41 protein-coding genes (2 of these 41 cut by a window edge) are annotated in these 57,671 nt (G+C 61.0%); 20 read left to right on the forward strand and 21 right to left on the reverse strand.

All coding sequences use genetic code 11. The features are described from left to right. Nucleotides 1-570, forward strand: the end of a protein-coding gene (locus MHH62_RS10395) for an NEL-type E3 ubiquitin ligase domain-containing protein (protein WP_339232909.1). Its footprint begins 5,925 nt before the window's first position; 570 of the gene's 6,495 nt are visible here — the last part of the coding sequence; its start codon lies beyond the left edge, outside the window; it ends in the stop codon at nucleotides 568-570. 41 nt (nucleotides 571-611) lie between these two features. Here the strand turns inward: MHH62_RS10395 and MHH62_RS10400 are convergent, their stop codons facing one another. Continuing rightward, the gene (locus MHH62_RS10400; RefSeq protein WP_020301190.1) at nucleotides 612-2,030 is read right to left on the reverse strand and encodes an amino acid permease; all 1,419 of its coding nucleotides are present in this window, start codon (nucleotides 2,028-2,030) and stop codon (nucleotides 612-614) included. Nucleotides 2,031-2,375: 345 nt separating this feature from the next. Next, the gene (locus tag MHH62_RS10405) at nucleotides 2,376-6,968 is read right to left on the reverse strand and encodes a hypothetical protein (RefSeq protein ID WP_339232910.1); all 4,593 of its coding nucleotides are present in this window, start codon (nucleotides 6,966-6,968) and stop codon (nucleotides 2,376-2,378) included. A 181-nt stretch (nucleotides 6,969-7,149) separates the two neighbouring features. Between MHH62_RS10405 and MHH62_RS10410 the strand changes: the two genes are divergently transcribed. The 3 genes from MHH62_RS10410 to MHH62_RS10420 all read left to right on the forward strand — a co-directional run bounded on the left by MHH62_RS10410 (nucleotide 7,150) and on the right by MHH62_RS10420 (nucleotide 15,615). After that, entirely contained in the window at nucleotides 7,150-10,239 is a 3,090-nt protein-coding gene (locus MHH62_RS10410) for a transglycosylase domain-containing protein (protein WP_339232911.1), read from the forward strand. Nucleotides 10,240-10,484: 245 nt separating this feature from the next. After that, nucleotides 10,485-13,295 carry a DUF6543 domain-containing protein gene (locus MHH62_RS10415; RefSeq protein WP_339232912.1) on the forward strand — a complete coding sequence of 937 codons (2,811 nt, stop codon included), beginning with the start codon at nucleotides 10,485-10,487 and terminating at the stop codon, nucleotides 13,293-13,295. Continuing rightward, nucleotides 13,195-15,615 carry an NEL-type E3 ubiquitin ligase domain-containing protein gene (locus MHH62_RS10420; RefSeq protein WP_339232914.1) on the forward strand — a complete coding sequence of 807 codons (2,421 nt, stop codon included), beginning with the start codon at nucleotides 13,195-13,197 and terminating at the stop codon, nucleotides 15,613-15,615. The genes MHH62_RS10415 and MHH62_RS10420 overlap by 101 nt, the downstream gene beginning before the upstream one ends. A gap of 14 nt (nucleotides 15,616-15,629) precedes the next feature. Here the strand turns inward: MHH62_RS10420 and MHH62_RS10425 are convergent, their stop codons facing one another. The 5 genes from MHH62_RS10425 to MHH62_RS10445 form a co-directional block, all read right to left on the reverse strand. Further along, nucleotides 15,630-16,115 carry a CS1 type fimbrial major subunit gene (locus MHH62_RS10425; protein WP_014717097.1) on the reverse strand — a complete coding sequence of 162 codons (486 nt, stop codon included), beginning with the start codon at nucleotides 16,113-16,115 and terminating at the stop codon, nucleotides 15,630-15,632. Beyond that, the gene (locus MHH62_RS10430) at nucleotides 16,112-16,864 is read right to left on the reverse strand and encodes a hypothetical protein (RefSeq protein WP_014717096.1); all 753 of its coding nucleotides are present in this window, start codon (nucleotides 16,862-16,864) and stop codon (nucleotides 16,112-16,114) included. Before MHH62_RS10430 ends, MHH62_RS10425 begins: the two co-directional genes overlap by 4 nt. 69 nt (nucleotides 16,865-16,933) lie before the next feature. Then, a complete protein-coding gene (locus MHH62_RS10435; RefSeq protein WP_198833009.1) occupies nucleotides 16,934-18,043 on the reverse strand; it encodes a hypothetical protein in 1,110 nt (369 codons plus the stop codon). Nucleotides 18,044-18,199: 156 nt separating this feature from the next. Beyond that, the gene (locus MHH62_RS10440; RefSeq protein ID WP_103451491.1) at nucleotides 18,200-20,722 is read right to left on the reverse strand and encodes a CS1-pili formation C-terminal domain-containing protein; all 2,523 of its coding nucleotides are present in this window, start codon (nucleotides 20,720-20,722) and stop codon (nucleotides 18,200-18,202) included. Between the two features lie 122 nt (nucleotides 20,723-20,844). Continuing rightward, nucleotides 20,845-21,342 carry a CS1 type fimbrial major subunit gene (locus tag MHH62_RS10445; RefSeq protein WP_172832672.1) on the reverse strand — a complete coding sequence of 166 codons (498 nt, stop codon included), beginning with the start codon at nucleotides 21,340-21,342 and terminating at the stop codon, nucleotides 20,845-20,847. 491 nt (nucleotides 21,343-21,833) lie between these two features. On the opposite strand from MHH62_RS10445, the gene MHH62_RS10450 reads away from it, so the two are divergent. After that, on the forward strand, nucleotides 21,834-22,343 hold the full coding sequence (locus MHH62_RS10450) for a PadR family transcriptional regulator (protein ID WP_014717092.1): 510 nt from the start codon (nucleotides 21,834-21,836) through the stop codon (nucleotides 22,341-22,343). Next, nucleotides 22,340-23,107 carry a siderophore-interacting protein gene (locus MHH62_RS10455; protein ID WP_014717091.1) on the forward strand — a complete coding sequence of 256 codons (768 nt, stop codon included), beginning with the start codon at nucleotides 22,340-22,342 and terminating at the stop codon, nucleotides 23,105-23,107. Before MHH62_RS10450 ends, MHH62_RS10455 begins: the two co-directional genes overlap by 4 nt. 106 nt (nucleotides 23,108-23,213) lie before the next feature. On the opposite strand, the gene MHH62_RS10460 is transcribed toward MHH62_RS10455, so the two are convergent. Continuing rightward, nucleotides 23,214-23,840 (reverse strand): Pr6Pr family membrane protein, encoded by a 627-nt coding sequence (locus MHH62_RS10460; protein WP_014717090.1) that lies wholly within the window; start codon nucleotides 23,838-23,840, stop codon nucleotides 23,214-23,216. Between the two features lie 4 nt (nucleotides 23,841-23,844). Then, complete coding sequence (locus MHH62_RS10465) at nucleotides 23,845-24,078, reverse strand: VF530 family protein (RefSeq protein ID WP_003188882.1); 234 nt, start codon at nucleotides 24,076-24,078, stop codon at nucleotides 23,845-23,847. Between the two features lie 170 nt (nucleotides 24,079-24,248). Here MHH62_RS10465 and MHH62_RS10470 point away from each other — a divergent pair, with 170 nt between their 5' ends. The 4 genes from MHH62_RS10470 to MHH62_RS10485 all read left to right on the forward strand — a co-directional run bounded on the left by MHH62_RS10470 (nucleotide 24,249) and on the right by MHH62_RS10485 (nucleotide 31,623). Continuing rightward, nucleotides 24,249-26,267, forward strand: a complete 2,019-nt coding sequence (locus MHH62_RS10470; protein WP_339232916.1) for a TonB-dependent receptor — start codon at nucleotides 24,249-24,251, stop codon at nucleotides 26,265-26,267. 481 nt (nucleotides 26,268-26,748) lie between these two features. After that, on the forward strand, nucleotides 26,749-29,166 hold the full coding sequence (locus MHH62_RS10475; RefSeq protein ID WP_014717088.1) for a glucose/quinate/shikimate family membrane-bound PQQ-dependent dehydrogenase: 2,418 nt from the start codon (nucleotides 26,749-26,751) through the stop codon (nucleotides 29,164-29,166). A 167-nt stretch (nucleotides 29,167-29,333) separates the two neighbouring features. Beyond that, the gene (locus MHH62_RS10480) at nucleotides 29,334-30,179 is read left to right on the forward strand and encodes a 2OG-Fe(II) oxygenase (RefSeq protein ID WP_038449041.1); all 846 of its coding nucleotides are present in this window, start codon (nucleotides 29,334-29,336) and stop codon (nucleotides 30,177-30,179) included. A 34-nt stretch (nucleotides 30,180-30,213) separates the two neighbouring features. After that, nucleotides 30,214-31,623 (forward strand): pyridoxal-dependent decarboxylase, encoded by a 1,410-nt coding sequence (locus MHH62_RS10485; RefSeq protein ID WP_339232917.1) that lies wholly within the window; start codon nucleotides 30,214-30,216, stop codon nucleotides 31,621-31,623. 125 nt (nucleotides 31,624-31,748) lie between these two features. Here MHH62_RS10485 and MHH62_RS10490 read toward each other — a convergent pair whose 3' ends face one another. After that, a complete protein-coding gene (locus tag MHH62_RS10490) occupies nucleotides 31,749-34,085 on the reverse strand; it encodes a bifunctional diguanylate cyclase/phosphodiesterase (RefSeq protein ID WP_032903311.1) in 2,337 nt (778 codons plus the stop codon). Nucleotides 34,086-34,417: 332 nt separating this feature from the next. Here MHH62_RS10490 and lon point away from each other — a divergent pair, with 332 nt between their 5' ends. From lon to cmoB, 5 genes are all read left to right on the forward strand, one after another. Next, on the forward strand, nucleotides 34,418-36,838 hold the full coding sequence (gene lon, locus MHH62_RS10495; RefSeq protein ID WP_014717083.1) for an endopeptidase La: 2,421 nt from the start codon (nucleotides 34,418-34,420) through the stop codon (nucleotides 36,836-36,838). A gap of 199 nt (nucleotides 36,839-37,037) precedes the next feature. Beyond that, entirely contained in the window at nucleotides 37,038-37,427 is a 390-nt protein-coding gene (locus MHH62_RS10500) for a protease inhibitor I42 family protein (protein ID WP_014717082.1), read from the forward strand. A gap of 1 nt (nucleotide 37,428) precedes the next feature. Further along, complete coding sequence (locus MHH62_RS10505; protein ID WP_058409897.1) at nucleotides 37,429-38,085, forward strand: lysoplasmalogenase; 657 nt, start codon at nucleotides 37,429-37,431, stop codon at nucleotides 38,083-38,085. Between the two features lie 36 nt (nucleotides 38,086-38,121). Further along, on the forward strand, nucleotides 38,122-38,865 hold the full coding sequence (gene cmoA / locus MHH62_RS10510; protein WP_014717080.1) for a carboxy-S-adenosyl-L-methionine synthase CmoA: 744 nt from the start codon (nucleotides 38,122-38,124) through the stop codon (nucleotides 38,863-38,865). Then, a complete protein-coding gene (gene cmoB / locus MHH62_RS10515) occupies nucleotides 38,862-39,818 on the forward strand; it encodes a tRNA 5-methoxyuridine(34)/uridine 5-oxyacetic acid(34) synthase CmoB (RefSeq protein ID WP_020301206.1) in 957 nt (318 codons plus the stop codon). The genes cmoA and cmoB overlap by 4 nt, the downstream gene beginning before the upstream one ends. Before the next feature lie 140 nt (nucleotides 39,819-39,958). Here cmoB and tadA read toward each other — a convergent pair whose 3' ends face one another. From tadA to lptF, 10 genes are all read right to left on the reverse strand, one after another. Next, the gene (tadA, locus tag MHH62_RS10520; RefSeq protein ID WP_339232920.1) at nucleotides 39,959-40,456 is read right to left on the reverse strand and encodes a tRNA adenosine(34) deaminase TadA; all 498 of its coding nucleotides are present in this window, start codon (nucleotides 40,454-40,456) and stop codon (nucleotides 39,959-39,961) included. Beyond that, nucleotides 40,456-41,838 (reverse strand): multicopper oxidase family protein, encoded by a 1,383-nt coding sequence (locus tag MHH62_RS10525; protein WP_103452428.1) that lies wholly within the window; start codon nucleotides 41,836-41,838, stop codon nucleotides 40,456-40,458. Before MHH62_RS10525 ends, tadA begins: the two co-directional genes overlap by 1 nt. A 225-nt stretch (nucleotides 41,839-42,063) precedes the next feature. Beyond that, nucleotides 42,064-42,807, reverse strand: coding sequence for a pyridoxine 5'-phosphate synthase (pdxJ, locus tag MHH62_RS10530; protein ID WP_014717076.1), 744 nt, complete (start codon nucleotides 42,805-42,807; stop codon nucleotides 42,064-42,066). Between the two features lie 51 nt (nucleotides 42,808-42,858). Beyond that, nucleotides 42,859-43,545, reverse strand: coding sequence for a DNA repair protein RecO (gene recO, locus MHH62_RS10535; RefSeq protein WP_019817662.1), 687 nt, complete (start codon nucleotides 43,543-43,545; stop codon nucleotides 42,859-42,861). A gap of 154 nt (nucleotides 43,546-43,699) precedes the next feature. Beyond that, a complete protein-coding gene (gene era / locus MHH62_RS10540) occupies nucleotides 43,700-44,602 on the reverse strand; it encodes a GTPase Era (protein ID WP_005785147.1) in 903 nt (300 codons plus the stop codon). Continuing rightward, the gene (gene rnc / locus MHH62_RS10545; RefSeq protein ID WP_003188856.1) at nucleotides 44,595-45,284 is read right to left on the reverse strand and encodes a ribonuclease III; all 690 of its coding nucleotides are present in this window, start codon (nucleotides 45,282-45,284) and stop codon (nucleotides 44,595-44,597) included. The genes era and rnc overlap by 8 nt, the downstream gene beginning before the upstream one ends. A 144-nt stretch (nucleotides 45,285-45,428) precedes the next feature. Next, nucleotides 45,429-46,283: a signal peptidase I gene (lepB, locus tag MHH62_RS10550; RefSeq protein ID WP_003188855.1), complete on the reverse strand. Its 855-nt coding sequence runs from the start codon at nucleotides 46,281-46,283 to the stop codon at nucleotides 45,429-45,431. 5 nt (nucleotides 46,284-46,288) lie between these two features. Beyond that, entirely contained in the window at nucleotides 46,289-48,088 is a 1,800-nt protein-coding gene (gene lepA / locus MHH62_RS10555) for a translation elongation factor 4 (protein WP_003188853.1), read from the reverse strand. Nucleotides 48,089-48,310: 222 nt separating this feature from the next. Further along, nucleotides 48,311-49,390, reverse strand: coding sequence for an LPS export ABC transporter permease LptG (lptG, locus tag MHH62_RS10560; protein WP_003188851.1), 1,080 nt, complete (start codon nucleotides 49,388-49,390; stop codon nucleotides 48,311-48,313). Then, entirely contained in the window at nucleotides 49,383-50,501 is a 1,119-nt protein-coding gene (lptF, locus tag MHH62_RS10565; RefSeq protein WP_003188848.1) for an LPS export ABC transporter permease LptF, read from the reverse strand. The genes lptG and lptF overlap by 8 nt, the downstream gene beginning before the upstream one ends. A gap of 284 nt (nucleotides 50,502-50,785) precedes the next feature. Between lptF and MHH62_RS10570 the strand changes: the two genes are divergently transcribed. The 5 genes from MHH62_RS10570 to rlmF all read left to right on the forward strand — a co-directional run bounded on the left by MHH62_RS10570 (nucleotide 50,786) and on the right by rlmF (nucleotide 57,473). Further along, nucleotides 50,786-52,276 carry a leucyl aminopeptidase gene (locus MHH62_RS10570; RefSeq protein WP_014717073.1) on the forward strand — a complete coding sequence of 497 codons (1,491 nt, stop codon included), beginning with the start codon at nucleotides 50,786-50,788 and terminating at the stop codon, nucleotides 52,274-52,276. 74 nt (nucleotides 52,277-52,350) lie between these two features. Then, entirely contained in the window at nucleotides 52,351-52,779 is a 429-nt protein-coding gene (locus MHH62_RS10575; protein ID WP_336826988.1) for a DNA polymerase III subunit chi, read from the forward strand. A 7-nt stretch (nucleotides 52,780-52,786) separates the two neighbouring features. Continuing rightward, nucleotides 52,787-53,161, forward strand: a complete 375-nt coding sequence (locus tag MHH62_RS10580; protein WP_003188844.1) for a hypothetical protein — start codon at nucleotides 52,787-52,789, stop codon at nucleotides 53,159-53,161. A 210-nt stretch (nucleotides 53,162-53,371) separates the two neighbouring features. Continuing rightward, entirely contained in the window at nucleotides 53,372-56,218 is a 2,847-nt protein-coding gene (locus MHH62_RS10585; protein WP_005785134.1) for a valine--tRNA ligase, read from the forward strand. Nucleotides 56,219-56,456: 238 nt separating this feature from the next. Then, nucleotides 56,457-57,473, forward strand: coding sequence for a 23S rRNA (adenine(1618)-N(6))-methyltransferase RlmF (gene rlmF, locus MHH62_RS10590; RefSeq protein ID WP_014717070.1), 1,017 nt, complete (start codon nucleotides 56,457-56,459; stop codon nucleotides 57,471-57,473). A 182-nt stretch (nucleotides 57,474-57,655) separates the two neighbouring features. Here the strand turns inward: rlmF and MHH62_RS10595 are convergent, their stop codons facing one another. Further along, nucleotides 57,656-57,671 carry the end of an HU family DNA-binding protein gene (locus MHH62_RS10595; protein WP_003188840.1) on the reverse strand. 266 nt of this gene lie beyond the right edge of the window, so only the last 16 of its 282 coding nucleotides appear in the window; its start codon lies beyond the right edge, outside the window — the gene reads right to left on this strand; its stop codon occupies nucleotides 57,656-57,658.

Genomic DNA, 57,671 nt, shown 5'->3' on the forward strand with positions numbered 1-57,671 from the left:
GAAATCGCGCACCGGCGTCACCAGGCCAAGGTGCAACCCGCCACTCTGCAAGCCAGCCGCGAACTGATGGAACTGAGCATCAGCGTATTCTTCCTGCGTGAACTGGACCAATTCGCCGAGGAACATATTCTGGCGCTGCGTGCCGCTGACAAAAACCCGGACGACGTTGAAATCAAGCTTTACTTGCGCATAGCGCTGGCTCAGGAGTTCAGCCTGCCGGTAGGTCGCGAGGAAATGCTGTACTCGGTCGACAGCTGGGTCAGCGCCGCAGACGTCACCCGCGCTCGCCAGCGGCTGCAAGCGCTCAAGAACACCGACGCCGCGTACGAAGCGCTGATGACCGAACCCTTCTGGATCGAGTTCATGACGCGCCACCTGCCAGAGCCATTCACGGCCATTCGGGACACCACGCGCCACAAAATCGAAAGGCTTAATCGGGAGGAATTGGACAGACGCTCGGACGCCTACCTGGACCGGCGCCAGGCAATCATCGACGATGAAAAGGAGGAGTTGGCCTCGCTGCTGCGACAACTGACGCAAGCCATACGGGCGTCAATCACCCGGCCCTGAAAGAAAACGGCCCGCCTGCTGCGGCAGGCCGTTGCAACAGGTTAAACCGAGCGCGTTGCAGTGCTAGGGGTAGCCGTTGGCTGCAATTTGAACACATGGTAAAGCACAGTCAGCAATACCAGGAACGCAGGCCCCACATACAAGGCCACGCGGGTGTCCGGGAAGTACGCCATCAGGCCCACCACCAGTACCAGGAACGCCAGCGCCAGGTAGGAGCTGACCGGGTACAGCCACATGCGGTACTTCAGGCCTGCCTGCTCGGCAGGGCTCAAACCTTTGCGGAACTTGAGCTGCGCCAGCAGGATCATCAGCCAGGTCCAGATCGCGCCGAAGGTGGCGATGGAGGTCACCCAGACGAACACCTGGTCCGGTACCAGATAGTTGAGCAATACGCCGAGCAGCAAGGCAAAGATTGACAACAGCAGCGCCTTGCGCGGCACGCCATTGCTGGAGGTCTGCCCAAAGGTAGCTGGCGCCTGGCCGTTCTGCGCCAGGCTATAGAGCATGCGCCCGGTGCTGAAGATACCGCCGTTGCAGGAGGACAGCGCGGCGGTGATCACCACGAAGTTGATGATGCCGGCAGCAGTCTTGATGCCAAGGCGCTCGAAGGTCATCACGAACGGACTGCCCTGGGTGCCGATTTCATTCCACGGGTAGATCGACAGGATCACGAACAACGCGCCGACGTAGAACAACAGGATGCGCCAGAACACCGAGCCAATGGCGCTGGGGATGGTCTTCTGCGGGTTGCGCGCCTCACCGGCGGTGAGGCCGATCATCTCGACGCCCAGGTAGGCGAACATCACCATCTGCAATGACATCAGCACGCCCTGCACGCCATTGGGCATGAAGCCGCCATGGGCCCACAGGTTGGAAATGCCCAGTGCAACGCCGTCATTGCCGAAGCCGAAGGCAATGATGCCGACGCCGCCGATTACCATGGCAATGATGGTGACGATCTTGATCAGTGCAAACCAGAATTCGAACTCACCGAAAGCCTTTACCGCGATCAGGTTGATGGTGCCCATGCTGATCAGTGCCGCCAGGGCCCAGATCCAACGCGGCGTGTCGGGGAACCAGACGCCCATGTACACCGCTACGGCGGTGATTTCCGCGACGCAGGTCACCAGCCACAGGAACCAGTAGTTCCAGCCGGTGAGAAAACCCGCCAACGGCCCGAGGTAATCCTGGGCATAGCGGCTGAACGAACCGGCCACGGGGTTGTGTACCGCCATTTCACCGAGGGCGCGCATGATCACCAGAATGGCCAGGCCACCGATGATGTACGAGAGCATGATCGCCGGGCCGGCCATTTCAATCGCCTTGGCCGAACCCAGGAACAGGCCCACACCGATGCAGGCGCCAAGCGCCATCAGGCGAATATGCCGTTCACCGAGTTCGCGTTTGAGCGGTCCGCCTTGAGCGGTCTCGCCAGGGGGCAGTGGTTTGCCGACAGGCATAGGGATACAACCTCATTTTGTTATTGGATTAAGCCACCGAGCCTGTGGTGCAGCAGCGTGTAGGCCGATACACCGGCTTGACCGGGTCTGCCTCGTGGGCAAATCCGCCTGGCGGGCGTAGGCGGCCAGGTCAGCGGGGCGTCAGTATAAAAAGCAAGCGGTAGGATATTTCACTCTATAAACACACAAATTTGGCGATATGCCCCGTAAAAAAGTCCTTGGGCGGGGGAAGTACCAGGCCTCTAGACCGGCCTTCCCAGGGTAAAACGGCGCAGAGTATTGCATAACCTGTTACCGGTTGGGCTCGCTCATCCGCCGCAGGCGCGAGCGAGCCCACCTTGGCAGTCAGTCAACACTGAAGAACAAACGCCGCGCCAACAGCCTGGAAATGCTCGCCCGTTCGATCTCCAGGGTCTGCTGTACACGGCCGGTCTGGCCGGTGCGAATCCGCGCGAACGCCTGGGCTTCGGCCTGGGCCTGGGCCTGGCGCCCGAGGCGTTCCTGTTCAGGGCTCTTGAGGTGGGCAGCGGTGTAGTGGTCGTCCGGCCCCTGGCGGTTTTCATAGTGAAAATGCGCGTAACACAGGGGCAGCCCAGTGTCCGTATCCAGCACGACATACACTTGGATAAAATCCCGGGCTTTGTCCTTGATGGGCACGCGCGCGTCTTGGCGAACGATGCGAACTTCATTGAGCCCGTGCAGAAAGTCTACGTCTTCGGCGCGACTCAACTTCAGCTTGCTCGCGCGCACCCGCGCCTCCACACCCGCTGCGTCCAACCGCAGCGCGGCGGCACGCAACTGGGTGGCACGCACTCTCGCCGTGTTTTGCTGGGTAGGCTTCAGCCGTGACGGGTTCAAGGTCAGCAGTTTCTTGTCGATATCCGCAGCGACCATCCGCCGGCTGTTGGCCTGAGCCGCCAGTAAGGCTTGCAGAGATGAAGGCTCGCATTGGCTGGCCAAGGCCTGCACCTTGAGGATGGCGATATCGACATCTTCCAACAATCGCTGGCCCTTGTTCAGCAGCGCGCCCAATTGTGGGTTGGCCGTGCGCCGGGGCGCAGGCTCAACCGGCTCCCATATGCCGTCTTCAGCCTCGGTGAAGGTGGCAAGCACACTGCCTTTGTCATCCACCAGCTCTGCCGTGCCCGCTGGCGTCTTGATGCGTGCTACATAAACATCCCGGTTACGGGTGCGGATGATCTTTTTGACCCGCGTCCCTGCTGCGCTGGGCGGCCTGGGTTGTCTGGGTTGTCTGCCGCCGGGCAACGGTGCCAGCAGATCAGCCAGTTGCCCATCGGCTTGCTGGTGCAGGTCGGCCAACAGCGCCTGCAGCTTTTCCAGGTTGGGCAAGTCAAAGGTGTCCGGTGCCATGGCTCGCCAGAACTGAATATGGTCGTCGGTCACCGCGTAGACATGACTGAGGCTTTTAAGCAGTTCGATACGCTCCTCAACAGTGGTGGTCAGGTTCTCCAATTCGGCCAGGGAGCGGCTGGCCCAACGGGCCCGATTGATCACCCGGTTCAAGCTGTCGAAAAACTCTACTTCCAGGGGCGGCCCTTCAATGTCGATGGTGATGCCCCACAGCGTGGTGACCTGCAACGCCTGCAAATCCAGAATGGAGGGGCGCGAAGGCAGCTGTGCGTCCAGCGCCCGGGCTTTGTCACGGCCCAGGCGCGGTACGCTGTTCAACTGCTCCATATAGGCGCTTTCCAACTTGCGATTGCTGATAGCTGCGTCCTCGGCCGCCACCTGTTCGCGCATGTTTTTTTTCAGGTTGGCATGGGCCTGACGGTTAAGGTCGGAGCCGGCTTCGTCATCGGTTTCGTCTTGCAGCAGATCCAACAAAGGTTTGATCCGCCGATTGATCTGGATCATGCGCTCACGGGTGTCAGCGTCCATCAATCGCAAGGTGAGAATCAGCGACTCGAGTATTTCACACAGATTTTCCTCGTAACGGGGACGGGGCTTGATTGCCCGCAGACGCATGAGCAGTTGCAGTTCCTTCTCGGAAAACTCGACCTTGTTGCGCAGTTCCTGCTGGTAACGCTGCTCAAGCCTGGCAAGCTGTTGGGCATCGATTTTATCTTTGGACTCAACCACCAGCTTGCGCGCCACCTGCATGGCGGCAGCCGCTTTGGCACGCGAACGTCCAGCCTCACGATACTGTTCTTCAAGGCGTGGCAGTGAAAGCTCCAGCGCCTGCAACTGAGCCTCCATCGCCGCATCGGCATTGCCGCCGACCAAGCGCAAGCGCCCATCGAAATCCCAATGCCCGTCCCCCAACGGCTTGAGCCACGGCCCTTTCTGGGCACCATCGGCGCTGATCACCCGCCACGCGCCCGACTCGTCCACCACCCGATAAAGATGCCCACGCACCAAGGCTCGCCATTGCGGCGGCGAATAAGCGGTGTCACGCAACAAGCCACGGCGCGGGCCGCTTGACTCGGCGTGGTCCCAGCCGCCTGAGAACGCGCCCAGGCTCAAGGTACGGGCCCGTGCATGTTGCGCGGCGGTCAGGGTATCGCGGGCGTTACTCCAACGGGTCGGCGAGCTGAACGTCACGGGCGGTGCGCCACGTGTGGGCACCCTGGTGGTGGCAGTGGCTCGGGCCAGGGGGGCGAACACCGGATGCTCCAGCTGCAATGGCGGTAAAGGATCATGGGGCGTGGCTTGATGGGCAAGGACAACCATCAGATTGCTTAACACGTCCATGACCGCTTTGTTCCTGACCTGTTCATCCTGGCTGGCCAAGTCCTGAATGTCTTGCTGCAGGCTGTCGATCAGTTGCACCAGCCACCCCCCCAGTTGCAAGGGCCCGCTGGCAAACGGCAGCACGCTGCCAAACAGCAGCCACCCCACCTCTTTAAGCCTGGCCCAGCGCTGCTCGGCATTCGATACCGATTGCCGATCAGCCAGAGCCACCAGGGCCTGGGCCGTGCCCTCAAAGACCAGGCTGCAAGCGTCCTCGTCGTTCAATTGTTTGCTGAGCTGGACCGGGGCAGGTTTCTCGTACAGCGTAAATTCATCACCGGGTAAAAAGCGGCGGATATGCGGTTCAAGGAAGCCGCCGTTGGCATACACCGCCTGGCGTGCCGGGGCGAGCCACGTCAGCACGTCATCCTGCAGCGGGCCGTTAGCCTTGATGGCGTCAAACAAAGCCTTGATCGACTCGAACCCTTGCAACATCGGCTTGAGCAAGGGCCGGTACAGCAGATGAACGCCAGCGTTCCCGGTAGCCGGCCCAATGATGAAGTGATTAGTGACCACATCCTGCGCAGCCTCAGGCGAAGCCTTGAATGCCAGCGGCCACAACGTCATCGCCTGGCCTTGCACCTTGCGCTCGGCAAGGCTGGCTTGCAACGCGGCCTGTACGCGGTCGACACCTTCCTGAGTCAGGCCGTGCTCACCTTTGAGTTTCAGCTCCAGCGCCAGCATCGGCAGTTGCACCCGTAACTGGCGGGTGAACAACCCTGAGCGACGACTGCGTTCCAACGGGTCATCCAGCAGTTTTTTCTTCAATAGATCCGGGTAGGCCTGGCCCACATCGGCTTTTTCCACACAACCTTGAAGCAGGCCATAGGTCAACCACTCGGGGGCTTGGGCACCCTTGAGGGTGATCTCGGTGACGGTGTGCGGGAAGCCGGCCAGGTTTTCCAGGGCCAGCTCGGTCAGGCTCACCGTGACCGGGTCGACTTCACCGGCGACAAAGCCCCCTGGGACTGGAATCGCCGCAGCGATCACGCGGTTGAAGGTCAACTGAACGTCGGCGGGCCGTACTGTTTTGGTGGCGGGTTCGGCTTGCAGGCAAGTGCGCAAGGCCCGGTCGGCAAACACCTGAATTGAATCAATCCCGTCGAGAAAATGTTGCCCGCCACTGTGCTCACGGGCCAGCACCAGCGCCTGGACCAGACGTGCGTAGGTGATGCTGTCGTCACGGTTGGCATGGACCAGCCACAACGGAAGCGCCTCACGCAGCTTGCGCTGGCCTGCACTCAGATGCGCAACAAACCAGCGGTGGGGGTTGGTGATGTACGCAAGCAGCGCTTGGTGCTGGCCCGGCGCGAGGGGCAGGCTGCGGTCGATGCGATCGATTTCCCGCAGCTGCAACGCCAGGTAACTGGCGGCCAACGCATCGAAGGGATCGCTTTCCACGTCCTGGGCAAACCACTGCTCAGTGTCGGCGTCTTCGGGCACATAGGCCGGTAACAGCGCCGCCACATCGTCAATGCTGCCCAATGGATGAAAACCGCTGGCCGGGCTGAACAGCAACGTCTGTTGCCCGTGGCTGAGGATCAGCAACGGCAACATCAGCGGCGTCGCGCCGGCCAGGAACACCGCCTGTACACGCAACGCCTCACCGTGAGCGCTCCACTCGCGGTCGGGCCGCGTCGGGTGCAGCAGGGTCTTGGGGAACAGCCGGGCAAACCCCTCGTCATTGAAACCAGGTGGTTTGCCGGCATCGTACAGCAACGTCAGCAGATCATCCGACAGATAGCCCCAACGCGTCATCTCCACCGGCAACGCCTCACGCCACCAGGCTTGCAAGCGCTGTGCATACGCCCCCAACAACCCCGCGCCGCAGCGATTGAGCAGCGGCTCCAGCTCGCTGAGGGTCGGGCCACCGACCACAAACACTTCCCGCACGCGCTGCACCACGACGTGATAGTCCGCCACCAACAGCAAGGGCTTGCTGCTGGCCAAGCGTTGCAGCCCCCACTCGGGCAAAGACCGGTAGGCCAGCGCGTCGTCGTCATCGGTCGGGGTGGCGATGTAAATCAAGCCAACCTGCCATTTTCCCGCGCCCAAATGCTCGTCCAGATAAGCCTGGACACTGTCGTTCGCGACTGTGAGCAGGCTCGGCGGCTCGCCGAACAAGGTTTGGATTTGCTCAATGGTGGCTTGGCGCGGCGAGCCTGAAGCGGTGTCGGAAAGGGTCATGGCAGAGCTCTATGATGGTTTAAATCACGAACGCTACCCGCTGCCATCCTGGCGACGCGGTAGTTATCTACTCTCCCGTCTGACGACTCGATCTTTAGCGCCCTACAAACTTCGTAGTGCAGTCAATCAGCGTCTACGCTTCAGACAAGTCCGATCAATCTATAAGAATGGTCAATCGACTATGGGCGCACTGTGGCAAACCGACTCACACCAGGCGCAAGCTGACAGCCCGTCAGCCACGCCGCTGGCAAAAAAACTCAAACCCGCCCAGTCGTGGCGCCGGCTGTACTGGATGATTCTGTTAATGGCCCTGATCGCCCTGGGGTTTGCCGCCACCCGTGAAATGCACACGGCCCACTGGCAAGCCCGCACATTCAGCCAGTGGGCGGCCCAACTGACCTACACGGTGGCCCCCGGCGCCAGCGATGCCATGGTGTACCCCGGCGACGGTCCGTTCGATCGGCGCCTGGGCTACAGCGCCCTGGGTGAGTTCCTGCCGCGCCTGCTCAAGCGCAACTATCTGATCGAATCCCAGGCGCGCTTTTCCGACGCGCTGATGGACTACAGCCGCCATGGCCTGTTCATTCCCTATGCCGAAAAGCTGCAAGCCGGATTGACCATCACCGACTGCCGCGCCGCACCGCTTTATCAATTCAACTATCCGCCTCAGCTGTATAAGCACTTCAACGAGGTGCCAGCGCTGATGGTCCACAGCCTGCTGTTCATTGAAAACCGCCAATTGCTCGACCCTGACCCGCCCCAGGCGAACCCCGCCGTGGACTGGCCGCGCTTTGCCAAGGCTGCCTGGTCGCAAGTCGCCCGTCAGTTGCACCTGCCAGGGCAATCGGCGGGCGGCAGCACCCTGGCGACGCAATTGGAGAAGTACCGTCACTCCCCGGACGGCTTGACCCTGTCGGGCAGCGAAAAGATCCGCCAGATGCTGTGCGCCAGCGTACGCGCCTACCAGCACGGGCCCGACACCCTCACCGCACGGCAAAACGTAGTGCGCGACTACCTCAACAGCGTGCCCCTGTCGGCGGTCCCTGGGCACGGCGAAGTGCATGGCATCGCCGAGGGGTTGCGGGTGTGGTACGGCGCCGACTTTGCCCAGGTCAACCGGGCCTTGAACGACACCGCACAAACCCCGGCCAGCCTCGCAGCGCGCGGCCTGGCGTTGCGCCAAGTGCTCTCGCTGATCATCGCCCAGCGCCGCCCCTCCTATTACTTGACCAAGGGCCGTGACGACCTGGTGCAACTGACCGACAGCCACTTACGGTTGCTGGCGCAAAATGGTGTGGTGCCGGCCGAGTGGGTGACGGCGGCGCTGGCAAGCAAGGTCAGCTACCGTGATTGGCAGCAGCAGCCAACCCTGCAGAAAGTCGAGACCAACAAAGGTATCAGCGTCGCGCGCAGCCGCCTGGCCGCCCTGCTCGACCGCCCACTGTACGACCTGGACCGCCTGGACCTGTCGGCCACCAGTACTTTGCAGGGCCAGTTGCAAGAGCGAGTCACCGCCTACCTCAAACGCCTTGCCGCCCCTGACTATGCCGCCGAAGTCGGGTTACTCGGCGAGCGCTTGCTCACCCCGGCGAGTACCCCGCAGGTACGCTACAGCTTCACCTTGTTCGAGCGCACCGATGATGGCGCACGGGTACGGGTGCAGACCGACAACACGGACCAACCCTTCGACATCAACAACGGCAGCAAACTGGAACTGGGCTCCACCGCCAAGCTGCGGGTGCTCACCACTTACCTGCAAATCGTCGCCGAACTGCATGAGCGCTACGGCGCCGCAACACCTGCGGCACTGAAAAAAATCGAGGTTGCGGAGCAGGACCGCATCAGCCGTTGGGCCGTCGATTACCTGCTACAAAACCCCCGCAAATCCCTGGCCGACATGCTCGACGCTGCGCTTGACCGCACCTATTCGGCAAGCCCGGGCGAGAGCTTTTTCACCGGTGGTGGCCTGCACCGCTTCCATAACTTTCGCAACGAAGACAATGGCCGCAACCCGACCCTGCGCGACGCCCTGCGTGAATCGATCAACCTGCCCTTTATCCGCCTGATGCGCGATCTGGTGCGCTACACCACCTACACCAGTGCCAACAACAGCGCGCAATTGCTCAAGGACGACAACGAGCCGCGCCGTCAGGAATACCTGGCGCAATTCGCCGACCGCGAAGGCACCACGTTCCTGCTCAAGTTCTGGAAGAAATACCAGAAGAAAGACACCCAGGCGCGCCTGGAAACCTTCCTCGACAGCCTGCATCCCACGGCGATCCGCCTGGCCGCGGTCCACCGTTATCTGCTGCCGGAGGCCAGCCGCGACAGCTTCAACAGCTTCGTGCGCGCGCGCCTGGCCGGCACCAAGGGCGAGCAGACGCTGACCGACAAGCGCCTCGATGCACTCTATGACAGCTACGGCCCCGGCGCCTACGACCTGCCCGACCAGGGCTATATTGCCAAGGTGCATCCCCTGGACCTGTGGTTGCTGGGCTACCTGATCAACCACCCGGAGGCGACGTTCAGCGAAGTCGTCAAGGCCAGCCAGTTCGAGCGCCAGGAGGTGTACAGCTGGCTGTTCAAGAGCCGCCACCAGAGCGCACGTGACAGCCGTATCCGCACCATGCTGGAGATCGAAGCGTTCCTGGAGATTCATCAACGCTGGAAGGACGTAGGCTACCCCTTCGACCATCTGGTGCCGTCCCTGGCGACCGCCATCGGCAGCTCCGGCGACCGCCCTGCCGCACTGGCCGAGTTGATGGGCATCATCCTCAACGATGGCGTGCGCATCCCGGTACTGCGCATCGACAGCCTGCACTTTGCCGCCGGTACACCGTACGACACCCGCGTGATCAACGACCCCGACCGGGCGCATCGTGTCATGCCCTCCGAAGTTGCCACGGCCTTGCGCGGCGCGTTATCCCAAGTGGTGGACGCCGGCACTGCAAAACGCGTCGCCGGCAGTTTCAAACAGGCCGACGGCACACCACTGGCCATGGGCGGCAAGACCGGAACCGGCGACAACCGCATCGAAGCGATCGGTCCGGGCGGACGCATCATCAGTTCCAAGGCGATCAACCGCACCGCCACTTTCGTGTTCTACATCGGCGAGCGCCACTTCGGCACACTCACTGCGTTCGTACCGGGCAGCTCGGCGCAGGGCTTCAAGTTCACCTCGGCGTTGCCGGTACAAGTGCTTAAAGGCATGGCCCCGATATTGATGCCTTATCTGCAAGGTGAGAGTCAGAGCACATGCCTGCCTCGATGAGCGCCGCGCCAGAGTGGTAATCCGTTGTTGCTTGCTCCTGGCTTATTGATCCAAAACGCCCATTTTTCGAGCCCTGCGTTTGATTTTTCCAGGGAGGGGCCAAGTAGTGTTTATGTATGCCTGAACGTTTCATGAGGGTGATTAGTGTAGATCGGGTTGACCCCCCCCACTACTCATCTCAAGGCAACACAACCATGTTCTTCGAACGCCCCTCCCCACACGCTGCGAGCCATGCCCAGAAGGGTATGCACTTTGATGTTATCCAGCGCTCCATTCCAGATTGGCTCAGCGCGACCACGCTGACACGCGCTCGCGCACTGAAAGCCGCAAGCCCTTTTGTCTACACCCGACTCAACTCGCTCGACACGCGCGCAAATACGGTTTCCACAGAGGCCATGGCCGAGCAGTGGACCGCCAGGAATGCCTTGGATGAACACTTCAAATACATCAAGGACGTGTACTCATTCGCAGAGCCTCTGCTCAAAAAGGCCTTGCGTGAATACGGCGACATTGATGTAAAAAACACGTTCATTCGCCTGTATGCCCCCGCCGAAAAAAGCTGGTGGGTCATTGGCGTTCGCAAAGGCGTAACCAGCCGGACCGTGACACTACTGGATGCCGCTCTGCATAACTTTTCCGCCAGCGAGCAGTTTGCCGACTATGGGTTTTTGTCCAAGCCCGACGCCCGTGGCCAGCAGCCCCTCCTGACGTTCACCTCCAATACCAGCGGCCAGCCCCTGACCGCGCAAGTATTCAAAAATCTGTGCCGCACCCTGGATATAGGCCGCCAATACCAGACACGGTTATTGCGCACCCTTGGCTTCGGCAATCAAGTCCAGGCCGATACGCTACGGCGCAAAGTGATTGCCTGCGACAAGGCCACGCTGAAAAACGCCGCCTGCATCGCCTGGTCGCAGCAGCATATCCAGGAGGACGCCCGACGTCTGCTGTTCGATATTGTCGAGGACAAGCCCGACCCAGCGTTGGACGGCATACCGGTGGAGTACTACAACCTCAGCCTGCTGGATGCCCGGCTCAGCGGTATCGTGCTGATTGCCGCGCCACAGGGCAGCGACAAACACATCGAACGCCTGATTGCCTATGTTCCTGAAGACCCGGAGCATCCGTTGAAGGAGTACCCCTCGCCGATTGAATTCATGAATGAGTTGACGCGCCAACTGCGCGACAGCACCGCCACCCTGGATGCCCACGGCCAAGCGCCTGCAAAGACCACCTACCGGCAGTTTTTCAGTCGATTTGTCGACCATAAACAACGCGGGCATTTTTTTGCCGAGCTGCAAAGCCGCCTGTTCAAGGTGCAGTGGCACGAAAAGAAGCGCACCGATAGTGGCCCCAGTTGGCAAACCATCGCGGTGGACACGCCGCGGTTGCACTTCAGCGTGCAAAACATTTTTGACGACCACGAGAACCGAGCGCCTTCCGGGCATTCGGAGCCTGACACGCTGTGGCACTACCTGTACCGGGTCAACGTCAATAAAATTGTCAACGATACCCGGGACGTGGCGATCAGCACCGCTTACGCCGACTTGATGGCGCGCTGGGCCTGGTGGGATAACCTGGGCAAAATTCTCTCGGATATTTTCAATGCGGCGCTCCTGGTGGTCACCCCCTTCGTGCCGTTCCTGGGGGAGTTGATGCTCGCCTACACCGCCTACCAGGTGGCCAGCGATGTGTTCGAAGGTATTGTTGACTGGGCGCAAGGCAACGGACTGGAAGCCATCGGGCATGTCATGGACGTGGTGGAAACGGTGGTGCAACTAGGCATTTGGGCGGGGGCCGGTACTGTCGGCCAGGCTGTCACCCTCAAGCTGTCGCCCTTCGTCGAGGGCCTGCACCCGGTGACGCTGGATGGCGGTGAAAAGCGCTTGTGGAACCCCGATCTTTCGCCTTACCAGCAGACCATCAGCCTGCCCCAAGGCATCGCCGCTGATACACAGGGTTTGTATCAGCATGCCCAGAAACACTGGCTGGCCCATGCCGACCATCACTACCAGGTAGAACCGGACCCGCAGTTGCCTCATCACCGAATCGTGCACCCCCGCCGGCCACACGCCTATCAACCGAAAGTGCGCTTCAATGGTCACGGCGCCTGGGTACATGAAGGCGAACAACCGCGCAGCTGGGACGATCACACGCTGATGCGCCGCATCAGCCCCGCCACCCAGGCGCTCACCAACGAGCAGCTTGAACAGATCCGTATCATCAGCGGCAGCGAGCCAGACCATTTGCGCCACATGTATGTGCGCAACCAGCCGTCCCCGCCGCTGCTGGCCGACAGCATCGAACGCTTTAGCGCAGACCGTTTCGCCCAGGCGTCTGTCCAGAAAATACGTACGGGCCAGACACTCGCCCCCTATTCCTACTGGTTCGAACAAGCCGTTACCGACCTCCCCGGCTGGCCGCCGAGCAAAGCCCTGGAGGTGTTTCACAACAGCGATCTGAGCGGCGAGTCGCGCAAATACGGCGATACCCACGCCGCGCCCGCCGATACCCTGCGCATCAGCCTGGCTGACGTGATGGCTGCCAGGCTGCCCGAGCGCGTGCTGGGCTTTCTGGACGAGCATCAGGTCAATACGTTGTTGGGTGAAACCTTGCCCCAGGCTCAACAGGCCCAGGCACTGCGCAATAAACTGGCGAACTACGTAGAGGGCTATGGCGGGCATGTCGCCAAAAGTCATTACCAATTGGGCCAAGCCAGCAGCGACCCACACGTGGCCCTGTTGCGCCAGGACTTTCCCGAGCTGGCGCTGAGCAGTGCGAACGCGTTGCTCAAGCAGGCCTGGCCTGAAGAAACAACGGTGATGAACGACACACAGCGCCTGCCCCTGCGCCTCAAAAGCCTGGCACGGGAGTTGGATTTCGACCATCAGGCCAGCCGCGCTGTCGAAGGGCTTTACCCTCCCCCGGCAACCCTCGGCGCACAGCGAACGGTTGGTGCTCAATACCCTGCGCCTGCACAGCGACGTGTTCAGCCATCTGAACATCGACATCCGGGACAACAGCCCCACCGGCCCGTTGCGCTGCAGTGTCGGTGAACCCGACGCGCCGCAGGCCCGCACACTGGTACGCAGCGCAGACGGGACCTACACCGTGTTCGACGCCGATGCCAACCCACTCAACCCAGCCACCACGCTGTACGAGTCCCTGCTCTGGACCCTGGCGCAGGATCCGCAGCGCGCCCCGCCCTACACCGTCGGCGAAGGTGAACAGCTCAGGCAGTGGGTGATCGAACATAACCAGGCACCGGCCGAGCGACGCCTGGCATTGGCTGAGCCGCCCTTGCGCATGCGGCCCGCTCCCGAAACCGAGGTGCTGCTGGGCGGAGGCGCATCCTGCAAAATGTCCCGGGTCGACAGCTATGACATGCAACCCAAAACCATTGAAGAACGCATCAAACAGTTACTGCCCGCGATGAGCAACGACAGCGTTCGACGCTTATCAATCACGATGAGCACAGCCGAAGGCGAGCAAACGCTGATGCAGATGGAGTCGCAAAAACAGCAGTTGTTCAATCAGCTCGACGCCTACATAAAGGGTCCGACGCCCAGGGCGGGCACGCTTTTGGAGCCGGAAGTCCGCAAACGCCGGGCGCAAGTCGCGACCCGCCTCTATGATGGCTGGAGCAATGGCCTGACGGTGCATCTGGACGAAAGCTTCGAACACCGCGGCGGTATCGCTCTGGACTTGTTCAATACGCCCATGCCCGACGAACTGCCCACCCTTAACGTGCCACTGAACCACATCAGCGACCTGGACCTGCGCGGTTGTGATTTTTCCGATCGCCACGCCGCCTTTCTAGACAATTTCCCGCATCTGCGCGACCTCGATCTGAGTCACAACCAGCTCACCCAGTTACCTGCGACCCTGGGCAAGCTCAAACGTCTTCGACGCTTGCATCTGGAAGCAAATGCCCTGGTTCTGGACGATGCCGCCATTGCAACACTTGGACGGCTCAAGCGTCTCAAACAGCTTGAGATGGCCGGCAACCCACTGGGGCAAACACCGGATATCAGCCAAATGCCGGCCTTGACCTTGCTGAACCTGCGCAATACGCAAATAAAGGACTGGCCCGTCGGGCTCGTCGGTCGCTCACGCGCGCGCGGGTTCCAACTGGACCTGAGCGAGAACCCGATCACCCAGTTACCCCATGTCGCCCCAGGTTCGGATGATGCCGACATCATTGCCCGTACCCGCCTGGACCAGAGCAGGCTCACCTCGGACTTTCAGGACTTGCTCGCTGAATACCGCGAGTCCGTGGGGCTGGACCCGCTGCGCTTCTACGCGCCTAGAGGTGAAAGCGCACCCTGGCTGAGTGACATCAAGCCTGAGGAGCATGAGCAGCACCGGCAGCTGTGGGACGCGATTGAAAAGGAACCCGGCTCTCAAGGTCTGTTTGAGGTGATCAAATCGCTCGAAGAGCCGGACGAGTTCCAGGCCGAGGAAGACCGCCTGGCCTATCAGAACAACCGGCCTGAGCTGAGCCAGAGGGTATGGCGCCTGCTGAGGGCGGTCGAAGCCGACAGCGACCTGCGCGAGCGCGTGTTCAAGGATACTCGCTACCCCGGCTTGTGCCCCGACGCCGGCGCGCTGATATTCCAGAAACTGGGCGTCGAAGTACTCGCCAGCGAAGCCTATCGAACCAGCACCACACCGGCAGAACTCGAGGCCAGGCTGGTGGTGCTGGCCCGCGGAGCCGCGCGCGATGCCTACATGGGCAAAGCCATTGGTGAAGACATCGCCCACCGCCTCAAACCCAAAGATCAGGGCGGGCTGGGGCAACGGCTATGGTCGCAGGTCATCGACGGCGAGCATGGCGAGGTCGACGAGGCCGGCATTCACTTAGCCTATCGCAGCACCCTGGCAGACCGGCTGGACCTGCCGTGGCTATCGACCCATATGACTTACCGCACTCTCGCCGATGTAACCCCCGCGCAGATCGAAAAGGTGGCCGCCGCAGTAGCCAGGTTGGAAGAGGGTGACGGGCTGGTGAACCAGATGCTGTTGGACAAAGGTTGGGAGCGTTACCTCGAGCAGCACAACCCCACCGCCAAATGGAACAATGACACAGCCTTCGACTTGAAGTACCTCCAACTCGATGAATTACAGGCACTGCAAGCGCAATACGCCCAGTCACAGACGCTGCCGGAGATTGATCGGCAAGCCCAGCGGGTAAAACTGCGCGGCCTGGCGCAAGCCCTGGGATTGGACGAAGACAGCGTGTTATCCGGCAACCCTATGAGTTCAACACAGTACGACACAGCACTCAATGAGCTGGGGTACCGGCACAATCAGTGGCTGCGAGATCTGACGCGTGTTGCGCTGAACCGGGCCGGAGCACGTAAAAACCGGGCTTGATGCGGCCCTGGCGTTCAAGGCGCAAGAAAATCAAACATCAGATGCACCGTGCCGTAGTAGGCCCCGCCCTGGTAACCCCCCTGCGGCTCGATCGCCGAAATATCCAGCTCGACGCGCCGGCCCATGCCCGCTTCGTCAGCGCTGAGTACCTGGGTCGAGTCCAGGGTCAGGGGCACCCGGTTGAACAGCACGCGCAAATCGATACGGTCATTGCCGCTCAACAGATAGGGCACGTCTCCCAGGCGTGCCGCAACGCCGCCATTGAGATTCTTGACGTCGAAATGCTTGCGCAGGCGGCCAAGCCGGGAGGTCGTCAAGTCCCAGGCCAGCAACTGATCCTGCCCCATCCAGTCGGGTTCGGAAGGCAATACATAGGCTTCGTGGATCGGGATGGTCACCGACACATCAAAGCTCTGGCGTTCCTGAAAAGCCATCGCTTGCCCGCCCAGGGTCAACGGCACCATCAGCGCCGCCAGTCGCGTCAATTGTCTAAATATCATCGGGTGACCTTCATCGGTTTTTTGTCCCGGCCTTCAACCAACTGGAAGCTGAATTGGCGTTCGACTTTCTTCTCGAATACCAGCTGGCGGCCAGGCAGGATGTGGTGCTTGGTGGTGGGTTCACAGTCGGTTTTCTTTGCCACTGAACAGTCCCGGAACTCATCGAGCACGACCGTACTGTTGCCGGCATTGCGCAGGGTGTACTGGCTGGCGGTCTCGCTGATCTGCGTATCGAAGCGGGTATCCTTGGGGCGCACGAAGAACACCGTGCCATAGCCCGCCATGACGTTGACCCCGGCTGCCAGGTCTTTTTTGTATTCGCTGCGCTCTGCGTCGGTGACCGCAAAGTCATCTTCCTTTTCCGGCACGACGGGGATAAAGCGCACACGAAAGTAACGCTCCTTGTCACGCTGGCCCATGTACAACAGACGAGTGCCCTGGCGTCCGCCGGCCGGCACGATCAGGCGCGCCGGGCTGGCCATCAGGCCGTCACGATTGGTGGTGCTGCCCTTGGCGTCGGTCATCGAGGCGACCGGCACTTCCCGGGAGGTACCGTCGGCGTTATAGATAATCTCCAGCACATTGACCTTGATGAACGCGGTACTGGTGCCGCCGTTGAATACCCGCTTGAGGTAGGAGCTGCGGTCGCCTTCCAGGTAGTCGTACACGACGCCGACGTTGATTGCCGGCCCCGCCTGCGCCGTCAACGACATCAGGAAAAGCCCGGCCCATAGCACTGCATGTTTCATAGTTGATTACGCCTTGTTGATTGAACGCGGCCCGCCACGACAGCGGGCCGATGTGCGGGCAAAACCCGCCTAGACTTCCGAATCCCAGATCACGGTGACTACGCCTGAATAAGTGCTGCCGGGCGCCTTGAGCATGTCGCCCACGTCTTCTTTGTCGACTTGAAAGTGCAGCGTGCCGGGGCGGTTGTTGACGTAGTGCACGGACTGGATCAACTCGGTGCCTACCCCATCCCTGCGTAACGGCTGCCGGTTTACGGGCTCGTCGCGCTGGTTGTGCAGGCCAAACGGCAAGCTGACCGCGACCTGCAACGGCACCTCATCGCCCGCGCCGTTGCGCAGGCCGCAGGTGTTGCCGATCGCCAGCCCGCATTCAAGGTTCATCTTGAAACGCCCGCTGGAGAAAATGCTGAAGGTCTGGTCACGGGACAATCGCGAGGGCTGCCGCCCGCGGTTGAGCCAGGCTTGCCAGCCGCCTTCGGGGAGCAGTTCGACACGGTTGCCGCCAGGTGGCAACGTGACCTTGAGGATGTGCTCGACTTGCAGGGTGAAGTTGAAGGTGGCGATGTTGTCGCTGGGAATCATCACGTCACCGAAGTCAAAGTCCCCCCCCGGCCCCATGCTGTATGTCGCCGTCCCCTTGTATTCGCCGGCGGCCATCGTCAACGGGTTCGGCGTCCTGAGTTCGTAGCCATACTCCAGATAGTTGTAGGTCAACCACGGAATATCGTATCCCGGCGTGATGCTGCAGGCCCCTGCGTTTTCGGGAACACTCCAGAAAAACAAGCCAAAATTAGTCGAGGCTGCGTGATATCCCAGCCCTATGCAGGGCCGCGCACCACTTATCCAATAGTAGTCCCAGCTCACGCCTCCATAGGCCCAGGCGCTGACGCCAGGGGGATAGGCAATATTCCAGCGGGTCCCCATACCGGCGATGCGCATTTGTACCGTTGCCATTTCGCCGGTTGCGGTATGGGTGACCTGAACATCGCGCCAGGCAGATGGCAGTTTGAAGTAGGCGCCTTGTCGTGGGTCGGTATGCCCCGCGGAAATCGGCGCATTCGATTGAGCCCGAAATTCCATGTTGCGGATGCTGAAAATATTCAATGCCTCGCATCGCGCCGGTATATGCCAAGCACATACGCCACTGTGCACCGTGGTGTTCTTGAACTTGTTACTCATCGGGTTCGTCGGATCAGGCCGAAACACCGCCGTGATGTCCTCAACGAACGCCTGCGCCGTCAAGCTCGTACAACCGAGTGCGAGTGCCAGGGGCATCGGCCTCAACAGTGTTTTTATTGCAGTGATAAAAGTCATCGAATTCCATCCAAGCCGCCGTCAACCGGCGGTGTCGGCCTTGTGGTTAGCTTCAGCCAGCGTGTCCGGCGTGCAACGCAGATCACCGATCATCAACACATCGTTTTCATTGGTCGTATGCCTCGGGTCGAGGCGGAACTGGCAGAGCAACTGGTTCTGGTAGCGCACTTGCAGGGTCGGTGAACTGGAACTCATCTCCATGGAGAAAAACCCGTCCACTTCGCTGACGCCACGGCTGGCGTGGTTGATCACGTGATGCCCCTTGAGCGGCGCGCCTCGCCCGTCCAGCAGGCGACCGAGTACGGTGACGGTTTTCATCACGGTGACCTTGCGGTAGTCCACACCGCCCTTGTTCAAGTGGTAACTGGAACGGGTGGGCTGGATATTGGCCGCCGGCGGGTGATTGCCTTCGAAGTCGAAGCTCACGCTGCTGCTCTTGTAGGCCGAGACCGGCACATAGTTGCGTCCTGGCCGCAACACGGCGCTGCCGCCGCCCAGGTCGTCGGCGCGCAGGGCAATTTCGTCGAGGTCGGTTTCCACATCGATGATCATGCCTGCCCCATTGCCCTGGTACTGGCTGCTCAGCAACATCTTGCCGGCGCCCGCGACGAACGTGCTGTTGAGGTTCAAGCCACCGCTGAAATCACCGTTGAAGGAGCTGCGCTGCACAAAGCCGTCACCACTGAGCGCATCGGTACTGAAGCTGGCCATACTCGACAAGCCGACGCCGTAGGTGTCGGTTATGGCTGTGGCCGAAACGCTTTGCAGCACGTGGTCGGTGAGGTCCTGGCGAATCGTCAGCGAGGCGTTGTTGTCACGCCCACCATCGCGGGCGGTGCGGGTGCCGACGCTGCCGGAAATCTGCCGGCCGTCTGTGCCCAGGTTCATGCTCAGGGTCACGTCGACGCCACGGTTGCGTTGGTCGTTGGTGCCGCTGCTGCCGGGTCGGTCGAATACCGAGAAACGCCAGTTGGCATCACTGCCGAACAGTTTGTCGTGGCGGCTCCAGCCCAAGTCCACGCCTGCCCCTTCCACATTGCCCTGGCTGTGGGAAACCCGCAGGTTCAAGGTGTTCTGTGCGTCGAGGCGGTGGTTGACCGACAGGGCAGAATTGCTCGCCTGGCCGACGAAGGTGTTGCGCCGCAGGCGTGTACCGTCGGGCAGGGTTTCGTAAGTGTCGCGAGTGTCGAGCCAACTGCGGTTATGGCTGAACACCAGGTTGGTCGCACCGAAACTGTAAAGCCCTTGCAGGTCCATGCCAGTGCCATGTTCCTGGGTTTGATACAGGTTGGCGTAGAGGCTGGTATTGCCGGCCACGGTCCAATCCACCGAGCCGCCGTACTGCAGTTGCTCGCGCACCTGGCGAGCGGACAGGCCGAGGATCACGCGCGGATGCACCAGGTAGTTGAGTGACGCACCGGCGGTGATCGCGCCGGAGGCCTGCTCATCCCAGTTGCTGAACAGCTTGGTCTCGCGCCCGGCAAACAGGTTGTAGCGCCACGGGTCGTCGGCGTTGCGCCAGTTGCTGGGCTTGTACACCAGTTCCTGGCTGGTGCTGGTGGTGAGACCATCTTCCACCAGGCGCACTTCGACCTCATAGATGCCGCCCGGCAGTGGCCGGGTGTCCAGGGTTTGCAGGCCGGCCGTCACCGACTGGGTGTTGATCAACAAGCCATTGCGATAAATCTCTACCGCCGCCTGCCGACTGGCGGTGACGTAGATCGGATACACGCTGGGCTTGGCGTCATTGATCGCCAACGTGTCGGAACTGCCATACATCACACCCAGCGCCGTATCGGGGCTGGCGCCGAAGCTGCGCAGTTGACGGGTGAGGCCATCGGAATTCGGCGTGAAGTGGCCCAGGCGGAAAAACTGCCCTTGCAGTTCGCGCTGGGTGTACAGCTCGTGGATCGCATGACGCATTTGCGCCTCATCGCCACTCTGGCGGGCCAACTGCAGGTTGAACACCTGGCTCCAGTTACCCACGCTGGAGCTGGCTTGCAGGCCATAGCGGCCACCCAGGCTGTCTTGCTGGCTGCCATTGAGATTGAGCTGGTTATTGATGATCAACCCCAGGCTGCCGCCTTCCGGTTGGTCATAGAAACGCGGGGTGTCGTCTGCCAATTCGACGTTTTGCGTCAGGATCGACAACTGCGAGCTTTCGAGGTTGTAGTACGCCGAGATCATTTTTTGCGGGCAGGACTGGGTGCAGGCGCCCAGCGCCACGCCTTGTTCCAGCACGGCCTGCCAGGTGTCGCGGGTGGCCGCCGGGACTTTACTGTCACCGGTATCGGTAAATTCCAGAAGGGTCACGCGGTCGTCTTGAGACAACACGATCAAGGCTTCGCCGAGCAGTTGTTGGTCCAGGTCCACACGCACCGCCAGCGGCACATCAAAAAAATGGTCGGCAAACCCTGCGGGCAAGCCTTGGGCCTGAGAAATCAGGCTGCCGGGGGTGGCAGCGCCAGAAGTGGCGGGCGCTGCCAGGGCACTCGTACACACCAACAGCGCAAGCGCTGCCGCGATAGGCGTCATCGGAAACATGAACGGAATACTCGGAATGCCAGGGCCAAAAATGAAAATCAGGTCGGCAGACCGAGGAGGAAAAATCAGCCGACCTGCAAGTCATACAAGGGGTGCCCGTACGTCGCGGGCACTTATGGGTTTCAAGGCGTTGGCAATACCGCGTCGAACACCACCGGCATCACCGCGGTGTAGGAACCACGCTGGGTGGCCGACGGTTTGGCCGCGACGATGCGCATTTCAGCCCCCACGCCAGGGGTGGAGTCGGCTTCATTGACTACTTCCTGGGGGGTGCCGGTCAGCGTGACGCCATTGAGGCTGGTGGTGAGCGGGATGTTCTGCGACACGTCACCATTGAACAACACAGCCGGGCCACCTTCGATGTAAGCGTGTACCGAACCGTTGGTGTTCTTGAGATCGTAGATGGCGCTCAACGGAGCCAACTCGCCGCTGACCAGGTTGTAGCTCATGGTTTCGTCACGGCCCCAGTTCGGGTCACGCGGTTGTGCGTGGAACACGGTGGTCGGGATGTTTGCCTTGAGGTTGACGGTGTGACTGGCTTCACCTGCAGCGATAGCTGTTACCGAGGAAGACAAAGCCAAAACAGCCAGGGGAACAGCAACAGCAAACTTCTTGAACATGATCAGTACCTGCATTTATTAACATTGATTGGTTCGTTGCCAAGTACCACCTCAACAACGAATTACGCCGCTGGTTAGTTGAACCACACAACGCCAAACAATCATTCAATAAAATTAAAAGCAGGTATGCAGGCTTCTTCTCACACGCTCGTAGCCCTTGTAATCAGGGCGCGCGGGAAAAACATGGCACTTTGACCAAACTTTAAAATCCGCTGTAAGAAACAGGCTACACGGCAGTAAAAGCATAACCTGAAAACAACTGTAAGAACTGGACTACACCATACATACACTCGATAAAAAACTCACGACACTTAGCTTGAATTGGAGCGCCAACTCTAATTAAAGTTATAACTCTAAAGACGCTATTCGTCTATTCACATATTCCGATTTCCGGCTGCGTCTCACGCTGCCACGACCGTTGGTCGCCATAGGCTACCAACGACATAAGATATATCTTACGTTATATCTAAACCTGAGCAGAGAAGCCCTACATGAAGCATGATCATCGCGGCGAATTTGAAAAACGGGGTGGCCGTGGCCCCCGGGTGTTCGCCCCAGGCGACCTCAAGCTGCTGCTATTAGCCCTCATCGCTGAACAGCCCTGCCACGGCTACGACCTGATCCGCCGCATCGAAGGCTTGTTCGACGGCGCCTACAGCCCCAGCCCCGGCGTGATCTACCCCACCCTGACCTTTCTTGAAGAGAGCGAGTTGATCAGCGGCGACGCCGATGGCGGAAAAAAGCGCTACACAATCACCGACGCCGGTCGTCTCTTCTTAAGCGAGCAAGCCGTTGCCCTGGACGGCGTGCGCATGCGTATCGATGTCAGCAAGCGCTCGCTGCGCGGGCACGACCGCCCACCCGAGATCCACGAGGCGGTGCACAACCTGCGCCATGCCTTGCACTCACACCACGGGCACTGGAGCCCGGAAGAAATCGTTCGTGTCGCGGCGCTGCTCAACGGCACCGCCCAAGCTATTGCCGACGGGAGAGATCAATGACCACACAAGCCATCCATCGCGTGACCCACGACATCAAACGCCGCCGCCTGCAAGTACTGCGGGTGGTGGATATCACCCCGCGTATGCGGCGTATCACCTTGGGTGGGCCGGAACTGGCAGGTTTCATCAGCCTGGGCAGCGACGATCACATCAAACTGCTGTTCCCGCAGAACGCCGCCGAACAAGCGGCGCTGGAAAGCCCGACGTTCGCCATCAAGGGCGACGGCCCGCAACCCGCCATGCGCGACTACACGCCACGGCGTTACGACCTGGACATCGGCGAGCTGGACATCGACTTCGTGCTGCACGGCGATGGCCCTGCCTCCACCTGGGCCGAGCAGGTACAGGTCGGCCAGCATCTGTATATCGGTGGGCCAAGGGGTTCGATGATCGTGCCGGACATCTTCGACAGCTACCTGCTGATCGGTGATGAAACCGCCCTGCCCGCCATCGGTCGACGCCTGGAAGAATTACCGGCCGGGCGCAAGGTGCTGGCGGTGATTGAAATCGCCGATGCGGCGGAACAACAGGTGCTCGGCAGCGCAGCCGAAGTCGAGGTGATCTGGGTTCTGCGCGGCCACGATGACCTGCTCGATGTAGTGCGCAACCTGACGCTGCCCAGCGGGGCGTTGTACAGCTTCGTCGCCACCGAAACCAAGCTGTCGCGCCAGGTACGGCGGGTGCTGCTGGATACGCACAAGGTCAACGAGGAATACCTCAAGGCCGTGGGTTACTGGCGTGCTGAGGGCAGCGAAGAAGAATGATTAAGGTGGGAGCGGGCTTGCCTGCGATGCAAGCACCTCGGTTTATCAGGTACACCGAGGTGATGCTATCGCAGGCAAGCCAGCTCCCACATTAATGGTGCTCACTTTAAATCGAGGGGGATTTGAGGCGCTTGTCCAGGCCAATGATCGCCAACGCGATGACGATGAACCCTGCCAAAATCCCTGCGGCATTCACAAACACCTGTGGATAACCGAGGCTGTCCACATCCATGAACGGGTACTGATACTGCCCGAGCATATGCCCCCGCAGCAGCACATAACCGAAGTACACCAATGGGTAGATCACCCAGCCGGCAATGTGTTTGAGCCGCAACGTACCCTTGGGCACACACCGCCACCAATACACCACAAACAACAACGGCATGACGTCGTGCAGCAACTCATCGGCGATAAATTGAAAGCCTTGCGGGCTCCACAGATGCCGCAGCAGCAGGTTGTAGGCCAGGCTCACCACCACGATGCTCGCGGCAATCGCACTGCTGATGCGGGGCGCGAGGAAAAACCGCTTGGCGCCAGAGTCGCGCTTGACCAGCGCGTAGCTGAGCACCACGACCACCAGGGTATTGGTCAGCACGGTGAAGAAGCTGAAGAAACTGATCAGGCCGCCCAGCAAGCTCGCGCCACTGGTCCAGCGCGAATAGAGAATCAGGTATTGCTGGATCGCCAACCCCACCCAACCGGCCAAGGCTGCCGTCGCGACAAAGCGCTTCATGCTTTCAATCCAGGGGGCGCTTGGTACGCATCAGCTTGACGTACAAACCTTCGACCTTTTCCCGCGCCCACGGGGTTTTGCGCAGGAAAGTCAGGCTCGACTTGATGCTCGGGTCACTCTTGAAGCAGCGGATATCAATGCGCTCGGCCAAGCCGCTCCACTCGTAATGTTCCACCAGGGTGGTGAGCACGTGTTGCAGGGTCACACCGTGGAGCGGGTCGTTGCTTGTCGCGGTCATGCCAGGCCTTTTGCAAAAAGAGGAAACACAGCCGCGCACCTTAGCCGACGGGGCGTGCAGGTGGAAGCATCGCATTGAATATAGCCCGCGAGGAAAAGTTCCCCTTCTACACAAAAAAGAGATGTTATATTGTAACTTAAATTATCAGTCATTTTGCCCAGGAATCTCCGATGTCGCTGCCTTCTCTCTGGCGCTTGTCGCCCCTCGCCGCCGCCCTGTTGATTGGCTCCCAGGCCCATGCCCTGGAACTGCCACCCCAAGTGGTCACCGGCAACCCGCTGGGCAGCGAACAGCTGGCCTCGCCCACCACTGTGCTGACAGGCGATGACCTGACCCTGCAACAAAAAGGCAGCCTCGGTGAAACCCTTAACAAGCAGCCGGGTGTGTCGTCTTCGTACTTTGGCCCGGGGGCCAGCCGCCCGATCATTCGCGGCCAGGACGGCGACCGCATTCGTATTCTGCGCAACGGTGTGGGGGCGCTGGATGCCTCGTCGCTGTCCTACGACCACGCGGTACCGCTGGACCCGATCAACGTTGACCGCATCGAAATCGTGCGGGGCCCGGCCGCCCTGCTGTACGGCGGCAGCGCCATCGGTGGGGTGGTCAACACCTTCGACAATCGCATCCCCACCGAGGCCATCGAAGGCATCCATGGCGCTGGCGAGTTGCGCTACGGCGGTGCCGACACCACCCGCAGCAGCGCGGGCAAGTTGGAGGCCGGCAACGGTACCTTCGCCCTGCACCTGGATGCCAATGGGCGCGAATTCAACGACCTTAAAATCCCAGGCTATGCCCGCAGCCGGCATGCACCGGAGAGCGAGAACGGCCCCGGCAAAAACGGGCGCCTGGGTAACAGCAATGGGCGCCAGGACGTCGGTGCGGTGGGCGGTTCCTACACTTGGGACGATGGTTATGCCGGGCTGTCCTACAGCAATTACGACAGTAACTACGGCTCACCCGCCGAGCAGGATGTGCGCATCCGCATGAAACAGGACCACTACGCCTTTGCGTCCGAGATCCGCAACCTGCAAGGGCCGTTTACCTCGGTGAAAATAGACGCCGGTTACACCGACTACGAACACCGGGAAATCGAAGGCGGCGAAACCGGCACCACCTTCAAGAACAAAGGCTATGAAGCCCGCGTTGAAGCCCGACACCAGCCGATTGGCCCGTTCGATGGCGTGGTCGGCGCCCAAGTGACGCGCAACGAATTCTCGGCCCTGGGCGAAGAAGCTTTCGTGCCACAGAGCGACACCAACGCCGGCGCGCTGTTTATCCTCGAAGAAATGCAAGCCACTGAACGCCTGAAACTCAGCCTCGGCGCACGCGTGGAACACACCAGCGTCGACCCGAACGCCAAAGGCAACGAGCGTTTTGCCAATGCCGACAAGAGCAATAACTTCACCGCCGGCAGCTTGTCGTCTGGCGCTGTCTACACCCTTACGCCGGTCTGGTCCCTGGCCGCCACCCTGGGCTACACCGAACGCGCACCAACCTTCTACGAGCTGTATGCCAACGGCGCCCACGTCGCCACCGGCACCTATGAGTTGGGCGATGCCAACCTGAAGAAAGAAAAAGCCGTGTCCAGCGACCTGGCGCTGCGCTTTGACAACGGCACCCACAAGGGCAGCTTTGGCGTGTTCTATAGCCGCTTCTCCAATTACATCGGTTTGCTCGGCACTGGCCGTACGCTAAACGACGAAGGTGAAGAGGACGCGGGCGGTATTCCCGAGTACGAATATTCTGGCGTACGAGCACGCTTCGCCGGCTTCGAAGCCCAGGATCACTGGAAGCTCGGCGAAGGCGCCTACGGCAAGTTTGCGCTGGAACTGTCGGGCGACTACACCCGCGCCACCAACCTGGACACCGGCGAAGCCTTGCCGCGCATTGCGCCATTGCGTTTGAACAGCGGCTTGCTGTGGGAACTGGATCGCTGGCAAGCGCGTATCGACGTGGAACATGCCGCGGGCCAAGGGCGTGTGCCGGATAACGAAAGCGGCACCGATGGCTACACCACCCTCGGCGCCAGCGCGGGGTATCGCTTCAATGTGGGTGGCAGCCAGTGGCTGGCCTTCGTCAACGGAGAAAACCTGACCAACCAGACCGTGCGCTATGCCAGCTCGATCCTGCGCGATATCGCGCCGGCGCCAGGTAGAAGCGTGCAGTTCGGCGTTCGCACTACCTTCTAATCATCACCGAAAATCCCCTGTGGGAGCGGGCTTGCTCGCGAAAGCGTTGGGTCAGTCAACATCAATGTTTGCTGGGCCGACGTCTTCGCAGGCAAGCCAGCTCCCACATTTGAACGTCGTTGCGTTGAGCATTGCGTTCGCTTGACTGATCGGGATCGGGGCGACTATCTGTCACTGTTACCAAAACTGAAATGATGCATCTTGCGATTCACCCTTTCTCAAAACGCCCCGCCGCATTATCCTTCGCAACAATCTGAAACGCTTCAGCTCCCGGTCGACTCCTTTTGCCGAATCTCTTTTTGCTCAAAGACAGCGCTGTCTTAATCCGACCTGCGCTCGGGAGTTTATTGCCTGCCTGTGGATAACCCGGTTACCCACAGAAAAAACCAAAAATAACGATGAACCAAGCCCGAGCCGAATCGTCATCTACAGTGAGTGAAGCACGGGGTTACATAATTCCAACGTAACGGAGAAACACACTATGAGCACTGATGGTGCCTCAAGCCCAAGCCGCCTGTTGCCCAGGCTGCTAGGCGTCTTGCTGCTGATCATGGGGCTGGCCTTGCTGGCTGGCGGCGTCAAGCTGAGCATGCTCGGCGGGTCGCTGTACTACCTGCTCGCCGGTATCGGCATCACCCTGACCGGCGTGTTGCTGCTGGCCACCCGCCGCGCCGCGCTGGGCTTGTACGCACTGGTGTTGTTCGCCAGCACCGTGTGGGCCTTGTGGGAAGTCGGCCTGGACTGGTGGCAGTTGGTGCCGCGCCTGGCCCTGCTGTTCGCCTTGGGCATCGTCATGCTGTTGCCGTGGTTTCGTCGTCCGTTGCTGCGTGGCCAAGCGGCCCCGCTGGGTACCGGCGCGCTGAGCGTTGCCGTGGTGCTGGCGGGCGCGACCGCCCTGGCCAGCCAATTCACCAACCCAGGTGAAATGGTCAAGACCGGCCAACTGGACCGCGACGCGGTGCCGGGTATGGCCAGCGCTGCGCCAACCCAGGCCGATGGCGACTGGAACTCCTATGGCCGCTCGGCCTTCGGTGACCGTTACTCGCCACTGGCACAGATCACCCCGGAAAACGCCCATAAGCTGGTGCCGGCGTGGACTTATCGCACGGGCGACATCCCTGGCCCAGGCGATCCCGGTGAAACCACCGCGGAAAATACCCCGCTGAAAGTCAATGGCATGCTCTACGTGTGCACACCGCACAGCCAAGTGATTGCCCTGGACCCGGATACCGGCAAGGAAATCTGGCGTTTCGACCCGAAGATCACCACCCAGGGTGCTGAGAGCTTCAAAGGTTGGGCGCACATGACCTGCCGTGGCGTGTCGTACCACGATGACGCCGCCTACGCTTCCGAGCAGAGCCCGACTGGCACTGCCAGCCCGGCCGCCGCTCCGAATGCCTGCCCGAAACGTATCTTCGTGCCGACCGCCGACACCCGTCTGATCGCCCTGAACGCCGACACCGGCAAGATGTGCGAAGACTTCGGTGACAAAGGTCAGGTCGACCTGCGTGCCAACATCGGTAGCTTCGCCCCAGGCGGTTACTACTCCACGTCGCCACCGGCCGTGACCAAGAACCTGGTCGTGATCGGCGGTCACGTGACCGACAACGTTTCCATCGACGAGCCAAGCGGCGTGATCCGCGCGTTCGACGTGCACACCGGCAAGCTGGTGTGGAACTGGGACAGCGGCAACCCGGACGACACCACCCCGTTGGCCGAGGGCAAGACCTACACCCGCAACTCGCCGAACATGTGGTCCATGTTCGCCGTGGATGAAAAACTCGGCATGCTCTACCTGCCGATGGGCAATCAGATGCCCGACCAGTACGGCGGCGACCGTACCGATGAGTCCGAGAAGTACGCCGCTGGCCTGACAGCCCTGGACATCGACACCGGTCACGTGAAGTGGACCTTCCAGTTCACCCACCACGACCTGTGGGACATGGACGTGGGCGGCCAGCCTTCGCTGATCGACATCAAGACCGCTGCGGGCGTGAAGCAGGCAGTGATGGCGTCGACCAAGCAAGGCAGCATCTACGTGCTGGACCGCGCCACTGGCCAGCCAGTGGTGCCCGTCAATGAAATCCCGGTGCCACAGGGCGCAGTGGCGGGCGACCGCACCTCCCCTACCCAACCCAAGTCCGACCTAAACTTCATGCCGCCGCCGTTGAAAGAACGCGACATGTGGGGCGTGACCCCGTTCGACCAGATGCTGTGCCGGATCGACTTCAAATCCATGCGCTACGACGGCCCGTTCACACCGCCGTCCCTGCAAGGTTCGATCGTGTACCCAGGCAACTTCGGCGTGTTCGACTGGGGCGGCATCTCGGTTGACCCGGTGCGCCAGATCGCCTTCGTGAACCCAAGCTACATGGCGTTCAAATCGAAGCTGATCCCAGCTGCCGACATTGCCAAGCAAGGCCCACGCGTCAGCGAAACCGAAGGCGTGCAGCCGAACAAAGGCGCCCCGTATGGTGTGATCCTTGAAGCGCTGCTGTCGCCGATGGGCCTGCCGTGCCAGGCACCGGCCTGGGGCTACGTGGCGGCGGTCGACCTGACCACCCACCAGACCATCTGGATGCACAAGAACGGCACCGTGCGTGATAGCTCGCCGGTTCCAATCCCACTGACCATGGGCGTGCCTAGCCTGGGCGGTACGTTCACCACCGCCGGTGGCGTCGCGTTCCTCAGCGGCACCCTGGACCAGTACCTGCGTGCCTATGACGTGAAAAACGGCAAGCAACTGTGGGAAGGCCGCCTGCCTGCAGGCGCGCAAACCACCCCGATGACCTACACCGGCAAGGACGGCAAGCAATACGTGCTGGTCATGGCGGGCGGTCACGGCTCCCTGGGGACCAAGCAGGGTGACTATGTAATGGCGTTCAAACTGCCGGATTAAGCAACGCTGGCGGTACAAAAAAGCGGCGGCCCGAATGGGCAGCCGCTTTTTTTTGCCTGCTGATAATGCCCCAGCGTTTCCCCTCAACCCTTTAAAACTAATTTAGTGCGCACGCCCTGCGTAATACAAAAGGCGTACGGATAAAACTTTAAAGGGAGCTTCACTGCATGACGGACCATGTCGCTACAAAACCGATGCTTTCCACCCCCACAAAAATCCTGGAGCTTGAACACCTCAATACTGCCAGTTTGAAAAAACTCATCAGTGGCGAAGTGCTTGCCATTCGGGTACCTGAATTTGCCAACGCAACCACCAGCGCACGGTTGATTCAGGCCATCGACGATACCGCCACCCTGGAACACTACGGCCATGAAACCTACGAAGAGGGGCGCGTCGTTCAGCACTTCTACGGTGTGCATCGCTGGGGCACGCCGTTCAACTCCACGTACGGCAAGGCCGCCGGCGGTGACGCCCAAGAAAAATATTATGCAGACGCGGCCCGTATGCGCGGCCTTATCGACAGCCTCTGTGCGCCGCAAACGCCGCCCATTCAACAGCTGATGGAACAGTTCCAGGCGCTCTGGCCGCAAGGTGCAACAGCCGCTGCGTTCCAGGGCCGCCCAATGTTTTGCGGGATCATCCGCGTCATGTTCCCGGAGACGGCGCACCTCTCGGAAACGGTGCCCCATGTGGATTGCCTGCCCCGCACAGTCGCTGAACTGCAGCATCAATTCAGCGCCAATATCTACCTGCAAACACCGCCTTCGGGGGGCGAGTTGGTCATCTGGGATACCCAAGCCTTTGGCTATGAGGAGGTCAAGCGCTTCGAGGGGGCCCAACTGCCCGAACAGTGTTTACAAAAACCGCTGCGCATCCGCCCACGCCAGAACGAACTGGTGCTCATCAATACCCGCCGCCCCCACGCCATCTGTGGGTTCGATTCGGGAAAACGCGTCAGCATGCAGTCGTTTATTGGCTATAACGCCGGCGAACCGTTTTACTTCTGGTGCTAATACTTTTATTGCTCGTGCACATGGACGTTTATCTATGACCCCCGAAGAATTCCGCCAACATGGCTATGCCATGATCGACCTGATTGCAGACTACCGACAGAACATCGAACAACGCGGCGTGCAGCCCACCACCCAACCTGGCGAGATCAAAGCCGCCCTGCCGGTCAGCCCGCCTGAAACCGCCGAACCGTTCGAACAGATCATGGGCGATGTCGAAAAACTGATCATGCCCGGCTTGCTGCATTGGCAGCATCCCAGTTTCTTCGGGTTCTTCCCTTCCAATGTGGAACTGTCCTCAGTGCTGGGCGATTGCCTGAGCACCGGCCTGGGTGTGATTGGGTTGTCCTGGCAATCCAGCCCGGCCCTCACCGAAATCGAAGAAGTCACCACCGATTGGCTGCGCGACATGCTCGGCCTGGGCAGCACGTGGAGCGGTGTGATCCAGGACTCTGCGTCCACGTCCACGCTGGTGGCGCTTATCAGCGCCCGGGAACGCAGCTCCGATTACGCGCTGATGCACAACGGCCTGCAAAACAGCGGCGCGCCCCTGATCGTCTACACCTCAGCCCATGCCCACAGCTCGGTCAACAAGGCGGCGATCCTGGCCGGATTCGGCCAGAACCATATCCGCACCATCGCCACCGATGCACACAATGCAATGTCGCCCCAGGCACTGGCGCACGCCATCGCACAGGACCTGGCCGCCGGCAACACGCCCTGCGTGGTGATTGCCACCACCGGCACCACGGCCGCCATGGCGATCGACCCGCTGGCGGCCATTGGCGACCTGACCCAACGCCACGGCCTGTGGCTGCATGTAGACTCGGCCATGGCTGGCGCCGCGATGATCCTGCCAGAATGCCGGGCCTTGTGGGATGGCATCGAAAAGGCTGACTCCCTAGTGCTCAACCCGCACAAATGGCTGGGCGCGGCCTTCGATTGCTCGGTGTATTTCGTGCGCGACCCCGAGCATTTGATTCGCATCATGACCACCAACCCGAGTTACCTGCAGTCCAGCGCAGACGGCCAAGTGCGAAACTACCGTGACTGGCGGATCTCTCTGGGCAGCCGTTTCCGCGCTTTGAAGTTGTGGTTCCTGATACGCGAGCAAGGCGTCAGCGGCCTGCAAGCGCGGTTGCGGCGAGACCTGGCCAATGCGCGCTGGCTGGCAGAGCAGATCGAAGCCACTGAGCACTGGACACTGGTGGCCACGCCCGCCTTGCAAACCCTGTGCATTCGCCATGAACCGCCGGGTTTGCAAGGCCAGGCACTGGACCATCACACGCGAGCCTGGGCAGAAAAACTCAACCAGTCAGGCGATGCCTACGTCACCCCCGCCATCCTTGATGAGCGCTGGATGGTGAGGGTGTCCATCGGCGCGCTGGGCACCGAGCATCAGCATGTCCAGAGGTTGTGGGTGCGATTGCAAACCCTGGTCGCTTGAACGCTGCCAAAGTAGCCCCCCTGTGGCGAGGGAGCTTGCTCCCGCTGGGCTGCGCAGCGGCCCCAAAATCCTGGGAGCGCTTCGCACTCCAGCGGGAGCAAGCTCCCTCGCCACAGTCAAACTGTCTAGGTTGGCACCTGCTCACGCCGCATCCACCGCTCGAACGCCAAGGCATTGAGCGGCCGGCTGATCAGGTAGCCCTGGGCCGTGTCGCAGTTCCAGCGTTTGAGCAAGGTGAGGCTGTGCTCGAACTCCACGCCCTCGGCCACCACCTTGAGCCCCAGGCTATGACTCATCTCGATGGTGGAACGCACGATCACGCCGTCGCCGCTGGTGCTGTCGAGGTTGCGCACAAAGGACTGGTCGATCTTCAGCTCTTGCACCGGTAGGCGCTGCAATTGGGCGAGGGACGAGTAGCCGGTGCCGAAATCATCCACCGACAGGCTGATTCCGCAACTGCGCAGCTGCTCCAGCACGCTGAGGGCCTGCTGCGGGTTGTGCATGATGGCGCTCTCGGTGATTTCAAAAATCAAATGCTCGGCGTCCACGTGGTATTGGGCCAATAGCGCAGTGACGCGAATGGCCAAGTCATCATCCGCCAAGTCGTTCACGGAGATATTCACCGACAGTTGGATAACCAGCCCACGCTGCGCCCATTCGGCAATCTGGCGGATGGCTTCCTCGATCACCCACAGCGTTAGCGCGCTCATGCTACCGGTGCGTTCGGCCAGGGGAATGAACTCCCCGGGGGACACTTGCCCCAGCGTCGGGTGTTGCCAACGCAGCAAGGCTTCAGCCTGGCTCACATGGCCGTGCCGCAGATCGAGCTTGGGCTGGTAGCACAGGTACAACTCGCCTTCGATCACGGCGCGGCGCAAGTCGCGAATCAGGGTGATCTGGCGTTGGTGGGCGAGGTCGCGGTCCGGTTGGTAGATCTGCAAATGCCCCGGCAGGTTGGCCGCGTCGTGCCGGGCGATGGCCGCGCGGTTGATCAACTCTTCCACCTGCTGCCCATCAGCAGGGTACGCGGCGATGCCGATGCTCACTTCATGGCGCACTTCGTCATTGCCGATGCGCAGGGGTTCGGTCAACGCCCCATGCAACTGGTCGGCGCGGGCCACGGCTGAGTCGATCTCGGTGTTTTCCAGCAACAACAGAAACTCACTGCCGGCGATGCGTGCTGCGGTGTCGCTGGCCAACAGGCTGCTGGACAAGCAGCGGCTGGCCTCGCACAACATGTGCTCGACACCTTCGGGGCCAAACCCTTCGTTGATGACCCGGTAGTTTTCAATCCCCACGTACAGCAACACCACCGGCCGCCGTGCGCTGATCGCGCTGCCCAGGCGCTCCATGGCCAGGGCGCGGTTGGGCAGGCCGGTGAGCGGGTCATGCAAGGCATTGTGGGCCAGTTGCCGCTCGCGCAGGGCGATGCCGCTTTGCATGGCATTGAACGCACGCGCCAGCAGGCCGAACTCGTCGTGGCTGCGCACCCGCACCGGGGTGCGGTAGTCACCGGCCCCGATCCGTTCAGCGGCTTGCACCAGCGCATTGAGCGGGCGTGACACTCGCCGCGCCAGGAATAATGCCACCGCCAGCGAGACCAGCAGCACCGCCAGGGCAATCCCCATGAACTGCCGGTCCAGCGGCGCGAAGGATTCCAGCGCATGGTCCAGCGGGCTTTGCAGCAACACGCGCACTTCATCGCCTTCGCCGCTGTTGGCCAAGGGCAACACTTGGCTGAGCACACGCTGGCCATGGAACAGCTGGATCTTCGCCTCAGGATCGACCTGCGTGCCATGCAAGAGGCTGATGATGCTTGGGCGCCAATTGCCAGGGTGGGTGGTGAACAACTGACCGAGATGGCCGTCCTGCACACTGAGGAACGACACCTCCAGGTTGCTCATGGAGCGCAGTTCATGGGCGAATTGCGTGTCCATGGGAAAGCCCATGACCACGCGTGCGATCGGCACAGGCCCGAGCACATCTTTTTGCACCAGCAAATAGGGGCGCCCGGCCATGGCGACGATCAACATTTGCTGGCCGCTGCGCCGCGCCTTGCGCAAGGCATCGGCATACGGGAACAGCTGGCCGCGCGTCTGCATCAGCAGGGTACTGACCATGACCCTGTCATCCAGGCCCAGCACCATCACTTCGCTGGAACTGACCCCGGTGCCATGGGTGCCCAGGGCCTCCAGGATCGGCAGCGTCCGGCCGCCGGCCACCGCCTGCTTGAACGGCCCATCGGCGGTGAGCCAGTCCAACCCGTACTGCAAGCGCCGCCCGCGCAGGTCCAGCAGGCGCTCGAACACCTGCCGCCCCGTGTTCAGCTGTACGTCGGCCTGGTTCTCCACCGCCCGAGTGGTGGCAGCGTTCACGGCAAAATAGGTGGCGGCCACGACCACCAGTAACAACAGCGCCAGCACCCCGGCTATGCGGGTCTGAAACGTGTGGCGCCAATGCATGGCCGCGCCCTCGGGCCGTGCTCGTCGCTCTTGGCCGTGCTTTCCTTGTGTCATACGCGTCCCTGCCGACTGCTAACCGGCGTCAAAAAAACATCCTTTTTAATGGATTATTTTATTTAGGCAGGTTAGCTGGGACTGAGGATAAGTAAACCCAATAAAAGTTGGGCCTGACTGTCATATTATTGACGATCAATTCGAGAAGCGGAGGGGTAAAGTACGTTGACCCCACCTCTCCCGTTATTTCATGCAAATTGTTGCTAACGACGCCGCCCCATTGAAACCACCGCAACCCCGCCCCATCTAACCTGCATACTTACTGATGCAGGTGCCCCATGAGCGACCAGCAAGAATTTCCAGATTACGACCTCAACGATTACGCCGACCCCGAAAACGCTGAAGCCTCCTCGTCCAATACTGGCCTGGCCCTGCCTGGGCAAAACCTGCCGGACAAGGTTTACATCATCCCGATCCACAACCGGCCGTTTTTCCCGGCCCAAGTGTTGCCGGTGATCGTCAATGAAGAGCCCTGGGCCGAAACCCTGGAGTTGGTGAGCAAATCCGACCACCACTCCCTTGCGCTGTTTTTCATGGACACGCCGCCCGAAGACCCACGGCACTTCGACACCTCCGCCCTGCCGCTGTACGGCACCCTGGTGAAGGTGCACCACGCCAGCCGCGAGAACGGCAAGCTGCAGTTCGTCGCCCAGGGCCTGACCCGCGTGCGCATCAAGACCTGGCTCAAGCACCACCGCCCACCGTACCTGGTGGAAGTCGAATACCCGCACCAGCCCAGCGAGCCGACCGATGAGGTCAAGGCCTACGGCATGGCGCTGATCAATGCGATCAAGGAACTGCTGCCCCTCAACCCGCTGTACAGCGAAGAGTTGAAGAACTACCTCAACCGCTTCAGCCCCAACGACCCGTCGCCGCTCACCGACTTTGCCGCCGCCCTCACCTCGGCGACAGGTAATGAACTGCAGGAAGTGCTGGACTGCGTGCCCATGCTCAAACGCATGGAAAAAGTGCTGCCGATGCTGCGCAAAGAGGTAGAAGTCGCGCGTCTGCAAAAAGAGCTCTCCGCCGAGGTAAACCGCAAGATCGGCGAGCACCAGCGTGAGTTCTTCCTCAAGGAACAACTCAAGGTCATCCAGCAGGAACTGGGCCTGACCAAGGACGATCGCAGCGCCGATGTCGAACAGTTCGAACAGCGCCTGCAAGGCAAAGTGCTCCCGGCGCAAGCGAAAAAACGCATTGATGAAGAACTGAACAAACTGTCGATCCTGGAAACCGGTTCGCCGGAATACGCCGTCACGCGCAACTACCTGGACTGGGCCACCTCGGTGCCGTGGGGCGTGTACGGTGAAGACAAACTCGACCTCAAGCACGCGCGCAAAGTGCTCGACAAGCACCATGCGGGCCTGGATGACATCAAGAGCCGCATCCTCGAATTCCTCGCCGTGGGCGCCTACAAAGGCGAAGTCGCCGGTTCCATTGTGTTGCTGGTGGGCCCGCCCGGCGTGGGCAAGACGAGTGTGGGCAAGTCCATCGCCGAATCCCTGGGGCGGCCGTTCTATCGCTTCAGTGTTGGCGGCATGCGCGACGAGGCCGAGATCAAGGGCCACCGGCGCACCTACATCGGCGCCCTGCCCGGCAAGCTGGTGCAGGCGTTGAAAGACGTGGAAGTGATGAACCCGGTGATCATGCTCGACGAAATCGACAAGATGGGCCAGAGCTTCCAGGGCGACCCGGCGTCGGCGTTGCTGGAAACCCTGGACCCGGAACAGAACGTCGAATTCCTCGACCATTACCTGGACCTGCGCCTGGACCTGTCCAAAGTGCTGTTTGTGTGCACCGCCAACACCCTGGACTCGATCCCGGGCCCGTTGCTGGACCGCATGGAAGTAATTCGCCTGTCGGGCTATATCACCGAAGAAAAAGTCGCCATCGCCAAGCGCCACCTGTGGCCCAAGCAGTTGGAAAAAGCCGGCGTGGCCAAAAACAGCCTGACCATCACCGACGGCGCCCTGCGCGCATTGATCGATGGTTATGCTCGGGAAGCCGGCGTGCGCCAACTGGAGAAGCAACTGGGCAAGCTGGTGCGCAAGGCGGTGGTCAAGCTGCTGGATGAACCGGAGTCGGTGATCAAGATCGGCAACAAGGACCTGGAAAGCTCCCTGGGCATGCCCGTGTTCCGTAATGAGCAAGTGCTGTCCGGCACCGGCGTGATTACCGGCCTGGCCTGGACCAGCATGGGCGGCGCCACCTTGCCGATCGAAGCGACGCGCATCCACACGCTCAATCGCGGCTTCAAGCTCACCGGGCAGTTGGGTGAAGTGATGAAAGAGTCCGCCGAAATCGCCTACAGCTACATCAGTTCCAACCTGAAGTCGTTTGGCGGCGATGCGAAATTCTTCGACGAGGCCTTCGTGCACTTGCACGTGCCGGAAGGCGCCACGCCGAAAGACGGCCCGAGTGCCGGCGTGACCATGGCCAGTGCGTTGCTGTCCCTGGCCCGCAACCAACCGCCGAAAAAAGGTGTGGCGATGACCGGCGAACTGACCTTGACCGGGCATGTACTGCCGATTGGCGGGGTGCGCGAGAAGGTGATTGCGGCGCGGCGCCAGAAGATTCACGAGTTGATCTTGCCGGAGCCCAACCGTGGCAGCTTTGAAGAGTTGCCGGACTATTTGAAGGAAGGGATGACGGTGCACTTTGCCAAGCGGTTTGCGGATGTGGCGAAGGTGCTCTTCTGATAGATCTCTAGCGCCTGGACTGGCCCTATCGCGGGCAAGCCCGGCTCCCACAGGGATCGGTGTTGTTAATGACAACGCGGTCAAGTGTGGGAGCGGGCTTGCCCGCGATGGCGCCAGCCGCCACACCGCATGCCCTCTTGTCACACCTTGTCTCATCTTCGGTTATGCTCCCCCTTCGTCGTGTATTAACGGAGCCTTCATGACCGCTGCCCGCCTGTTTCTCCCCTTGAGCCTTGCCCTGCTGGCCGCATGCGCCAGTGCCCCCAAGCAAAACGTCAGCGTGGACAACCAGAGCGCCTGCCCGCTCCAGCTTAAAAACGGGCAAAACCTGATCCTCACCCTGCCCAGCAACCCCACCACCGGTTACCGCTGGGCCATCCAGGACTCCGCGGGCGGCGTGTTGCGCGCCTTGAGCCCTGAGGTCTACAGCAGCACCGAGTCCGGCGTGATCGGCGGGGGCGGCCAGTCCACCTGGCGCTTCCAGGCGTTTGCCGCAGGGCAAGGGCGTTTGCGCCTGACATCCCAGCAACCCTGGGAGCCAGAGGCCGAACCTGTCGAAACCTTTGACTGCGCCATTACGGTGAACTGATATGCCCTGGCTGATCCTTGCCTTGATGGGCGCCGGCACCTTTGTCTACGGCCTGGCGACCCATGCAACGCTGCTGTGCCTGCTGGTCAAGCCGCTGCCGGTGCTGGCGCTGCTGGGTTGGCTGCATGACGCGCCGCCCACCGAGTATCGACGCTGGATCAGCCTGGGGTTGATTTTTTCCGTGGTGGGCGACGTGTTACTTGCCTGGCCAGGCGACCTGTTTATCTTTGGCCTGGGCGCGTTTCTGTTCGCGCATTTGGCTTATCTCAAAGCTTATTTCAGTGACTGTCGGCGCTTGGCGCTGCTGCCGCTGGTGCTGGCCCTCGGCGTAGGCGCAATCTTGCTGAGCATCCTGATCTCCCACGGCCTCGGTGAACTGCTGATACCGGTGGTGGTTTACGCGCTGGTGATCAGCGCCATGCTCTGGCGTGCGTTGGCGCGACTGGGCAGCGAGGTGCCCAAACGTTCGGCGTGGCTGGCGGCGGTGGGTGCGGTGTCGTTTGTGGTTTCCGACGCGCTGATCGGCATCAACCGGTTTGTGCTGGCGTTCGAGGCAGCGCCGTATTTGCTGATCGCCACCTACTGGCTCGGGCAGTGGGGCATCACCGCCTCGGCTTTCCATCAGACAACCCGCGCATCCGAGGAGCAACTTGGCTAAAATGCCGGCCTTTCCCCCATCGTTGCCGGAACAGCCGTGAGCAAAGAACCCGATCGCCTATTCGCCCAGCCCCTGCCCCAGGTGCCGGACTTCGCCTTTAACGAGGATGTGGTGCGGGTGTTCCCGGACATGATCAAGCGCTCGGTGCCGGGCTACCCCACCATCGTCGAAAACCTCGGCGTGCTGGCCGCGCAATTTGCCCAACCGGGTAGCGTGCTGTATGACCTGGGCTCTTCCCTGGGCGCCGTGACCCAAGCCCTGCGTCGCCATGTACGCACCGAGGGTTGCCGGGTGATCGCCGTGGATAACTCCGCCGCGATGGTCGAGCGCTGCCGCGAATACCTCAATGGCCAGGACTCGATGTTCCAGGAGTTGCTGCCGGTGGAGGTGATCGAGGGCGACATCCTCGCCCTGCAATTCAAGCCCGCCTCGGTGGTGGCCCTGAACTTCACCCTGCAATTTATCGCCCCCCAGGAGCGCCTGGCGTTGCTGGGGCGCATTCGCCAGGCGCTGCTGCCGGGCGGGGCGTTGATCCTCTCGGAAAAGCTGCGCTTTAACGATGTTGAAGAGCACGCGCTGCTGACCGACCTGCATATCGCCTTCAAACGCGCCAACGGCTACAGCGAACTGGAAATCGCCCAGAAGCGCAGCGCCATCGAAAACGTCATGAAGCCCGACAGCCTCGAAGAACACCGCGAACGCCTGCTGGCGGCCGGGTTCTCGAAAGTCGTGCCGTGGTTCCAGTGTCTTAACTTTGCCTCGTTGATTGCCTTGCCATGATTGATTTGTCCCCCCTCGCCCGCCATCTGGTCGGCACTCCCCTGGCCGTGTGGGCCCAGGGCCTGCAAGCGCAGCTCGATAGCAAGATGGAAAAAGGCCATGGCGACCTGGAGCGCTGGCAGAGCGCCTTGGATGCACTGCCGAAGATCCAGCCCAACAGCGTAGATTTGCTCAACGGCCTGGTGCTGGACACCGATTGCGACGACGCCACCCGCGAACAGATGCACACCGCGCTGATGGGCCTGAGCCCCTGGCGCAAAGGCCCGTTCCATCTGTTCGGCGTGCATGTGGACACCGAGTGGCGTTCGGACTGGAAGTGGTCGCGGGTCGCGCCGCACCTGAACCTCAAAGGCAAGCGCATCCTCGACGTGGGCTGCGGCAACGGCTACTACATGTGGCGCATGCTCGGCGCCGGGGCCGACAGCGTGATTGGCGTGGACCCCAACTGGCTGTTCTTCTGCCAGTTCCAGGCAGTGCAGCGCTACTTGTCCGAGCCCAAGGCCTGGCACCTGCCGTTCCCGTTCGAAGACTTGCCGGCGAACCTGGAAGGCTTTGACACGGTATTTTCCATGGGCGTGTTCTACCACCGCCGCTCGCCCATCGAACATTTACTGGCGTTGAAGGACACCCTGGTCAAGGGCGGCGAGCTGGTATTGGAAACATTGGTGGTGGAAGGCGACCAACAACAAGTGCTGGTGCCAGAAGACCGTTACGCCCAGATGCGCAACGTGTGGTTCTTGCCGTCGGTGCCGGCGTTGATGCTGTGGCTGCGCCGGGCCGGGTTCAGTGACGTGCGGTGCGTGGATGTGAGCGTGACCACGGTTGAGGAGCAGCGTGGAACGCAGTGGATGAAGTATCAGTCGCTGAGTGATTTCCTGGACCCTGAGGATCACAGCAAGACCATTGAAGGGCTGCCGGCACCGATGCGGGCGGTGATCATCGCGCGCAAATAACACCACGCTCGTTCTGAAAAAATGGAGATCAACGGTGGGAGCTGGCTTGCCTGCGATAGCGGTGGGTCAGTCAATATTGGGCTGACTGACAGATGGCTATCGCAGGCAAGCCAGCTCCCACATTGATATTTCAGTGTTCTTTAGAGTGGTGGCTTGGCCCGGCGAGCCTTGAAGAACTCGCTCAGGACAGCCCCACACTCCTCGGCCAATACCCCGCCCTCAAACAACACCCGATGGTTAAGAAAACCCTGGGTAAAAAACTGCCCCTGGCTTTGCACGATGCCCGCCTTCGGCTCCAACGCGCCATACACCACCCGCGCCACCCGCGAATGCACGATCAGCCCGGCACACATGCTGCACGGTTCCAGCGTCACGTACAGCGTGCTGCCCACCAGCCGATAGTTGCTGATCGCTTGTGCAGCAGCGCGGATCGCGACCATTTCGGCATGGGCGCTGGGGTCGTTGCCGCTGATGGGGCAGTTGAAGCCGCGGCCGATGATTTCACCGGCCTGCACCAGCACCGCACCCACCGGCACTTCGCCCAATGCAGCGCCTTGGGCGGCGAGCGCCAGGGCTTCGCGCATAAAGTCCTGGTCGCGGCTGCGGTCGATAATCGCGGCGGGGCGAATCTGGCGCATCACGCCACCTCGATGGCGGCCATCAGGCCGGTTTCCATGTGGTCGATCACATGGCAATGGAACATCCACACCCCTGGGTTATCCGCCACCAAGGCCACGCGGGCGCGTTCGTTCTTGCCCAGCAGATAGGTGTCGGTGAAGTACGGGATCACCTTGTGGCGGTTGGACGCAAGCACCTTGAAGCTCATCCCGTGCAGGTGGATCGGGTGCTGGTATTGGGTCATGTTCTTCAATTCGAAAATATAGCTCTTACCCTTCTCCAGCTTGGCAATCGGGCGGTCGGCACAGGTCTTGTCGGTGATGTCCCAGGCCTGGCCGTTGATCTGCCACAGGCTCGGCGGCTTGCCGTTTTCGACATTGACCGACACTGAACCGACCCATTCGAAATTGAAGTTGAGTTTCTCGGCATTGGCCAGGTCTGGCTCGGCAACCGGGTTGGCCGGCAATGCCGGTGGCCACAGGGTAGGCGCGTCGGTATTGGCCACCGAGCGGAAGGTGCCAAGGCGCACCGGGCCGTTGCGCAACGACAGTTCTTCGCCCGCCGGTGGCGCCTTGATCGCCAGGCAAATACGCATGCCCGGGCCCAGCCAATATTCCTTGCCCAACGGGCGCGGCTCGATGGGGTTGCCGTCCAACGCGTAGATCTGCGCTTCGACCCCGGGAATATTGAGGCGATAGGTCACAGTGTTATCGAGGTTGAGCAGGCGCACGCGGGTGATTTGCCCAGCCGGCAGGTCGATGACCGCCTGGGGCACCCCATTGATGGTCGACAGACGCCCGGCCGTGCCGCCACGCGCCGCTTCACGGGGGATGCTGAACTCGACAAACGCGCCCTCTTCGTCGATGTGCCAGTTCTTCAGGCTCAAAGTGCGTTCGTACTTGAAACCGGTGGGTTCGCGCTCTTCCACGATCAACGGGCCGACCAGGCCACGGCCGAGTTCTTCGCTGCTGCTCACGTGAGGGTGATACCAGTAGCTGCCGGCATCGGGTACGCGGAATTTATAGTCGAAGTATTCGCCAGGCAGCACCGGCAATTGCGAGACGTAGGGCACGCCGTCCATCTCCAGCGGCAGGCGGATGCCGTGCCAGTGGATGGTAGTGGCGACTGGCAGATGGTTGATAAAGCGCACCCGCAGCCATTCGCCTTGGCGCACCCGCAACTCGGTGCCCGGCGCCGATGGGCCGAACGCCCAGGCCTGGGTCTTATGCCCCGGCACCAACTCTACGTCCAGGGGCGCGGCGATCAGCTCGTAATCGTGCCCCGCCTCGGACTCAGCGACTTTCCCCAGCCAGTAGCGGTAGCCACCGCCGGCACCGACGCCTACTACGGCCAGGCCAGCAAGACCACCCAGGATTTGTCGACGGGAAAAGGATCGGGACACAACAACCTCGCGTATCTGCCGCAGGCCAAGGGCCCGCAAAGGGCTGATACGATACACCTGCGTCGGCTAAACAGTAAGGCTTCGCATTGCCGCATGCCAAAAACGCCGACGACTCATCATGTGGGAGCTGGCTTGCCTGCGATTGCAGTGGGCCAGCTACGAATGCGTCAACTGACACTCCGCTATCGCAGGCAAGCCAGCTCCCACAATGATCTTCATTGTTTATCAGTGCTTGGCAGCGGCCAGAATCAGGGCTTTCATCTCGGCCACGGCGCCTTTGAAACCGACAAAAAGCGCGTGCGCGACCAGCGCATGGCCGATGTTCAGTTCGTTGATGCCCTTGATCGCTGCCACGGCTTCGACATTGTGGTAATGCAAGCCATGGCCGGCATTGACGATCAAGCCTTCGCTGAGCCCGCAGTTCACGCCGTCGATGATGCGTTGCAGTTCGTCGGCCACTTCGGTCGGCGTGGTGGCATCGGCGTAGCGACCGGTGTGCAGTTCGATGGCCGGCGCACCCACACGGCGGGAGGCTTCGATCTGGCGTTCGTCGGCGTCGATAAACAGCGAGACTTCACTGCCGATCCGCGACAGGCGCTCCACCGCGGCCTTGATCCGCGCTTCCTGGCCCGCGACGTCGAGGCCGCCTTCGGTGGTCAACTCCTGGCGGGTTTCCGGTACCAGGCAGATATGCGCCGGGCGGATGCGCTCGGCGAACGCCATCATTTCTTCAGTGACGCCCATTTCGAAGTTCATGCGGGTTTGCAGCACGTCCTTGAGCAGCAGCACGTCGCGCTCCTGGATGTGGCGGCGGTCTTCGCGCAGGTGCACGGTGATGCCGTCGGCACCCGCTTCTTCGGCGTCCAGCGCGGCCTTGACCGGGTCAGGGTAACGGGTGCCCCGGGCCTGGCGCAGGGTGGCGACGTGGTCGATGTTGACGCCAAGAAGAATGCGATTGCTGGTGGTCACGGAAGCGCTCCTGAAAAGGGAAAGAATCGGTGCACAGCATACACGGGGATGTCAGGGCTTTCGAAACAACTCGCGACTGACCAGCGGACGCCCGCCCAGGTGCACGGCCAGGGCCTGGCGCATCAGGCGCTTGGCGGCGGACAGCGCACCGGGAGCGTGCCAGTCGGCCTCACTCATGGCCAGCAGTTCGGTGCCCTGAAACAGGCCGGGCTGCAGCAGGTACACGCGCTCAAGCCCCGCATCGACTTGCAGGCGATACATGCCATCGGCGGCGATGGGCTCTCCGTGCAAGTCGTTGGCCAGTTCGAAGCCGTAGCCAAGGTCGTCGAGCAAACGCCATTCGAAAGCGCGCAGCAGCGGTTCCAGCGGACGGCCTTCAGCGAGGGCCAGCAAGGTGGCAGCGTAGTGATCAAAGACTGCCGGGTGCGGGTCTTCGGCGGGCAGCAGGCGGATCAGCAGCTCATTGAGGTAAAGGCCGCTGAATAACGCATCGCCATTCAGCCAGGCCGAGGTGCCAACGCTTTCCAGGCGGCCGACGTTTTTCAGCTCGCCCTTGCCGCGAAACTCCACGTCCAGCGCCACGAACGGCCGCGCCAAGGTGCCCGCCTTGCCCCGCGCGCTGCGCAATACCGCGCGCAGGCGGCCTTGGGGCGTGAGGAAGTCCACCAGCGCACTGGTTTCGCGGTAGGCGCGGCTGTGCAGGACATAGGCAAGTTGGCTGGGGGGGGAGGCGGACATGAGGCTCTCTCGCAGAACGTGAAACAGCGCCGATCCAATGTGGGAGCGGGCTTGCCCGCGATGGCGGCGTCACAGTCAACATCTCTGCCGAATGTTACATCCTCATCGCGGGCAAGCCCGCTCCCACAAAGTTTTGCAGTGTGTTCGAGGCCCGTTACAGGTCGCCGTAGCCCAGGGAGCGCAACGCACGCTCATCATCGGACCAGCCACCCTTCACCTTCACCCACAGGTTGAGCATGATCTTGGAGTCGAACAGCAACTCCATATCCTTGCGCGCTTCGGTGCCGATGCGCTTGATGCGCTCGCCCTTGTCGCCAATGATGATTTTCTTCTGGCCGTCACGTTCGACGAGGATCAACGCATGGATATGCAAGGTCTTGCCCTGCTGCTTGAACTCTTCGATTTCGACGGTGATCTGGTACGGCAGCTCGGCGCCCATCTGGCGCATGATTTTCTCGCGGACCAGTTCGGCGGCAAGGAAGCGGCTGCTGCGGTCGGTGATCTGGTCTTCCGGGAAGAAGTGCTCGTTTTCTGGCAGGTAACCGGCGATCACGCGCTCCAGGGCTTCGAGGTTGTGGCCGTGCTGGGCCGAGATCGGCATGATCTGGGCGTTCGGCAGTTGCTCCTGCAACCAGGTCAGGTGCGGCATCAGCTCGGCTTTGTCTTCGATACGGTCGGTCTTGTTCAGCGCGACGATCAACGGGCCGGTCACGTATTGCACACGCTCGAGGACCATCTGGTCTTCGTCGGTCCACTTGGTGCGGTCAACCACGAAGATCACCACGTCGACGTCTTTCAACGCGGCCGAGGCGGTCTTGTTCATGTAGCGGTTCAGGGCTTTCTCGCCGCCTTTGTGCATGCCAGGGGTATCGACATACACCGCTTGCACGTTGCCTTCGGTCTTGATGCCCAGCATGTTGTGGCGGGTGGTCTGGGGCTTGCGCGAGGTGATCGCGAGCTTCTGGCCGAGGATGTGGTTGAGCAGCGTGGACTTGCCCACGTTCGGGCGGCCGACGATGGCAACATAGCCACAGCGTGTTGCGGTTGAATCAGTCATGGCCATTCTCCACGCCCAGGGCAATCAGTGCTGCAGCGGCCGCTACCTGTTCGGCAATACGACGGCTCACACCCTGACCTCGGCTTTTTTCGTTCAATAAAGTGATTTCACATTCCACGAAGAACACCCGGCAATGGGGCTCGCCCTGGATATCCACCACTTCGTAGCGTGGCAGTTCGCAACCGCGGGACTGCAGGTACTCTTGCAGGCGGGTCTTGGGATCCTTGTTGGTGTCTACCAGCGTCAGGCTTTCGATTTCCGAGGCCAGCCAGGCGACAACGCGTTCCTTGGCCGTCTCCATCCCGGCATCGAGGTAGATCGCACCGATCAAGGCTTCCAGGGCATCAGCCAGGATTGACTCGCGACGGAAACCGCCGCTTTTCAACTCACCGGAACCCAGCCGCAGGTACTCGCCCAGGCCAAAGCCTCGGGCCAGCACGGCCAGGGTCTCGCCTTTCACAAGGCGTGCGCGCAGGCGCGACAGCTGGCCTTCTCGCGCTTGGGGGAAGCGCTCGAACAGCGCCTCGCCGGCGGCGAAATTGAGGATAGCGTCACCGAGGAATTCCAGGCGCTCGTTATTGCGCCCTGCAAAGCTGCGGTGTGTGAGGGCAAGGACCATCAATTCCTGGTCCTTGAAGGTGTAGCCGAGCTGACGCTCGAGACGACTTAGAGAAACGGTCACGGTTTATCCATATCTAGTTGATGGCACCGGCGGCCATCGACGATTGACGCAGTGTTCAAATTCAAATCCTGATGGGTACCGGGCATCGGAAAATGTCCAAGCCCCAGAAAAGCATTCGGCGCTGTGTTCACAGCGCCGCTTGTATTACTTGATCAGCCCGACCCGCGAGAAGTTCGGCAGGTGGCTGAGCTTGGGTTCCGGCCAACTCATCCAGACCGCGAAGGCTTTGCCGACAATGTTCTCGTCGGGCACCATGCCCAGCAAGTCCTTGGGAATGTTGGGGTCATCCCAGTAGCGGCTGTCGTTGGAGTTGTCGCGGTTGTCGCCCATCATGAAGTAATGCCCGGCAGGCACTTTCCACTGGCCATCCGGCATCGCGCGGTAGCGGCTCATTTCCTTGCGGATTTGGTGCTCCACCGCGCCGAGTTTTTCCTGGTACAGCTCGGCGCTGCCCAGGGTATTCGGCTCGGCGCCCAGCAGCTTCTCGGCCACCGACTCACCGTTGATGAACAGGCGCTTGTCGCTGGTGTAGCGCACCACGTCGCCCGGCAGGCCGACCACACGTTTGATGTAGTTGACGTTCGGGTCGCTTGGGTAGCGGAACACCATCACATCGCCGCGCTGCGGGTCACCCACGGGGATGACTTTTTTGTCGATCACCGGCAGGCGAATGCCGTAGGAAAACTTGTTCACCAGGATGAAGTCGCCCACATCCAGGGTCGGTTTCATCGACCCCGAAGGGATCTGGAACGGCTCTACCAGAAACGAGCGCAACACCAGCACGATGAACAACACCGGGAAGAACGACTTGCCGTACTCAACCAGCAAGGGCTCTTTGTTCAGCTTCTCGACCACCACCGCATCGGGCTGGCTGACGCTGCCCTGATAGGAAGCAATGGCCGCCCGACGACGCGGGGCGAAGAACACCAGATCGAGCAACGCCAGGAGACCACAGACGGCAACGGCAATGACCAGCAACAGCGGGAAATTTAGTGACATAGGACCTAACTATCCAACCTGAGCACCGCAAGGAAGGCTTCTTGTGGAACTTCCACGTTGCCTACTTGCTTCATGCGTTTTTTACCGGCCTTTTGCTTCTCAAGCAGTTTGCGCTTACGGCTTACGTCACCGCCGTAGCATTTGGCCAGTACGTTCTTTCTGAGAGCCTTGACGGAAGTCCGTGCAATGATCTGCCCGCCGATGGCGGCCTGGATCGCGACGTCGAACATCTGGCGCGGAATCAGTTCTTTCATCTTCTCGGTCAGTTGGCGACCTTTGTAATGCGCGTTGTCCTTGTGCACGATCAGTGCCAGGGCATCTACCTTGTCGCCGTTGATCAGCACATCCAGTTTCACCAGATTAGCCGATTGGTAACGATCGAAATGGTAGTCCAGCGAAGCATAGCCGCGACTGGTGGACTTGAGACGGTCGAAGAAGTCCAGGACCACTTCGTTCATCGGCATATCGTAGGTCACTTGTACCTGAGTACCGAGGAACAGCATGTCGCGCTGCACGCCACGCTTTTCGATACACAGTGTAATGACGTTGCCCAAGTGTTCCTGCGGTACCAGGATATTGGCCCGCACGATCGGCTCGCGCATGTCTTCGATGGCCGACAGGTCCGGAAGCTTGGAGGGGTTGTCGACGTAAATCGTTTCACCGGTTTTGAGCAGCAACTCAAAAATAACGGTTGGCGCGGTGGTGATCAGGTCCAGGTCGTATTCGCGCTCAAGGCGCTCCTGGATGATCTCCATGTGCAGCATGCCCAGGAACCCGCAACGGAAGCCGAAGCCCAGCGCGTCGGAGCTTTCCGGGGTGTACTGCAACGACGAGTCGTTGAGGGTCAGTTTTTGCAGGGCTTCGCGGAAATCTTCGAAGTCATCGGAGCTGACCGGGAACAGGCCGGCGTAGACCTGTGGCTGGATGCGCTTGAAGCCGGGCAGCACGTCGACGTCTGGCGTGGAGCTCAAGGTCAGGGTGTCACCTACTGGCGCACCATGAATGTCCTTGATGCCGGCGATAATGAAGCCTACTTCACCGGCTTTCAGATCAACGGTAGCGGTGTGCTTGGGGTTGAATACACCGACGCTGTCCACCAGGTGGATCTTGCCGGTGGACTTGACCAGGATCTTGTCGCCCTTCTTCACACGGCCATGGCGCACGCGCACCAGGGACACAACGCCCAGGTAGTTGTCGAACCAGGAGTCGATGATCAACGCTTGCAGCGGATCTTCGTAGTTGCCGGTCGGCGCGGGAATGGTGTGCACCAGGCGTTCGAGCACTTCGTCGACACCCAGGCCGGTCTTGGCGCTGCAGGTGACGGCGTCGGTGGCATCGATGCCGATGATCTTCTCGATCTCTTCCTTGACGCGCTCAGGCTCGGCCTGGGGCAGGTCGATCTTGTTGAGCACGGGCATGACTTCCAGGCCCTGCTCGATCGCGGTGTAGCAGTTGGCAACCGACTGCGCCTCGACGCCCTGGCCGGCATCGACCACCAGCAACGCACCTTCACAGGCCGCCAGCGAACGGCTGACTTCGTAGGTGAAGTCAACGTGACCAGGGGTGTCAATGAAGTTCAGTTGGTAAGTGATGCCGTCTTTGGCCTTGTAGTACAGCGTGACGCTGTGGGCCTTGATGGTGATCCCGCGCTCGCGTTCGAGGTCCATGGAGTCCAGTACCTGGGCTTCCATTTCACGCTCGGCAAGGCCGCCGCACATCTGGATAAATCGATCGGCCAGCGTCGACTTGCCATGGTCAATGTGGGCGATGATGGAGAAATTGCGGATATGACTCAAATCACTCACGGATCAACACTCAAAAAGGCTGCAGGCAGATTGCCCGCTGAAAAATAGCCGGGAATTGTACCTGATGCTCAGGCCAGACGTCATCTTTGCTGACCAATACAAAAAAGCCCCACTTTAATGGGGCTTAAAACTGTAGGAGCGAGCTTGCTCGCGAAAATCGCCAACGATAACGCGCTTATTCTGGATAAACGCGGCGTTTCGCAGACGTTCGCGAGCGCGGCTTCAACCCGCCCGGCGCAGCAGCCAGAACCCAGCCACGGCGCAGATGGCCGTAGGCACCAGCACCGCAAACAGCGGCGAGAAGCCGAATACCAGGCTCGACGGCCCAAGCAAATCCTGGGCGATGCGGAAGGTGAAGCCCACCAGCACGCCGGTAAATACCCGTTGGCCCAGGGTCACGGAGCGTAATGGCCCGAAAATGAAGGAAATCGCCATCAACACCAAGGCGGCGGTAACCACCGGCTGCAAGACTTTCACCCAGAACGCCAGCCAGTAGCGGCCATTGTTCAAACCCTGTTCCTTGAGGTAGTGGATATAGCTCCACAAACCGGAGATCGGCAGGGCTTCCGGCACCATGACCACGGTATTGAGCAATTCCGGCTTGAGGGCGATATCCCACTGTTCGGTCGGCACGTTGACCACTTCGGTGCTGGACTGGGTGCCCTGGCCCACGTTACGGAAGTGCGTGGTGGTGACGTCGCTCAGTTGCCATTGCTCGCCACTGTACTGCGCGCGCTTGGCGAAGCTGGACGACAGCATGTGCCGTTCTTTGTCGAAGGTGTAGCGGGTCACCCCGATCAACAGGCCACCCGGCTGCACGGCGTTGATGTGAATGAACTCGTCACCTTGGCGGTGCCACAGGCCATGCTTGGCGCTTTGCGCATCGCCCGAACCCTGGGCCAGGGCGCGATTGGCCTGGGCGGTGGCTTCGGCCGGTGGCGCGACGTACTCACCGATCAGCACGCTGCACGCCATCAGCAGCAGCATCGGCTTCATCACCGCCCAGACGATACGGCCGATAGACACCCCGGCGGCGCGCATGATGGTCAGCTCGCTGTTGCTGGCCAGGGTACCCAGGCCGATCAGGCAACCAATCAGCGCGGCCATTGGCATCATGTCGTAGAGACGACGCGGCGCGGTCAGTGCGACGTAGCTCAGCACGTCCGTGACTGTGTAAGTGTCAGTAACGTTGCCCACTTCATCAATGAAGGCGAACAACAAGGCCAGGCCGAGGATGATGCCCAGTACCGCGAGGATGGCGATCAGTACGCTAATGCCGATGTAGCGATCAAGCTTAGCCACGGGCCAACTCCTTCAGGCCACGACGGCTCTTCATTTTCAAACGGATAGGTTCCCAGTAGAGCAGCCCCAGGCCGATCATCAGGAAAACCCCGTGCACCCACCACAGGCCCAGCGCTGGCGGCAACTTGCCCTTTTCCAGGGAACCACGGGCAGAAATCAGGATGGTCAGGTAGGCCATGTACAGCAGGATCGCCGGCAGCAACTTGAGGAAACGCCCTTGGCGCGGGTTGACGCGCGACAGCGGCACGGCCATCAAGGTCACGATAAACACCAACAGCGGCAGGGACAGGCGCCATTGCAACTCGGCGATGGAGCGCAACTCCGGGCTGCCGAACAGCGATGAGGTGGGCAGTGCGTCGCGGTCGGTGACCTCGTCACTGATCTCGGCCTTGGGCAGCATGACGCCGTAGGTGTCGTACTTGATCGCCCGATAATCCGCCAGGCCAGGGCTGCCGTCGTAGCGGTAGCCGTTTTCCAGGATCAGGTAGCGGTTGCCATCGGGGCGGATTTCCTGGCGACCGCTGTCGGCCACCAGGATGGTAATGCCACGGTCTTTCTGGTTCTGGCCGAGGTTCTTCTGGGAAATGAACACACCGCCGAGGTTGGAACGGTCGTCGGTCATGGTTTCGGTGTAGGTCACCCGCGAGCCGTCGCTGAGCGCCTGGAAGCGACCGGGCTCGAGGGTGTCGAACTCCGTCATCGCATCCTGCTTGTTCAGCAGCAGCTGGAATTGCATGGCCCCCTGGGGCGCCAGGCTCATGCTCAACCAGGCCACCACCAGAGCAACACCGGCGGCAGGCACCATGGTCATGGCCAGCAGGCGCTGCTGGCTCATGCCGGTGGCCGACAGCACGGTCATCTCGCTTTCCAGGTACAGCCGGCCATAGGCCAGCAATATGCCGAGAAACAGGCCAAGCGGCAGGATCAACTGCAGCATGCCGGGCATCCGGTAGCCCATGATCAGGAACAGTGAGCCCGGATCCAGGGCGCCAGCGGCGGCTTGGGCCAGGAACTTGACGAAACGACCACTCATGATGATGACCAGCAACACCGCACTCACGGCACTCAGGGTCAACAGGACTTCGCGGGACAGATAACGGAAGACAATCAAACCAGACACTCCAGGGTTGTCAGGCTAAGGCGGCCAAACAAGCAAGCATACCGAGTCGACCCGTTTACCACGGGCCGGCTAAAAAGATGGCGCATTATCCTGTGATTGACCGCGCCTGTCACGGAGCTTACTCATGCGCACGCACAAAGCGTGCGCCAAGGGTTGTCAGGCTCCGCTGGCGAGGTTCAAACTGCGGCCTTTGTCGCTGGCGGTTTACAACGCTGCCGAGCTTTAAAGCCGGAGTACAAGCTCCCGGCTCACAGACCTTGATAAGGGACCCGAAAATGGAATTGGTTGTAAAAAGCGTTAGCCCCGAAACGTTGAAAACCGCCACCCTCGTGGTCGCTGTCGGCGAAGGCCGCACACTCGGCGTCGCCGCCAAGCAACTGGACGAACTGAGCGGCGGCGCTATCAGCGCAGTGCTCAAGCGCGGTGACCTGGCCGGCAAGGTCGGCCAGAGCCTGCTGCTGCAGAGCCTGCCCAACCTTAAAGCCGAGCGCGTTTTGCTGGTGGGCGTGGGCAAGGATGCCGAACTGGGCGACCGTCCGTTTCGCAAGATCGTCAGCGGTCTCCTCACCACCCTCAAGGGCCTGGGCGGCAGCGATGCGGTGCTGGCACTCGATGAAATCGTGGTCAAGGGCCGCGACAGCTACGGCAAGACCCGACTGCTGGCTGAGTCGCTGGTGGACGGCGGCTATATTTTCGACCAGTTCAAGAGCCAGAAAGCCGAACCCCGCGCCCTGAAGAAAATCACCCTGCTGACCATCAAGGCTGCCCAGGCTGAAGTCCAGCGCGCCGTCACCCACGCCCAGGCCATCGCCAACGGCATGTCGTTCACTCGCGACCTGGGCAACCTGCCGCCGAACATCTGCCACCCGACGTTCCTGGGCGAACAGGCCAAGGCATTGGGCAAAGAGTTCAAGGGCCTGAAGGTTGAAGTGCTGGACGAGAAGAAGATCAAGGACCTGGGCATGGGCTCGTTCTATGCCGTGGGCCAGGGCAGCGACCAGCCGCCACGCCTGATCGTGATGCAATACAACGGCGGCAAGAAGTCCGAGAAGCCTTACGCCCTGGTAGGTAAAGGCATCACCTTCGATACCGGCGGCATCAGCCTCAAGCCGGGCGCCGGCATGGACGAGATGAAGTACGACATGGGCGGCGCCGCCAGCGTGTTCGGCACCCTGCGTGCCGTGCTGGAACTCAAGCTGCCGATCAACCTGGTGTGCATCCTGGCCTGCGCCGAGAACATGCCGAGCGGCGGCGCGGCTCGCCCGGGCGATATCGTCACCACCATGAGCGGCCAGACCGTGGAGATCCTCAACACCGACGCCGAAGGCCGTCTGGTGCTGTGCGACGCCCTGACCTACGCCGAGCGCTTCAAGCCCCAGGCCGTGATCGACATCGCTACCTTGACCGGTGCCTGCGTAGTTGCCCTGGGCGCCCACACTTCGGGCCTGCTGGGCAACAACGACGAACTGATCGAGCAACTGCTCAGCGCCGGCAAGGCCGCCGACGACCGCGCCTGGCAACTGCCGCTGTTCGATGAGTACCAGGAACAGCTCGACAGCCCGTTCGCCGACATCGCCAACATCGGTGGCCCGAAAGCCGGCACCATCACGGCGGCCTGCTTCCTGTCGCGCTTTGCCAAGAACTTCAACTGGGCTCACCTGGACATCGCCGGCACGGCCTGGACCAGCGGCGGCAAGGACAAGGGCGCCACTGGCCGTCCGGTGCCCCTGTTGACCCAATACCTGCTGGATCGCGCCAAGGCTTAAGCGGCCCCTGCGCCCCTCTGTAGGAGCGAGCTTGCTCCTACAGAGGGGCCATCAGGCCAACCCCAGGATTTTCAATGCCCCAAGTCGACTTCTATATATTGCCCAGCGCCGATCCCCTCGCGCGCCTGGACTTTGCCTGCAAACTCACCGAAAAAGCCTGGCGTATGGGCCATCGCATCTACCTGCACTGCAGCGATGCCGCCCAACGTGACGAACTTGATGCCCGTCTGTGGCGCTTCAAGGGCGAAAGCTTCGTGCCCCACGGCCACGCCGAAGCCGAACCTGAAAGCCTGGTTGTGCTGGGCTTGGGAGACAACTGCGGCGATCACCATGACTTGCTGGTCAACCTCGACCTGAAAGTACCGGCCTTTGCCCAAGCGTTCGCCCGTGTGGCGGAAGTGGTGGTGGAAGACCCGGCTATTCGTCAGGCCGCGCGGGAGAGTTTCCGTTTCTACCGCGAACAGGGCTATCCTCTGCAAGATCACCGGCTACAACGACTTTGAGTACATGATGGACACTCCAAACCCGCTGAAAAAAGACGACCACCTGCTGGATGACCTGGAGTCGATCCGTCAGTTGCTGGGTGATGACAACCTGCAACCGCCGCTGCTGACCGAGACGGCCGATGGCGAGGTACAGATCCCGCTGCTGTTCGACATGGTCGGCGGCAAGCCTGCCGCGCCGGCACCTGTGGTTGCTGAACCCGCCCCAGCCGCCGAAAAAGCCCCCGATGCCCTGCTGCTGCACCTGGACAACGAACTGCGCGCCGCCGCGCAATTGATCATGCAGGATGTGATCGACGACTTTGCGCCGCATATCGAAGCCGAGATCAAGCGTCGGATGGATGCGCGGATGGAGCGGTTGCTCAGCCAATACCAGAACTGAAAGTCCCCCCCATCCTTGTGGGAGCTGGCTTGCCTGCGATGGCGGCGCATCAGTCGCCGAAGATGCTGACTGAAACACCGCCATCGCAGGCAAGCCAGCTCCCACATTAATTCTGCATCGGTCTTAACCGTCTTCGCCTCGCCCTCGCCCCTATCCCCCGTTATACTTGCCGGCTTTCCTGAATAAATGCCAACTAGGGTCCCGCCGCGCATGGATAAGACCTACCAGCCCCACGCTATCGAAACTTCCTGGTACAACACCTGGGAGTCCGAGAACTATTTCGCCCCACAAGGTGCGGGCGACTCGTACACCATCATGATCCCGCCACCGAACGTCACTGGCAGCCTGCACATGGGCCATGGCTTCAACAATGCGATCATGGATGCGTTGATCCGCTTCCGCCGCATGCAGGGTCGCGACACCCTGTGGCAACCGGGCACCGACCACGCCGGCATCGCCACCCAGATGCTGGTGGAACGCCAACTGGAAGCCACCGGCCAGAACCGTCACGACCTGGGTCGCGAGAAATTCCTGGAGAAAGTCTGGGAATGGAAAGACCAGTCCGGCGGCAATATCAGCCGTCAGATCCGTCGCCTGGGTTCGTCCGTAGACTGGAGCCGCGAGCGCTTCACCATGGACGACGGCCTGTCCGAAGCCGTAAAGGAAGCCTTCGTGCGCCTGCACGAAGACGGCCTGATCTACCGCGGCAAGCGCCTGGTCAACTGGGACACCAAGTTGCACACGGCGATTTCCGACCTTGAAGTGGAAAACCACGACGAGAAAGGCTTCCTGTGGAACCTCAAGTACCCGCTGGCCGACGGCGCCAAGACCGCTGAAGGCAACGATTACCTGATCGTCGCCACTACCCGTCCGGAAACCATGCTCGGCGATGCCGCCGTCGCTGTTAACCCGAACGACGAGCGCTACCAGGCGCTGATCGGCAAGTTTGTCGAACTGCCGCTGGTTGGCCGCCGCATCCCGATCATCGCGGATGACTATTGCGACCCTGAGTTCGGCACCGGCTGCGTGAAAATCACCCCGGCCCACGATTTCAACGACTACGAAGTCGGCAAGCGCCACAACCTGCCGCTGCTGAACATCTTCGACAAAAATGCCGCCGTATTGCCGGCCTGCCAGGTGTTCAACCTGGACGGCTCGCTGAACGACAGCATCGACGGCAAGATCCCCGCCGAATACGCAGGTCTGGACCGTTTTGAAGCGCGCAAGCAGATCGTAGCTGCCTTCGACGCCGCCGGTTTGCTGGTCAGCGTCGACGACCACGGCCTGAAAGTGCCGAAGGGCGACCGCTCCGGCACCGTGATCGAGCCGTGGCTGACCGACCAGTGGTACGTGTCCACCAAGCCGCTGGCAGAACCTGCGATTGCCGCCGTGGAAGATGGCCGCATCCAGTTCGTGCCCAAACAGTACGAAAACATGTACTTCTCGTGGATGCGCGACATCCAGGACTGGTGCATCAGCCGTCAGCTGTGGTGGGGCCACCGTATTCCGGCCTGGTATGACGAATCGGGCAAGGTTTATGTAGGCCGCGACGAAGCCGAAGTGCGTGCCAAGCACAACCTCGGCGCCGACATCGCGCTGCAACAGGACAACGACGTACTGGACACCTGGTTCAGTTCGGGCCTGTGGACCTTCTCTACCCTGGGCTGGCCGCAGCAGACCGAGTTCCTGAAGAAATTCCACTCCACCGACGTGCTGGTCACCGGCTTCGACATCATTTTCTTCTGGGTTGCCCGGATGATCATGCTCACCATGCACCTGGTGAAGAACGAAGACGGCACCCCGCAGGTACCGTTCAAGACCGTGTACGTACACGGCCTGGTACGCGACGGCCAGGGCCAGAAGATGTCCAAGTCCAAGGGTAACGTCCTGGACCCGCTGGACATCATCGACGGCATCGACCTGGAAACCCTGGTGCAGAAACGCACCTCGGGCCTGATGCAGCCGAAACTGGCGAAAAAGATCGAGAAGCAGACCCGCGACGAATTCGCCGACGGCATCGCCAGCTACGGCACCGACGCTCTGCGCTTCACCTTCTGCTCGCTGGCCTCCACCGGTCGCGACATCAAGTTCGACATGGGCCGCGTCGAAGGCTATCGCAACTTCTGCAACAAGATCTGGAACGCGGCGCGCTACGTGCTGGACAAAGGCGAAGACTGCGGCCAGAACGGCGAAGCCTATGAGCTGAGCCTGGCGGATCGCTGGATCATCTCGCAGCTGCAGCGCACCGAAGCCGAAGTGACCCGCCAGCTCGACCAGTTCCGTTTCGACCTGGCCGCACAGGCCCTGTACGAGTTCATCTGGAACCAGTATTGCGACTGGTACCTGGAACTGTCCAAGCCGGTACTGTGGGACGAGAACGCCCCGGTCGAACGCCAGCGCGGCACCCGTCGCACCCTGGTGCGCGTGCTCGAAGTGGCGCTGCGCCTGGCGCATCCGTTCATGCCGTTCATCACCGAAGAAATCTGGCAGCGCCTGGCGCCGCTGGCCGGTATCGAAGGCAAGACCATCATGCTGCAACCTTGGCCGGTGGCCAACGAAGCGCGCATCGATGAGGCCGCCGAAAGCGATATCGAATGGCTCAAGACCCTGATGCTCGGCACACGCAACATCCGCGCCGAGATGAACATCGGGCCGGGCAAGCCGCTGGCCGTGTTCGTCAAGAACGCCAGTGCCGAAGACCAGCGTCGCCTCAGCGAGAACGATGCGCTGCTCAAGAAACTGGCCAAGCTGGAGTCGATCACCGTATTGGCTGCCGATGCCGAAGCACCGTTGTCTGCCACCGCGTTGGTCGGTGATATGGAAGTGCTGGTGCCGATGGCCGGCCTGATCGACAAGGGCGCGGAACTTGCCCGCCTCGACAAGGAAATTGCGCGCCTGCAAGGCGAAGTGCAGCGAGTGGGCGGCAAGCTGTCCAACGCGGCGTTCGTTGACAAAGCGCCAGCTGAAGTGATCGAGAAAGAACGCGCCAAGTTGGCCGAGGCTGAACAGGCCTTGGGCAAGCTGGCGGAGCAACACGCGCGGATTTCCAGCCTGTAAGGGGAAACCATGTAGAGAAAGAGGCCTTCGGGCCTCTTTTTTTGTCCAGGAAAACGACACCATTTCCCAATCAAAACCCTATCCCTGTGGGAGCTGGCTTGCCAGCGATAGCATCACCTCAGTCTGCCTGATACACCCAGTCGCCTGCATCGCAGGCAAGCCAGCTCCCACATTTGACCGAGTTGTCCCCGGGAATGTGTGACAATGACCGCCACTTTGAGCCAAACCCAGAATCATCATGACCGCCCCCACTACGCCCAAACCTCCGCGCAAGAAGCCTAAAACCGCCGCCACGGCCAAACCCGTCGCGCCACGCAAAGAGGCCACCCTGCACCCGCGCAACCGCCACACGGGCCGTTACGACTTCCCGGCGCTGATCAAGACCACGCCTGAACTGGCCAAATTCGTGATCATCAACCCCTACGGCAAAGAGAGCATCGACTTCGCCAGCCCGGATGCAGTGCGGGTGTTCAACCGGGCGCTGCTCAAGTCGTTCTATGGCATCCAGCATTGGGATATCCCGGCGGACTACCTGTGCCCGCCGGTGCCGGGGCGTGCTGACTATGTGCATTTCCTCGCCGACCTGCTGGCCAGCGTCAACGACGGCAAGATCCCGCGGGGCTCGATCGTCAAGGTGCTGGACATCGGTATGGGCGCCAACTGCGTGTACCCGCTGATTGGCTATATGGAGTACCGCTGGAACTTCCTGGGCTCGGAGGTCGACCCGACCGCCGTGGCCGCCGCCAAGGCCATCGTGCAGTCCAACGACCTGAGCAAGGTCATCCAGCTGCGCCAGCAACCCAACCCCAAGCAGATCCTGTTGGGCCTGCTGGAGCCGGGTGAGCGCTTTGACCTTACGATGTGCAATCCGCCCTTCCATGCATCCATGGACGAAGCCACCAAAGGCAGCGAGCGTAAATGGCGCGCCTTGGGCAAGGCCGACCCGAAACGCAAGTTGCCGGTGCTTAACTTCGGTGGTCAATCGGCCGAACTGTGGTGTGAAGGTGGCGAAGCGCGGTTTGTGACGCAGTTGATCGCCGAAAGCGCGCACTTTGCGCATAAAGTGCTGTGGTTCAGCACCCTGGTGTCCAAAGCCTCCAACTTGCCGGCGATCGAAACGGCGCTGAAAAAAGCCGGCGTGCTGGAAAGCCAGGTAGTGGAGATGTCCCAGGGGCAGAAGCAGAGCCGCTTTGTGGCCTGGACGTTCCAGACCAAGAACGAGCAGCAGATCTGGCGCCAGCGCTGGGTTCGATAAGAATCATTGTGGCGAGGGAGCTTGCTCCCGCTGGGCAGCGCAGCGGCCCCAAAATCCTGGGAGCGCTGCGCACTCCAGCGGGAGCAAGCTCCCTCGCCACAATAACCGCGCTCTACAATAAAATCGCAGGCAATAAAAAACCGTGCCCGGATCACTCCGAAGCACGGTTTTTTTGCTGCGTCTTACTTGTTAACAGCG

It is taken from the genome of Pseudomonas sp. FSL L8-0168, assembly GCF_037976155.1.
GTDB classification, from domain to species: Bacteria; Pseudomonadota; Gammaproteobacteria; order Pseudomonadales; family Pseudomonadaceae; genus Aquipseudomonas; species Aquipseudomonas paracarnis.

Bases quoted from the DNA above. Each gene is read 5' to 3' on its own strand.
- lepB (WP_003188855.1), bottom strand. From the start codon at position 46,283: ATGTCACTAAATTTCCCGCTGTTGCTGGTCATTGCCGTTGCCGTCTGT.
- MHH62_RS10460 (WP_014717090.1), bottom strand. From the start codon at position 23,840: ATGAAGCGCTTTGTCGCGACGGCAGCCTTGGCCGGTTGGGTGGGGTTG.
- MHH62_RS10440 (WP_103451491.1), bottom strand. From the start codon at position 20,722: ATGTTTCCGATGACGCCTATCGCGGCAGCGCTTGCGCTGTTGGTGTGT.
- MHH62_RS10410 (WP_339232911.1), top strand. From the start codon at position 7,150: ATGGGCGCACTGTGGCAAACCGACTCACACCAGGCGCAAGCTGACAGC.
- lon (WP_014717083.1), top strand. From the start codon at position 34,418: ATGAGCGACCAGCAAGAATTTCCAGATTACGACCTCAACGATTACGCC.
- MHH62_RS10465 (WP_003188882.1), bottom strand. From the start codon at position 24,078: ATGACCGCGACAAGCAACGACCCGCTCCACGGTGTGACCCTGCAACAC.
- MHH62_RS10455 (WP_014717091.1), top strand. From the start codon at position 22,340: ATGACCACACAAGCCATCCATCGCGTGACCCACGACATCAAACGCCGC.
- rlmF (WP_014717070.1), top strand. From the start codon at position 56,457: ATGACCGCCCCCACTACGCCCAAACCTCCGCGCAAGAAGCCTAAAACC.
- MHH62_RS10425 (WP_014717097.1), bottom strand. From the start codon at position 16,115: ATGATATTTAGACAATTGACGCGACTGGCGGCGCTGATGGTGCCGTTG.
- MHH62_RS10485 (WP_339232917.1), top strand. From the start codon at position 30,214: ATGACCCCCGAAGAATTCCGCCAACATGGCTATGCCATGATCGACCTG.
- MHH62_RS10475 (WP_014717088.1), top strand. From the start codon at position 26,749: ATGAGCACTGATGGTGCCTCAAGCCCAAGCCGCCTGTTGCCCAGGCTG.
- recO (WP_019817662.1), bottom strand. From the start codon at position 43,545: ATGTCCGCCTCCCCCCCCAGCCAACTTGCCTATGTCCTGCACAGCCGC.
- MHH62_RS10415 (WP_339232912.1), top strand. From the start codon at position 10,485: ATGCACTTTGATGTTATCCAGCGCTCCATTCCAGATTGGCTCAGCGCG.
- MHH62_RS10405 (WP_339232910.1), bottom strand. From the start codon at position 6,968: ATGACCCTTTCCGACACCGCTTCAGGCTCGCCGCGCCAAGCCACCATT.
- MHH62_RS10585 (WP_005785134.1), top strand. From the start codon at position 53,372: ATGGATAAGACCTACCAGCCCCACGCTATCGAAACTTCCTGGTACAAC.
- MHH62_RS10500 (WP_014717082.1), top strand. From the start codon at position 37,038: ATGACCGCTGCCCGCCTGTTTCTCCCCTTGAGCCTTGCCCTGCTGGCC.
- MHH62_RS10470 (WP_339232916.1), top strand. From the start codon at position 24,249: ATGTCGCTGCCTTCTCTCTGGCGCTTGTCGCCCCTCGCCGCCGCCCTG.
- MHH62_RS10450 (WP_014717092.1), top strand. From the start codon at position 21,834: ATGAAGCATGATCATCGCGGCGAATTTGAAAAACGGGGTGGCCGTGGC.
- MHH62_RS10490 (WP_032903311.1), bottom strand. From the start codon at position 34,085: ATGCATTGGCGCCACACGTTTCAGACCCGCATAGCCGGGGTGCTGGCG.
- MHH62_RS10430 (WP_014717096.1), bottom strand. From the start codon at position 16,864: ATGAAACATGCAGTGCTATGGGCCGGGCTTTTCCTGATGTCGTTGACG.
- MHH62_RS10580 (WP_003188844.1), top strand. From the start codon at position 52,787: ATGGACACTCCAAACCCGCTGAAAAAAGACGACCACCTGCTGGATGAC.
- MHH62_RS10480 (WP_038449041.1), top strand. From the start codon at position 29,334: ATGACGGACCATGTCGCTACAAAACCGATGCTTTCCACCCCCACAAAA.
- MHH62_RS10445 (WP_172832672.1), bottom strand. From the start codon at position 21,342: ATGTTCAAGAAGTTTGCTGTTGCTGTTCCCCTGGCTGTTTTGGCTTTG.
- MHH62_RS10575 (WP_336826988.1), top strand. From the start codon at position 52,351: ATGCCCCAAGTCGACTTCTATATATTGCCCAGCGCCGATCCCCTCGCG.
- tadA (WP_339232920.1), bottom strand. From the start codon at position 40,456: ATGCGCCAGATTCGCCCCGCCGCGATTATCGACCGCAGCCGCGACCAG.
- MHH62_RS10400 (WP_020301190.1), bottom strand. From the start codon at position 2,030: ATGCCTGTCGGCAAACCACTGCCCCCTGGCGAGACCGCTCAAGGCGGA.
- cmoB (WP_020301206.1), top strand. From the start codon at position 38,862: ATGATTGATTTGTCCCCCCTCGCCCGCCATCTGGTCGGCACTCCCCTG.
- MHH62_RS10505 (WP_058409897.1), top strand. From the start codon at position 37,429: ATGCCCTGGCTGATCCTTGCCTTGATGGGCGCCGGCACCTTTGTCTAC.
- MHH62_RS10570 (WP_014717073.1), top strand. From the start codon at position 50,786: ATGGAATTGGTTGTAAAAAGCGTTAGCCCCGAAACGTTGAAAACCGCC.
- MHH62_RS10435 (WP_198833009.1), bottom strand. From the start codon at position 18,043: ATGAGTAACAAGTTCAAGAACACCACGGTGCACAGTGGCGTATGTGCT.
- era (WP_005785147.1), bottom strand. From the start codon at position 44,602: ATGACTGATTCAACCGCAACACGCTGTGGCTATGTTGCCATCGTCGGC.